This window comes from Sphingomonas sp. AX6, from assembly GCF_902506605.1.
Classification (GTDB): Bacteria; Pseudomonadota; Alphaproteobacteria; order Sphingomonadales; family Sphingomonadaceae; genus Sphingomonas.
On record NZ_LR733979.1, the window covers coordinates 2,147,702 to 2,201,805 of the forward strand.

Below are 54,104 nucleotides of genomic sequence, written 5' to 3' on the forward strand. Positions count from 1 at the left end.
CTGCCGATCTGCCGAAAGAGGGCTCGCATTACGATTTGCCGATCGCGCTCGGGCTGCTCGGCGCGATGGGGATCGTCGATGCGGAAACGCTGAGCGGCTATGTCGTGGTCGGGGAACTGAGCCTGGACGGGCGTATCGCGGCGTCGCCCGGCGTGCTGCTCGCCGCGCTGCTGGCGTCTGAGACGGGAAGGGGGCTGGTCTGCCCGGCGGCGCAAGGACCGGAAGCGAGCTGGGCGGGCGACATCGAGGTGCTCGCCGCGCCCGACCTGATCGCGCTGATGAACCACTTCAAAGGCCATCAATTGCTCTCCGCTCCGCGACCGGGAGAGGCAGCGCCCGCCGCGCATGGCCCTTGCCTTAGTCAGGTGAAGGGCCAGGAAACCGCGCGCCGCGCGTTGGAGATCGCCGCTGCCGGTGGCCACAACATGCTGATGGTTGGACCGCCCGGCGCGGGCAAGTCGATGCTGGCTGCGTGTTTGCCCGGCATTTTGCCGCCGCTCGATTCGGGTGAGGCGCTGGAGGCGTCGATGGTTGCCTCGGTCGCGGGCACGCTTGCCGATGGGCGGCTGACGCGCACGCGCCCCTATCGCAGCCCGCATCACTCGGCATCGATGGCGGCACTGGTCGGCGGCGGGCTGAAGGTGAAGCCGGGCGAAGTCAGCCTCGCGCATCTGGGTGTGCTGTTCCTCGACGAACTGCCCGAATTTCAGCGCCCGGTGCTCGATTCGCTACGCCAGCCGCTGGAAACCGGCACGGTCAGCGTGGCGCGTGCAAATGCGCATGTCACGTTTCCGGCGCGCGTTCAGTTGATCGCCGCGATGAACCCGTGCCGTTGCGGCCATCTGGGTGACCCCGCGCTCGCGTGCAGCCGCGCGCCGCGCTGTGCGGCGGACTATCAGGCGAAGGTGTCGGGGCCATTGCTCGACCGCATCGACCTTCACATCGAAGTCGAACCGGTCAGCGCCGCCGACCTGATCCTGCCTTCGACCGGAGAGGACAGCGCGACCGTTTCCGCCCGCGTCGCTGCCGCCCGCTCCCGTCAGTCGGTGCGCTATGCCGACATCCCCGCACGCACCAATGCCGAGGCCGATGGTGATGCGCTCGACGCCGCACAACCCGACGAGGCAGGCAGGAAGCTGCTCGCCGAGGCCGCCGCCGCGATGCGCCTGACCGCGCGTGGCTATACCCGCGTCCTGCGGGTCGCGCGCACGATTGCCGATCTTGCGGCCAGCGACACCGTGACCAGGGTGCATGTCGCTGAGGCGCTGAGCTATCGGCGGCGCGCGCCGGTGAACTGAGGGTTCCAGAGGAAGGGATCGGACCATGGATTACGCGTGGATGCCGCTGCAGCGTTACGCCGAGTTTTCGGGTCGGTCGCGCCGCAAGGAATATTGGTTATTTCACTTGGCGATCATCGTCGTGTTCGTCGCCGTGGTGATCCTGTTCGGCGGAAGCGGCGTCCTGTTCGATCCCTACTCGGTCGGATCGTCGGTAACCGGCGTGGTCGTGGTGATCGCCGCCCTGGCGCTGGTAATCCCCTCTCTGGCGGTGCAGGTGCGGCGTTTCCACGACCAAAACCGCTCGGGCTGGTTCGTCCTGATCGGGTTTATCCCCTATGTCGGCAGCCTGATCGTGTTCATATTCATTTTGTTGCCCGGGACGCCGGGCGACAATCGGTTCGGGCCGAACCCGCGCGAAAATGTGGATGACGTGTTCGCCTGAAACAACGCTAGCGTCTTGCCCACCGTCTGCGGATCGGTTAGCAGCCACGCCTTCGCGATCCTTTCTGGCTTTGCGATGCGGGCGTGGTGGAATTGGTAGACGCGCCGGACTCAAAATCCGGTTCCGCAAGGAGTGTGGGTTCGATTCCCACCGCCCGCACCACCTTCTTATCTCGATTGACCGATCCACCGGTCGAGGAGCTCGGCACCGTCGCCGTCGGGCTGAGCCGCGCCCGGCGTGCGCGAAAAGCGCGGCGCGACGGCCGGGTCGGGAACCGGGCCATCGCCTCCGAACACCCCGCGCGCGACCAGATGCGGGTCGGCGCGCGCCGCTTGCCAGTCGTGGATCGGCGTTGCGCACGCATCGACGGAGTCTAGCGGTGCCAGCCAATATTCTCTGGGCTGCGTCGCGAATTGCTTCGCCAGCATCTGTGCTGCTGCCACCGGTTCGCCGTTCAGCGCATCGGAGTCCAGACCCATTGCACCGGTTAGCGCGCGCCTGAATTGCGGCTCCAGCGGGCCGACGGCAATGGCGAGTCCATCGGCACAAAGATAGGATCGGTAATAGGGCGCATTGCCCGCAAGGAGCCCTTTGTTCGGGTCGGCGGGCATCAGACCACCGGCGATCATGCCCAGGATCGGGGCCATCAACGAGACGCTGCCATCGACGATCGCGGCGTCCACCATCTGGCCCTTGCCCGACCGGCTACGTTCGGCCAGCGCGGCTAGGATGCCGATCACCAGATAGAGCGAACCTGCGGCGTAATCGCCAAGCAGGTTGAGCGGTGGGCGCGGCGCCTCCCCCTCAGGACTGAGCATCGCCAGCAGCCCGGTCAGCCCGATATAGTTGATGTCGTGGCCCGCCGCCTGCGCGCGCGGTCCGTCCTGACCCCATCCGGTCATACGCGCATAGATCAGCCGATCGTTGCGGACGCAGGCGGTGTCGGGGCCGAGGCCAAGCCGTTCCATCACGCCGGGCCGCAAGCCTTCGATCGCGACGTCTGCCGCGTCCATTGCCGCCATTGCCCGGGCACGACCTTCGTCCGATTTCAAGTCGAGGGTCAGGCCAGAGCGCCCGCGCGAGACGATCGGCATTTGCGGCCAGGCGGCGTCGGCGCGGTCGATCCGCAGCACTTCGGCGCCAAGGTCGGACAGCAGCATCGCTCCGAAAGGTGCAGGGCCGAGCGCCGCGAATTCCACCACCCGCAGCCCCGCCAATGGTCCCGGCATGTCTCGCTTCTCCCCCAGTTCAGACCAACCTTGGAAGCGGTTCGGCGCGGTGGCAAGATGCGACGGGCGGTTAATCCGATCGCCGACGCGCGCGACCGCAAGCCGCTTGCCGGGCATCGCCGACAGGCTCACCCCATGACCAGCGGCGCGTGAAGCGTCGCCACTGGGTCGCACCAGGGACCGGACGCAGCGCCCCTCGCTTGCGTCCGGTCTTGATATGGGTTGGTCTTGTTTCGGCAGCACAACACGTTAGGTTGCGCGCCACACCCAAAAACACAGGGGGATCGCATGAACGTCGCGCGCCTTTCAGGATATGCGCCAGCGGTGCACGGGCTACTCCGCATCATGTCGGGATTGTTGTTCCTGGCGCACGGAACCCAGAAATTCCTGTCCTTTCCCGGCGGGGAGCGCGCGGGGAGCGGGCTCGCGTTCGACAGTCCCGGGGCTTATGCCGGGCTGATCGAACTGGTAACGGGCGCGCTGATCGCGCTGGGCCTGTTCACCCGGCCGGCGGCGTTCCTGGCGTCGGGGACGATGGCGGCGGCCTATTTCATCGGGCACCTGCCGCAGGGGTTCTGGCCGATCAACAATGGCGGCGACGCAGCCATCCTCTATTGCTTCGTCTTTCTGTATTTCGTGTTCGCAGGGCCCGGCGCGTTCAGCGTCGATGCGTCGCGAACCCGCGGGCATTTGCCGCACGCCTAATCGAGCGTTCCTTCCGGAAGACCCGCGCGCAGTTCGTCCAGCCATAGCCGCGACGTGCCGTCGGATGGCGCGCGCCAGTCGCCGCGCGGGGACAGCGCGCCGCCGCCCGAAACCTTTGGCCCGTTGGGGATCGCCGACCGCTTGAATTGGCTGGTTCGAAAGAACCTGTCGAGGAATTTCGCCAGCCAACGCGCGATCGTCGGCAGGTCGTAAGACCCTTTGGCCTCCTCAGGCATTTCCGCAGGCCATACCCCGCGGCTCGCATCGCCCCAAGCATGCATTGCCAGGAATGCGACCTTTGACGGCTTTTGCCCGCCACGCGCGATGTGGTGGAGGAAGAAGTCGTGCAGTGCATAGGGGCCGATGATCGACTCGGTGCTCTGGACCTGACCGTCGGCACCCGGCGGCACCAATTCGGGTGAGATTTCGGTCGCCAGAATGCGTTCGAGCACTTCCGCGGTCGCAGCGTCGTACTGGCCCGTGCGGACTTCCCATCGGATCAGATGCTGGATCAGCGTCTTGGGCACGCCTGCGTTAACCGCATAATGGCTCATCTGGTCGCCGACGCCGTACGTGCACCAGCCGAGCGCGAGTTCGCTCAAGTCGCCGGTGCCCAGTACCATCCCCTCGCGCTGGTTGGCCAAACGGAACAGATAGTCGGTGCGCAGCCCCGCCTGCACATTTTCAAACGTGATGTCGTGAACCGGCTCGCCGCTCGCGAAGGGGTGTTTCATATCCCCCAGCATCTGGCGAGCGGCGGGGGTGATGTCGATTTCGGCACCGGTGATGCCCAGCGCGTTCATCAGGTCCCAGGCCTGGGCCTTGGTCGCCTCGCCGGTCGCGAAGCCGGGCATGGTAAAGCCCAATATGTCGGTACGTGGGCGACCCATCCGGTCGAATGCCTTGGCTGCGACCAGCAGCGCGTGGGTCGAATCGAGACCGCCGGACACGCCGACGACCAGCCGCCTGGTGCCGGTGGCGGCGAGCCGCTTTCGCAGCGCTTCGACCTGGATGTTGAAGGCTTCGTAGCAATCCTCGTCGAGCGCATGTTCGGTGTTTGGCACGAACGGATAGCGGCGTACGGGGCGGATCAGCCCGATGTCGCGGTGCTCGCTGGCGTGCGCAAAGCCGATGCGGCGGAAGCGCGCCTCGGGATCGCCCGCCGCGCGCGCGGCATCGTTGAACGTGCCCATCCGCGCGCGCTCCAGCGCGATGCGTGCAACGTCGACATCGACCAGAACGATTTCGGTCGCGAGGTCGAAGCGTTCGGACTGGGCGAGTTCATCACCCAGTTCAAACACCATGCCCTGGCCATCCCACGAGACGTCGGTGGTGCTCTCTCCGGGGCCGGTTGCCGAATACACGTAAGCCGCGGTGGCCCGCGACGATTGCGCCGCGCACAGCATCGCCCGCTCGCGCGCCTTGCCGATGACGATGTTCGAGGCCGACAAGTTGGTCAGGATCGTCGCGCCGGCCAGCGCACCCATCGTCGAGGGCGGCGTCGCGGCCCAGAAATCCTCGCAGATTTCCATGTGGAAGACGAAATCGCGGTAATCCTTCGCCGCGAAGATCAGATCGGTGCCGAACGGTGCGATCTGGCCTGCGACGCGGATATCGAGCCCGGTCAGCCCCATGCCCGATGCGAACCAGCGTTTCTCGTAATATTCTCGGTAATTGGGGAGGAACGTCTTGGGCACCACCCCCAATATCCGTCCGCGATGTACCGCGACCGCGCAATTATAGAGGCGACCGTTCCGGCGGAGCGCGGCACCCACGCACAACACGGGCGACAGCTTGGCGCTCGCCTCTACCAGTCGCGCCAGTCCGGCTTCGGTCGCCTCGATCAACGCGTCCTGAACATGCAGATCGTCGATCGCGTAGCTGGTGAGGTTGAGTTCGGGGAAGACGAGCAGATCGGCGCCCGCCTCATGCCCCTGCCGCGCCAGCGTGATCGTCGCATCGGCATTGGCGGCGGGATCACCGACGGTGCCTAGCGGCGTGCAGGCACCGACGCGCACCAGACCGTGGGCGTGGATCGAATGGAAGGGCTTCGCGCTCATGGGCGCAGACTTAAGCGCGAAAAATGAAACGCGCCACTAATCGCGCGTCAGACGCGTCCCGCATAGAGCAACCGGCCTTCGCCGAGCCATGCGAACAGACCCGCAAGCTCGGTTTCGCCGACTGCGAAGCAGCCCTGGCTGCGGCCGATCATGCCATGCTTCGCGATCATGTCGGCATTGGCATACCAGGCCGCGTGGATCACGATCGCACGGTCGAGCGCATTGTTGTTGGTCGGATCAAGCCCGATCAGCCGCTGCGAATGATCGTGCTGGCCGTAATAATAATTGGCCGTGACGTACGCGCCTTCGGATGTCGCCTCGGAATCGGGGACGTTCGAGAAATTCTTGAGAAACCCGGTGTGCCCACGGTCCGAACCGCTGCCGTGCGTGACCAGCATGTTGCGGACGGTGCCAGCGTGCAGATCGATCAACTGAAACCGCGGTTTGGCCGAAAAGGGCGTGAAATCGGCGATGGCGAGGCGGTCGTGATAGCGAAAGCGACGGTCGTGACGATCGAGTGACGCCACCGCCTTTTGAAACAATTCGTGCCGGACGCCCGGCGGCGTCGGATAGCTGCGCTTGGCGACGACCGCGGCAGGGGGCGGCTGGATCGGCGTGGGCGCGACCGCAGCGGTCTGCGGCGGGCCGCCCGGCGCGCTGACGCACCCCGGAATGGCCAGCGCACCACCCGCAACCAGTGCGGTTTTGACGAATGCCCGGCGGGAATGCGATACATTCGCCAGCCGTCCTCTTTGTTCCCCAACGCTCTCTACCATGCCGTCCTTATAACATGACGAGGGTTATCGGTCGGTAACCTAAAGCGAATTGGGTCCACCAGCGACCGCACGACATGCCCGGTTGGCCGCGCAACCATGGCGATTTCGTGGCATTCCCAAATCGGGACGGCAGTGGCATCCAATTGCATCGCGACGCGTTTTGCGTTCAGTATCGGGACGATAGCCCGTTGTCCTAGGGGATTCGCCATGAACTGGCCTCGGCCCTTCGCCGTCGCATTGCTGATGTCCGCAAGCGTGATCGCCGCACAGCCTGCGGAGGCGCAGATGGTGCGCATTGCCGACGATCCGCGCAGCGTCGATCTGAAGAACGGCCAGTTCGGTTGGGACGACCGCGCGCTGGCCGCAACGCAAGGCGGCGAGGTCGAGATGGTGATCTCGGTCCCTGCGCAAATGGCGTATATCTTTCGCGACGGACGGATGATCGGCGCGACGACGATTTCGACCGGCAAGAAGGGCAAGGCGACGCCGCTCGGCCTGTTCGAGATCCTGCAAAAGCGCGAGTTCCATCGCTCCAACCTCTATTCCAACGCGCCGATGCCGTTCATGCAACGGCTGACCTGGGACGGGATCGCGCTGCACGGCGGTGACTTGCCCGGCTATCCGGCGTCGCACGGTTGCATCCGGATGCCCAATGCGTTCGCCAAACGACTGTTCGCCCTGACGGCGATGGGAGGACGCGTTCTGGTGACCGACCAACGGATGCCCCAGGACTCCGCGCCGCCCACACCGCCGCCGGTGCTGACCGTGTCTGCCGACCATTACGAAAGCGAACGATACGCGTTCGTGACCGCAGACAAGCGGCTCGCGCCCAGTCCCGGACAGCCGCTCTATGCGCCGAACGAAGTGGTCGCTCAGCCGCTTCGGTGAATAGCCGCTTCGTTGACGCAAATCGATGCTCCATCGAAGCGCATTTGCGATCCGGCAAGCATTTCTCCGGTGAATTACCAACCATGCGCTTGCCCGCGCGCACGCCGCGTGTGCGCTGATCGGCGTACTTCTGCTCCTGCCTCCATTTGGGGGGGCTCGAAGCCGATCGCATCGTCCGATGCATCGGCCTAGCTAACAGGAGAAGATCATGCGTGTGAAATCCGTATTCCTGGCCGCCGCATCTGCAGCCGGCCTTTTCATCGCCGGCCCCGCGCTGGCGCAAACGACGACCGGTGGCGCGACCAACATTGACACGAACAGCGACGACAACATTCAGGTGAATGATGTCCTCGACCTGTTTGTCGTCGATAATGCGCCCGACAGCTATTCGTCGACCTCGACTTCGAGCTGGAGCCTGTCGAAGAGCTACAGCAGCTCGGATACGGCATATCTCGTGTCGGCCAACCAATCGCTGAAGGCGATCAACATCAACAAGGAACTCGACGAAGTCGCCGACTTCGACGGAGTCGATGAGGATCAAAGCAGCGTTGGCTACAACAGCGGCAACAATTCGGTGAACGACAATGCGTTCGCCGCGTTCGCCGGCATCTCGAACAATGCCTGGAACACCGGCTTGAATGCCAACACCCAGGCAGCAACCAACATCGCGGCAATGGGCACCGTCAACTTCGGTGTTTCGGGATGCTGCGTCGATGACGGCACCGGTGGTGGCGATACGGGCGATTGATCGTTTCCCGAGGGACCGGATCGTTCGAGATCCGGTCCCGATGTCGGCTAATTCTTTAGGGGAGTGGGATCATGAAACGGATAATCGCGACCGCAATGACGGTGGCCATGTTCACGATATCGGCAACAGCGTCCGCGCAGCAAAGCGCGCCTGATTCCGCACCGATCACGCCCGATGCCTCGTTGCCGATCTTGCTGTCGGAAACCGAACTGGCGACGACGCGCGGTGGACAGACGTTGATCATCAACAACCAGACGTTGAAGGCGATCACGTCGGGGAACGTCATCGGCGGCGATTACGTCGCAGGCGACATCAGTTTCAGCGACAATGCCTTCGCCAATTTCGCGGGAATCGGAAATTTTACCATCAACACGGGCGCACAGAACAATCTGCAAACCGCGATGATCCTGACGGTCAACGTCACCAACTGATGGGGAAGAACGATGTCGCGGCGGGGATGGTTGTGTCGGGCGGCTTGCGTCGCCTTATGCGGATGGTCGGTGACGGCGCAGGCGCAGGTTCGCCTTGGCCCCGATGCCGGGGGGCATTCCGAAGTCACGGTGATGAGCTGGTGGCAGATCCCGTTCCGATCGGTGATCCGCCAGCAATATGATTTTAGCTGCGGCTCCGCGGCGCTCGCGACGCTCCTCAACTATCATTATCACCATCCGATCAACGAGCAGCAAAGCTTTGCCGCGATGTGGCGGGTCGGCGACCGGGAGGCGATCAAGAAGGTGGGGTTTTCGCTCGCGGACATGCGCAGCTTCCTTATCTCCGAAGGCTATCGCTCCGAAGGCTTCAAGCTGACCATGACGCAGCTCGGCCAGTTGCGCCGCCCGGTGATCGTGCTGATGGACCTGGAAGGTTTCAAGCATTTCGTGGTGGTCAAAGGCATGCAGGATGGCCAGGTGCTGACCGGCGACCCCATGCTCGGCATCGTCAAATATGACGCCAAGGATTTCGAGCGTTACTGGAACGGCATCGTGCTGGCGATCATGTCCGGGCCGATCCGGGAACGCCCGATTTATAACCTAATCACCGACTGGAACCCCTGGGCGCGCGCGCCGCTGGGCGACGAGGCTTCGAACCAATTTTCCATCGGCGACCTGACCACGTTTCTGCCGCCGGAATATCAGATTTCACCGACCCTGTTGCTCGACGTGCGCGTCGGCACGGTCAATTGAGGGAGGTCGTGATGCGACCCATCGTCCACACGCTGATCCTGTTGCCCGCCGCGCTGCTGCTGGCGGCGAATGACCGGGTGGTGCCCACGACCAGCGACGAACTCGACCTGACCGCGCTCGAGGCGCTGGATGAAAGCCTGCTCGCCGAAGAGCGCGGCGGTTTTACCATGAACGGCATGACCATCTCGCTCGGCGCGGAATTCCGCACCTATATCAAGGACGAACTCGTCCTGCGTACGACCGTCAGTTGGCGGCCGGAAGGCATGACGCGCGACGAATGGGCGTCCGCTGCGATCAGCCAGGCCACCGCCGAACAACTGCGCGATGGCGTGTTGTCGGGCAACGGCATCACGATGCGAGTCGGCGACCAGAGCGTATATCTGGCCAATGCCGGCCAGACCGCGCTTATTCACCGTACCGATGGCGGGCTGCAGAATGTCCTGCTCAACACCGCCAGCAATACCGACATCCGGCAGGAAGCCGATATCGCGCTCGACATTGCGGGTTATGCGGCGTTCGGCGGGGCGATTACCGATGCGATGCGGATATCGGGTTTGAACGACGCGATCGATCATTCGGCGATCGGCACCTTGCCCTGATCGCCCCGACCCCGTCTTCGACGTTGCCCGGGCGCCCGCGGACTCACCCCCCTGAGTCCGCGGGCTTTTTCTTTAGCTTCAGAATGTCCAGGGCGCGCGGACGGTGATCCCGATGTCGGGCGCGTCCTGCGTCACGCCGATTTCGAACGCCACGTTGAGCGCCGATTTGGGATTGAGCCGGTACGACATGCCGAACGTCAGCGATCCGACCTGAAGCGGCCTAGATTGCTCCACGGTCCCCCCGATTTCGGTGCTGGTCGCGAAGATGTAGCTGTGACGATAGCCCATCGAATAGGAAAAGCGCGGGTTGAGCGCGAAGCCGAACCCGAGGCTGCCACTGATCGCATCGCCGGGATCGACACGACCGACGGCGGCGCCGCCGACATTCCGATCGACGTTGCGCGGAAGATGCGCGAGATAGCCTGCACTGCCGAAGATCACCACCGGGTCGGACGGCAGCAGCATATTGATCGACGGCTGGATGCCCCAGAACCCCGAGCCCGTCGACAGGCCGGTGGCGACGCCGAATTCGTCGTATCCGATCGAGAACGGCCCGCGTCCGGTATCGCTCTTCACCCGCAATCCGGCGATGAAGATGGGGTTCATCCCCTTTTGGCCGTTGAGCTGATAGCGCGCACCGAATTCAACGTCGCCGATATCGTTTCCTTCGAGGCTGATCGATCGGACGATTCCTTCGTCGCGTTGCTGGGCGACCTCGATCCGGTCGTAACGGTGAACGAACGGCACCCGCACTTCGAACTCGAGCCGCGAGGTAAGGCCATAGCGCGCGCCGAGCGTACTGACGAACGAGTCGCGCCGGGCCTTGCTCGCTTCAATCAGCCCGACCTGGATGCCGGGGATCAATTCGAAGCCGCGGAATACCAGGCGATCGGTCGCCGACTGGTTATATTCCAGACTGGGGTCGAACACCAATCGACCGCGCGGCGTCAGCACCCCTTGTTCCTGAGGGACGGCAGCGGCCTGGATCCGGGTGTCGGCCTCGACCGCCTGGCGTTCGCCCACCGGCGCATCGGGCATCGGCACATCCTGTCCGGGCGCGGGCGGCGGCGGGGGGGTGTTCTGGATGCCGGAAAAGCGGTTGCCGCCCGGATAGCCCATGCCGCGATAGGTGACGAGTTCGTCGGCGCTGACGATCTTGCGAAGCGCCTCGATCTCGGCCTGTTGTTCGTCGATCTGCGTCTGCTGGGCACGGATCAGCGCTTCCAGCCGGCGGATATCATTTGCGACATTCGCGTCCTGCGCCAGTACGGGCGGCGCCGCGGTACACAGGAGCATTGTCGCAAAGGCCAAGGTCGAAACTGTCGAACGACGGGTACGAGCACGCATGTCCACCTCCTGTCATTTGTCGTTTACGCCACGAGTTGCTGGGGTTGCGGGGGATCGAATTCGCGTGGATCGATGCCCGAGATCTCCGCAAGCCGGTCGGGGGCGACCACCTGAAAATGATGGTGGGCGACGATGCGGATCAGCCCGCGCCGCGCCAGATCGCAAAGCGTGCGGCTGACCGTGTGCATGGTCAGGCCCAGATGATCGGCGATATCGACGCGTGGCATCGGCAGGTCGAATGCGGCGCGGTTCCCAAGCCGCTTGCTCATGCACAGAATGAATCCCGCGAGCCGCTCCGTCGCAGTCGGCAGGCCCATCAGGGCCAGACACTGATGGGTGTCGCGCACGACGCGTCCCCAGGGCGCGGACGCATGGGCATGCTCGCCCCCGAATGCGTGATAGGAAAGGATCATCGGGGTGAGCGACTCGGCACAGGCATCGCGGTTGCCATATTCGAGCCCAATGACGTCGCCCGGCACCGCAAAGGCCAGCACCTGCCGTCGCCCATCGCACCGGAATTGGCAGACGCGGGCAATGCCCTCGACCACTTCGTACCAGCCTCGGGCGACATCACCCTGCCGGAATATCGTGGCGTCACGCGTGAAATGGCGTCGCGTAGCCGCGGGCTGACAGCCCTCTTGCCGGTCGAAATCCATGCTTTGCCCCTGTTCGTCTAAAACGACGCTCGAGTGGCATCCGGCTAATGCCGGTTGAAGGATCACGGCCCGAAAAGACCCCCTGCCTGGCACTGGCATACTAAGGGCGAGACATGATATACATCCGTAATGATCCCGATTGCGCGGCTCCGTGATTCTACGGCAGCGCATCGGAGGAAGGCCGGCTGTATCGCCGGACAAGGCCGAAAGCGGTCGACGAATGCCGAGAGTCGCGTGTCGTTTTTTCGATACCTCTTTGCGATCGCGCAATCGTAAACCGGCAGTTTTGCGTCATTGCGTGAGCATCCCGATGGGAGGGCGAGCATGACTGGCACCACCAACGTTTTGGACGAAAAGCGCCGCACCGCGGCGCGGGGCGCGGGGCGCGCCGTCATGAATTTCGACCGGATGACGCCGCCCCGACCGCGCGTGCGCGGCGTCGTTGGTCGCACGCCCGCGAATGACGGGCACGCGCCGGCGATCGAAATCCTGCCGCCCGGCAATGCGATGGGCGCGTCCGACGCGCAGCTCGCGATCGACGCGGGACAGCCGAACGTCGATGTCATCGTCGGCGCGGATATGCGCAGTATGGTCATGACGATTTTGGTCGAAGCCGGTTTCCTCGCGCGGTTCTGGCAACAGGGGGTGGCGTTCGTTCGCGCTGCGCCCAAGCTTGCACCGGGTTGCGTGCTGATCGACGTGCGCAAGCCCGATCGGTTCGGCATGGACGTGCAAGAGGCGATCCAGGCTTCGGGACTTGCCTGGCCGATCATCGCGATCACCAGCCAGGGCGATGTGCCGACGACGGTGGCCGTGTTGAAGGCAGGGGCGGAGACCGTGATCGAGGCACCGGTCGATAGCGAAGCGCTGCGATCCGCGATCCGCGATGCGGCGCGACGGTTGAGCGAAACCGACGCCAACGACGAAGTGCGCCACGCCTATCGCTGCCTGTCGCTGCTGACTCGCCGCGAGACCGAGGTGTTGCGCGGGCTGGTCGCGGGACTTCCCAACAAGACGATCGCCTACGACCTGGGGATCAGTCCGCGCACGGTCGAGGTGTACCGCGCCAACATCATGCATAAATTCGAGGCGCGAAGTCTGTCCGATGTGCTGCGCTACGCGTTCGCCGCGAAATTTGGCTGAATGGCGCGCCCGGAGGGAGTCGAACCCCCGACCGAGGAGGTAGAAGCTCCTTGCTCTATCCAGCTGAGCTACGGGCGCGCACGCACGCCTCGATAGCGGCAATTGCACGGGTGCGAAACCGGGTTCATAGCCTTGCGCGTGAAGGATGTTTGCCGGGGGTGGGCGATGGCGCAGCAGGAACGGGCGCAGAGTGTGAACGCGACCGAAATCGGTGCGGGCGGCTTTCGCTATGTCGATTTCGTCATGGCGGCATTCGTCGCCGTCCTGTTGCTGTCGAATGTGATCGGCGCGGGCAAGGTCGCGGCGGTCGATGTCGGCGGCTGGCCGTTCGTGTTCGGGGCGGGCATCCTGTTCTTTCCGCTTTCCTATGTCCTCGGCGATGTGATGACCGAAGTGTACGGCTATGCCCGCGCGCGGCGGATCATCTGGGCGGGGTTCGCGGCGATGCTCTTCATGGCGGCGATGAGCTGGGTGGTGGTCGCGATGCCCCCCGCCGACGATTGGCAAGGGCAGGCAGCATACGAAGCGGTGTTCGGCGCTGTGCCGCGCATCGTCGCGGCGTCGATCGTCGCCTTCTGGGCGGGCGAGTTCGTCAATTCCTACGTGCTGGCGCGGATGAAGCTGTGGACGAAGGGGCGGATGCTGTGGACCCGCACGATCGGATCGACGGTGGTCGGGCAGGGGGTCGACAGCCTGATCTTCTATCCGCTGGCGTTCCTCGGCGTGTGGTCGACCAGTCAGGTGCTCACCGTCATGGCGACCAACTGGGCGCTGAAAGTGCTGTGGGAAGTGGTGCTGACGCCCGTCACCTATGCGGTGGTCGGTTGGCTCAAGCAGCGCGAAGGCGTGGACGTGTTCGATGCGGGGACCGATTTCACGCCGTTCCGGACGCGGGTGTGACGGGTCTGTTGCCGGACGCCAAGGCGTGGCTGATCGACCTGCTTGGGATGTCGAAGGACGCGTTGCACGTCCATATCGGGCTTGCCGTCTTTTTCGGAGCGATGTTGTTATTCCGCCGACGCATCGGTGACGGCTTGCCGTGGATGATCGTGCTGGCGGTGGCCCTGATCGGAGAAGCATGGGACATTCGCGACCGGTGGGCGGCGGGGGTGAGTGCCTATCCTGCCGGGCATATACACGACGTTATCAATACACTGTTCTGGCCGACGCTGATCACGATATTCGGGTTGATGCGGGGACGCCTCAAGCGACGACGCTGAGCAACCCTTCGAATAATCGCCGTCCGTCATCATTGCCGTGTGCGGCTTCGATCGCGCGTTCGGGGTGGGGCATCATGCCGAGCACATTGCCCTTGGCGTTCAGCACGCCGGCGATGTGCCGCGCCGCGCCGTTGACGTGCTCGTTGTAGCGGAACGCCACGCGGTCATCGTCTTCGAGTCTGTCGAGCGTGTCTTCGTCGGCGAAATAATTGCCGTCGTGATGCGCGACCGGCACCGTGATGACCTCGCCATGTTCATAGCCGCGGGTGAACGTCGCGCGTGCATTGGCGACCGACAGCTTCACGTCGCGACACACGAAGTTCAGGTCAGAATTTCGCATCAGCGCGCCGGGCAGCAGGCCGATTTCGGTCAGCACCTGAAACCCGTTGCAGACGCCTAGCACCGGCACACCGCGTGTCGCCGCATCGGCCACCGCGCGGACGATCGGAGAGCGGGCAGCGATCGCACCACAGCGCAAATAATCGCCGTAGGAGAAACCGCCGGGGAGCGCGATGAGATCGACGCCTGCGGGCAGGTCGTTGTCACCGTGCCAGACCATCGCGGGTTTCACGCCGGTAACCGCTTCCAGCGCCACCGCCATGTCGCGGTCGCAGTTCGATCCGGGAAAGACGATGACCGCGGTCTTCATGCGCGCTCAATCCGGTAATTCTCGATCACGGTATTGGCGAGCAGTTTGCGGCACATTGCGTCGATATCCTCGTCGCTGGTGCCATCGGCGAGTTCGAGGTCGATGGTCTTGCCCATGCGGACATCGCCGACCCCTTCGAAGCCCAGCGATCCCAGCGCATGTTCGATCGCCTTACCTTGCGGGTCGAGCACGCCGTTCTTGAGAGAGACGAGGACGCGGACTTTCATGGGATGCGGCTTCCGGTTGGGTGATCGGGTTGGCTCGGCCTATGGCCCCGTGGGCCGCGAATCGCAACCTGCTACACCCCAAACCCCGTTTGTTTCGAGCGAAGTCGAGAAACGCCCACGAACGCCCAGCCACGTTTCTCGACTTTGCTCGAAACAAACGGAGGGCGGGCGGGATGGTATCAAACGTGCGTCGCGCTCCACGCCGCGAAGCGATCGGCCCAGCCACGGGCGGGGTGGTTTTCGCCATTGCCGACGCCGAAGCCGTGGCCACCCTTTTCATAGAGATGCGCCTCTACCGGCACGCCTGCCGCACGCGCGACGGCGATCAGCATCAGACTCATGTCCACGGGTACGACGGGATCGTCCATCGCGTGGACCAGGAACAGCGGGGGCGTGTCGGGATTGACGCGAACGTCGGGGGACAATCGCGCCACATCCGCGCGGTCCGGTTTCGGGCCGAGCAGGTTTTCCGCCGAAACGCTGTGCGTCGCGCGCGCCGCGAGCGTCGACACAGGATAGATCAGGCCTGCGAAATCGGGGCGCGCGGGCAATTCATCTACGCGGTCGATGGGGGCATAGACGCGGTCGTTATAGGCGGTGGCGAGCACGCCGCCGAGATGACCGCCCGCGGAAAAGCCTGCGATCCCGACCTTGTTCGGGTCGATGCCGAAGCTCTGCGCGTTCGATCGAATCATGCGGATTGCGCGCTGCGCGTCCTGTACCGGTGCGTTGGCGCGGTCGGTCCATCCATCGATCGGCAGGCGGTAATTGAGAACGAACACGCTGATGCCATGTGGCGTCAGCGCACGGGCGATGTTCGAGCCCTCATTCTCGACCGAGACGCCCGAATAGCCACCGCCGGGAATCGACAGCACTGCGCGTCCATCGGGCTTCGCCGCGCGATAGACCGACAGGGTGGGCATATCGACGCCCTTGCGATCCGCGGGCCGCGTCGCGGGTGCGCCAGGAGGGGCTTTCGGCCACAGATTCAGCGTCTGGCGAGCGGGCCAGGTGAGCGGGTCGGGGCTGGTCGGGGCCGCGGTCTGCGCACGGGAGGCACCGGCGGCGGCAGTCAAAGCGAGCCCGGACCCGATGAGCGTGCGGCGGTCGATCGTCATGATACGCGGATACTCCATGAATTCGGTAAGCGGATGCGGTTTTCCCTCAGTGGAACAGCGCGATGCCCGCGTGCAAGACCAAACCAACCAAAGCTGCCGACGACAGCACGAAGAACAGGAACCGCACCGACACCTTGTTCCAGACCGCCTGAACGATGCTGTGCAGGATGCGAAACCCGACATAGGCCCAGGCGAGGATGGCGTTGAAGCCTTCTCCTTGGCCAATCATCGCCAGCACCAGGGCGACGGCGTAGAAGAGCGTCGGCTGTTCCATCAGGTGGTTGTAGTTGTGCGCCTTCCACTGAATGGCGGGCGGCAGCGCCAGATCGGCGTCGGAGGCCTTCGTGCCGCGCAACTTGCTGAGATCAATTCCGCTTTTTCGCATCGCGGGAAGGCGAGTGGCCATCATCCAGAACATCATGACCAGCGTCCAGCCGAGCAGGACGACGACGGGTTGCAGGATCGATGCGTGTGCCATGTGAAAAGCCTCCCCCGAGCATGTGTCGGGGGAGGCTGCATCAATGGGTTGTGAAGCGCAACGGATTTGGTTGGCAGGTCGTCACCCTTGTTGGTCGTTACGAGCGAAGCGAAGCAATCCAGCCGAGCAAGCGAACACTTTGGATTGCTTCGCTGACGCTCGCAATGACGGGCAAGCTTACGAGAAAAGCTTAGCCCAGCCGCGCTTCGCACGATCCTTCCAATGCCCGCGATGATAGGCGTCCGACGCCAGCAGCGGCATCACCGAACCGGCCTCCGCGAAGACCATCTGTTCGATGCCGGTATTCACCTTGCCCCAGCTTGCCGCTTCCTGAAGCGTCGAGGAGGAACAAGCGCCGTCGCGAACGTCGGCGACAGTGATCTGGACGGCGTATTTGTGGACCTCGACATCGTCATGGCCCAGGATTTCTGCGCAGACCACGGTGTCCTGAATGAAGTTCTTGGGCACGCCGCCACCGATCATGAGCAAACCGGTGGTGCCCGCCGCGATCTTGATTTCGGTCAGCTCGCGGAAGTCGGCGATCGCGTCGAGGACCATGTACGGCTTGCCTGCCTTCGCCGCATCGACCTGATGCTTCACCAGGCCGAAGCCCGCCGACGAATCGACGAATGCCGGGCAGAAGATCGGCACGTCATGCTCATAGGCGAGCTTGACCAAGCTGTTGTCCTTCTTGCCGTGCTCGACCAGATATTTGCCCATCTCGCGGATGAAGGCGCGGCTCGAATAGGGCTTGGCTTCCAGCGTCTCGGCGATTTCGAAGATCGTGTGATCGACGTGCTGAAGCGCTTCCTCGTCGATGTACGTATCGTAGATACGGTCGATGTAGAGCGAACGCAACGTGTCGTCATCGGGCACTTCCAACGCCTGATAATGTTTGTGGCCCAGCCCTTCGAAGAAATCCATGTCGACGATGGTCGCGCCCGTGGCGACGATCACGTCGACCATGTTGTTGCGCACCAGCTCGGCGTAGAGGTCCATGCACCCGCCCGCGCTGGTCGAACCGGCGATCACAAGGACGACGGTGCAATCCTTGTCGGCGAGCATGTCGTTGTAGATCTTGGTCGCACGGCCCAGGTCGCGGCTGGTGAAGCTCATATCGGCCATCGCATCGACGATCGGACGCGCGTCGAAGCTGGTGATGTCGATGTGTTTGACCTGCTTGGAGAGCAGCTCTGCCTTGCGCTGGTCATTCGGGCGGGCGTCGTTGATGGTGTCGGTCATGGTTCCTCCAAGACAATAAGCGGCGTCGTTCAGGGGACGGGTAAACCCTAGTAAAAATAGGCCGTCGCCCCGGCGCAAGCCGGGGTCTCATGCGGCATGAGATGCCAGCTTTCGCTGGCATGACGGTTATGGGTGGTAGCCTGTTACAGCGTGAAGACGTTCGACGCGACCCGCGTGTCGGCTTCGTCGTCGAGATAGAGCGACGCCATCGGTTCGTCGGTCACTTCGACGATTTCGTCCGATCCGAAGCCGTTGAACGCGGTCCGCATCGCCGATCCGTATGCGCCGAGCATCCCGATCTCGATATAGTCGCCCGCGCGGATATCGGCGGGAAGCTCGAACGGACCGGCCATGTGATCGAGGTCGTCACAGGTCGGGCCGTAAAAGCTGAACGGCATATCCTTGGCGTTCGAATCGGGTTCGCGCAGCAAGCGGACGGGAAAGCGCCAGCCGATATGCGCAGCATCGAACAGTGCGCCATAGGCGCCGTCGTTGATGTAGAGTTCATCGCCGCGCCGTTTTTCGACACGGACGATCAGCGACGAATATTCCGCGCAAAGTGCTCGGCCCGGTTCCGCCCACAGTTCCGCCGAATAGCTGATCGGCAAGCTTTCGAACGCCCGGTGGATCGTCTCGAAATATGCCTCGAGCGCAGGGGGCTCCATGCCCGGATAGGTGGAGGGGAATCCGCCGCCGACATCGATCACGTCCACCGTCACCGCTGCTTCGACGATGGCGGCGCGAACGCGCTCCATCGCTTCGGCATAGGCGTCAGGCGACATCGCCTGCGAGCCGACGTGGAAACAGATGCCGAGCGCGTCCGCCGCCTGGCGTGCCGCGAACAGCAATTCCTTCGCCTCGCCCGGCAAGACGCCGAACTTTGAGGCAAGCGACAGCTTCGAGTGATCAGACGATACGCGCAGCCGGACGCACAGCGTCAGGTCGGTCGCATTGCCCGTGGCGCGAAGAACCTTTTCCAGTTCTTCCATCGTGTCGAGCGAGAAGGTGCGGACGCCGTGCGTGTGATACGCCTCTGCAATCGCTTCCTCGGCCTTGACCGGGTGCATGAAGCAGAGCGTCGCGTCCGGCAGCGTGCGGGCGACCATGCGGACTTCGCCGATCGAGGCGACGTCGTAATGCGTCACACCCGCATCCCACAGGATACGAACGAGTTCGGGCGAGGGATTCGCCTTCACCGCGTAAAGCGTCTTGCCGGGAAATTTCTCGACAAAGAATCGTGCGGCCCGGCTTGCGGCATGGGGACGGACGAGCGTGACCGGGTTAATCGGTCGGAGGGCTGTGGCTAGCCCGAGCGCGCTATGATGGTTGTGCAATTCAAGGGACCTCCGATGCCAGGGCAGGCCCTGGTCTTACGATTGAAATTCACTGCCTTGCGGTGGAAGTCCCATGGGGCAGCGGACGGCTCACATAGGAGGGGTGTACCCCCATGTAAAGTCTTGTCGGCACGCAAGTTCCGCGCGAGGGTCCACCCGTGACCATCGTAAGACAGCCCACCCGCGCCGGCGTGCGCGATGCCGCAGCCAAAATTGCAGACATCCTGCCCGAAACGCCGCTTTTCATACGCGACATTCGCGGGGTGCCGATCGCGTTCAAAGCCGAATCGCTGCAACCAATGGGCGCGTTCAAACTGCGCGGTGCATGGCACCGGCTGACCGTGCTGGACGATGACACGCGGCAAAAGGGCGTGGTCGCTTTCTCGTCCGGCAATCATGCGCAGGGGATCGCCTGGGCAGCGCAGCGGCTGGGCATGCCCGCGACCATCGTGATGCCGTTGGACGCGCCCCGGGTGAAGCGCGACGCGACGCTGGCCATGGGGGCCGAAGTCGTCAGTTACGACCGCAAAACAGAGAATCGCGAAAAGATCGCCGCGCACCTGGCGCATTCGCGCGGTGCGGTGCTCGTCCCCAGCTTCGACGACCCCTGGGTGATCGAGGGGCAGGGCAGCGCCGCGCTGGAGGCGGCGATGCAGATGGAGGATCTGGGGCTGGACGAACCCATCCATGTCGTCGTGCCGTGCGGCGGCGGTGGGCTGGCGGCGGGATCGGCGCTGGCGCTGCCCGATTCCCGGATCACCGTGGTCGAGCCCGAAGGCTGGGACGATATGCGCCGCAGCCTGGAGGCCGGCTGGATCGAACCGGTCGGACCCGATGCGCCGCCGACCGCCTGCGATTCGCTTCAGACGATGGAAGTGTCCCCGCGGACGTTCGAGGTGCTGGCGCGGCGCGGTGCGACGGGGGTGGCGGTCAGCGAGCGTGAAATCCGCGATGCGCAACGCTGGGCGGTGCGGCACCTGAACCTCATCATCGAACCCGGCGGTGCGGTGGCGCTCGCTGCATTGCTGTCGGGCAAGGTCGAGGTGGAGGAGGGGATGCTGGTCATCCTCTCGGGTGGCAATGTCGATCCGGAAGCCTTTGCCAAGGTTTTGGCCAGCGTGGATTGATTAAAGGTCCACGCCCGCGGCAATCGCTTCGAGCTTGCGGATGCGTTCCTTCAGGTCGGCGATTTCGATCCGGGCGCTGGCGTTGCCGGTCGGGACCGGGTCGGCATGGCCGTCGTGATGGTGGCCGACGAACGACATTTCCTGACGTTTGAGGGCGAGCCATCCGCGCCATCCGGCGAGGCTGGCGGCGATCACCATGCCCAGCGCCGCCAATCCGGCCGCTGCCATGATCATGTAGAAATCGGGGCTGTTCATCATCTCTACTCCCGTCATCAGCTGCGGTTCTTGTCGCGCAGCCGCTCGATTTCGTGGTCGAGGCGCAGGCTGCCTTCATTGTCGGTCACGACGCGTTCGAGCACGGCGACACGGTCCTTCAGCGTGCGGACTTCGTCGGTCAGCCGCTTGTTGTCGGCGGCGGTGGCGGCGTCGTTACGGTCGAAAAATTCGTTGCCGTGCTTGTCCTTCCGCATCCCGTATTTGGCGCGCAGCACGCTGCCGATGGTGACGAGGAAGACGATCGCGACGACCATTTCGAAGGGGTTCATGGGGCGGCTCCCTGGTTACGGTGGGCGGTTCAGGCGGCGGTTTCGACTTCGCGGGCCAGGCGTTCGGCGCGGCGCAGCGGGCGATCGCGCTTTTCCGCGATGAACACGCCGCCGGCGGTCAGCAGGGTCATGACGACGATAAATCCGATAAACATTGTGTTGGTCCTTAGTTGAGCGGGCGGTCGCGCAGCCGTTCGATCTCGTCGGAGAGTTCGAGGCCGCGGTCGGTGATGATGCGTTCCAGCACCTGCATGCGTTGTTCTAGGCGTTCGGTGTGCGCCGCATATTGCGCGGCCTTCTCGGCGGTCTGGGCGCTCATCAATTCAAGCTGCTTTTCCTTGAACTTGATATGGCGCTTGTAGACGTCGCCCAAGACACCGGCGATGACTGGGATTCCGACGACGATTAGAAAAAACCAGATGTAACCGGGCATGGCGGGCGCTCCTCAGTTGGCCGGGCCGCGCAGCTGTTCGATCTCGCGATCGAGCAGATGGCTGCTGTCGGTGACGATGCGTTCGACATTGGCGAGGCGATCCTTGACCGAACCGAGTTCGGCGCGGAGCTGGGCGTTTTCCTGGCTGAGCAGTTTGACCCGCTCCAGCGTTTCGCCGCTGTTCTTCGGATAGACTGCCTGACCCCAGGCACCGTCGAGCGGATAGCCGTTCTTGATCCGCATCCAGGTGGTGAGCACCCAGCCGACCATCCCGGCCACGCCGACGATCGCGACCATCGGTCCGATCACCTGCAGAATTGCGACTTTTTCCATCGTCTCGGTTCCTTACTTGCGGCTCAGCGCAGTTCGTCGATTTCGCGCGCGGTGCGGGCTGCCGGATCGGTGGCGATGCGCTCCAGCACTGCGATGCGTTCTTCGAGGCGCGTCACCTTACCGTGTAGTTTCTCGTTCTCGCTGGTCAGCAGACCCACTTTGCGTTCGGCCTCCGGATCGTTGCGGGTGACGCTGCCAACCCATTCGTTTTCGATCGGATACCCGTGCTTGGCGCGGATCCAGGTGCTGATCAGCCAGCCACCCGTGCAGACCGCAATGATGGCGATGACGAAGGCGGGTCCACCGAAACTCATCTCAAACTCCTCCCTTTATGCTTCCGTGCTTTTCAGCGCAGGCGCTCGATCTCGTCGGCGAGCTGGGTGTTGCGGCTGGTGTAGAAGGTTTCCATGTTCGCCAGCCGACGGTCGATGTCGCGTAGTTTCGAGCGTACTTCCGCGGTGGTGCGCTTCGGGTTCGACCGGGTGCGCTGCCAGAACTTCTCGTCCTCTTCGTTCTCATAGAGGCCGATCGGCTTTTTTGGCGCGATCAATCCGGTGGCGACATAGGCGATCAGCATGGCGCCCTGGGTGAAGACAGTCAGCATGACCATGCCGACGCGAACCAGCGTCAGGTCGACACCCGTGTAATCGGCAATCCCGGCGCAGACGCCCATCCACTTGGCATTCTGTTTGTCGAGGTAGAATTTGGTGCGGGTCGCGGACATGTCAGCTCCTCCGGGTATAGTCGAGTTCGGGGCGGGTCGGCGTCGATCCGACCTGGGCACGGAAATCGGGGTTGTCGGCAGCAACGATGCGTTCGATCGTGTCGAGGCGGTCGTCGAGGCGGCGGGCCATCTGGTGCAGCTCGTCGAGCAACTGCTCGTCCTCGCCGGTCATCGAGGGTGCCTGCTTCCACTTGGTGATGTAGTGGAAGATCACCCAGGGGAGGCCGATGAACAGCATCCCGACGATGACGATGGGAAGAAAAACGTCTTCCATGCGCTCAGCCCTCCTTGTTCATGCGCGCCTTGAGCGCCTGAAGTTCGGCATCGACCTTTTCAGACGCGTTCAGCTCGGCGATTTCCTCTTCGAGCGTCTTGGGCGGAGCGCCCAGCGATAGCGCGTCGGCGCGGCCTTCGGCGAAATCGACGCGGCGTTCGAGGACATCGAAACGGCTGAACGCATCCTCGGTCTTCGCGCCGCCCAATACTTCGCGCATCCGGAAGCGGTTGTTCGCCGATTCCAGTCGGGTATTGATCGAATTCTGGCGAGTGCGCGCTTCCGACAACTTCTTTTGAAGCTTGGCGATGTCGCCTTCGGATGCACGCAGCGCATCGTCGAGCACCAGAATTTCGGCGGTAAGCTGATCGGCCATGTCGGCGGCTTTCTGACGCTCGATCAAGGCAGCCTTGGCCAGATCCTCGCGGTCCTTCGACAGCGCCAGTTCGGCCTTTTCGGTCCAGCTTTCCTGAAGTTTTTCGAGCTTCGCGATGTGGCGACGCATTTCCTTCTGGTCGGCGATAGTGCGCGCAGCGGATGCGCGGACCTCGACCAGGGTTTCCTCCATTTCGAGGATGATCATGCGGATCATCTTTGCCGGATCTTCCGCCTTGTCGAGCAAGTCGGTCATGTTGGCGGCGATGATGTCGCGGGTTCGCGAGAAAATGCCCATTTGAAGTCAACTCCTTCGTGCGAAACGCATTTTTACAAAATGGCCGGGGTGGGATGGGGCGTCCTGCCCCGGCCATGTCGCCATTCCATCCGGCGGATGGTCAAGCTGTCTTTCCCTGAACGTCAGGTTCTCCCTGAACCCTTGTTTCCACCGCTGATCGGGTGGTTGCGCTTAGCATTGCAGGGGGCGTGCCAATTTGCGGTTTGCCCATTTCGCGGGGGTTTCATTCATCGCAGTGAAATGTGGCTTGCCAAGTGTTGGGAAAATACGCCAACCCTTACGCATGGAACGCACGACCCAGGTTATCGGCCAATCCTCGGCCTTTCTCGACACGCTGGAACGCGCCAGCCGTGCCGCCGCGCTCGACCGCCCTGTGCTGGTCATCGGCGAGCGTGGGACGGGCAAGGAGTTGGTGGCGGAACGCCTGCACCGACTGTCCCCGCGCTGGGACCAGCCGTTGGTCATCATGAACTGCGCGGCCTTGCCCGAAACACTGATCGAAGCCGAATTGTTCGGGCATGAGGCAGGCGCGTTCACCGGCGCGACGCGGGCGCGGGCAGGGCGGTTCGAGGAGGCGGACAAGGGGACGTTGTTCCTTGACGAACTCGGCACCTTGTCGATGGCGGCGCAGGACCGGTTGCTGCGCGCGGTCGAATATGGAGAGATTACGCGGATCGGCTCGTCGCGGCCGATACGGGTCGATGTGCGGATCGTGGCGGCGACCAACGAGCATTTGCCCGACAAGGTCGACCGGCACCAGTTTCGCGCCGATCTGCTCGACCGGTTGAGTTTCGAGGTGGTGACGATCCCGCCGCTGCGCGCGCGACCCGGCGACGTGATGGTGCTGGCCGAACATTTCGGGCGGCGGATGGCATCCGAGATCGGCTGGGACGACTGGCCGGGGTTCGGCCCGGAGGCGACCGACGCGCTGACCCAATATCGCTGGCCGGGCAATGTGCGCGAACTGCGCAACGTGGTCGAGCGCGCAGTCTATCGCTGGGAACGCGATGGGCCGATCGAGCAGATCGAGATCGACCCGTTCGATTCACCCTATCGCCCGCGGGGCAGGGGGGCGGGGTCGATGAACGCGCAGCGTCGGGATCAGGCGGCGGCGGAACCGGTCGAGGCCGAAGCGCCGGTGGCGGTGGACGCTGTGCCCGTGCTCGACGGCGCCGATTTCAAAACGCGGGTATCGCAATTCGAAAAGACGCTGCTCCAGCGCGCAATGGCGGAGCACCGCTTCAACCAGCGCGCGACCGCGGACGGGCTGGGCCTAACCTATGACCAGTTGCGCCATGCGCTGAGGCGGCACGGAATGCTGGGAAACTGAACATGGGGCAGGCTGGCTCGCAGTAAACCCGGCCTTAACCCTTGATCGCCATGGTCCGCAGCCGGGGAGCCGCGGGACCAGATGGACGATCTGCTACAGGAATTCATTGCCGAGACGCGCGAGACGCTAGAGGCGTTGTCGGGCGAGATCGTCGCGTGGGAAGCCACGCCCGACGACCGCGGGCGGCTCGATGCGATTTTTCGCTTCGTCCATACGGTGAAGGGAAGCTGCGGCTTCCTGGACCTGCCGCGGCTCGCAAAACTCTCCCATGCTGCCGAAGACGTACTGGCGCAGGTGCGCGACGGCGAACGTCGCCCGGACAAGGCGCTGGTCAACGCGGTGCTCGCGATCGTCGATCGCATCGGCGAAATCGTCGAGGCCATCGACACTGGAACGGCGCTGGCCGATTCGGGCGAAGAATTGCTGATCGCGGCGCTCGCCGAGGGCGCTGCCGGTCCGACGCCCGCGCCGCACGCCATGGCGGTCGCCCAGCGCGCACCATCGCGCAGCGTGCGCCTGTCGGTCGATCTGCTCGACCGGATGATGGGCGGCATGTCGGACATGGTGCTGGCGCGCAACGAACTCTCCCGGCGCTTGCGAGAACATGATGTCGACCCTGCGGTCGAAGCCGCGCTGGAACGCATGTCGGCGACCGTCTCCGACCTCCGCGACACCGTAACCCGCACGCGGATGCAGAAACTCGATGCGTTGTTTTCCGCGTTGCCCCGTATGGTGCGCGATACCGCCGCCGAACTCGGCAAGTCGGTAACGCTGGCGGTCGAGGGCGCCGATGTCGAACTCGATCGCGAAATGATCGAGGTGATGCGCGATCCGTTGGTCCACATCATCCGCAACGCGATCGACCACGGGCTTGAGGCACCTGAAGAGCGTGTGAAGGCCGGCAAGCGTCCCAACGGGCGGCTGGTCGTCTCGGCGCGCCAGTCGGGCAATCAGATCATCATTGAAATCGCCGACGACGGACGCGGGATCGACGTCGAGCGCGTGATTGCCAAGCTCGCGGGCCAGGGCCGCGACGCCAAGGAGCTGCGCGCGCTGCCCGACAAGGCCAAGCTGGGCCTGATCTTCGAACCCGGGCTGACCACCAAGGATGCGGTCACCGCGATCTCCGGGCGCGGGGTCGGCATGGACGTGGTGCGATCGTCGATCGACCAGATCGGTGGGCGGCTCGACATGGACAACCGGCCCGGACAAGGCCTGTCGATCGCGATCCACGTGCCGCTGACCCTGTCGATCATGCCGACCATCGTCGTCGAAGTGCGTGGCCATCACTTCGCGATCGCGCGCCAGGCGATCGAGGAGATCGTCTCGTCGGGCGGAGACGCCATTCGCATCGACCGGCTGGGCAGTGCTACTGTCGCAACGGTGCGCGACCGGCGTCTGCCACTGATCGATCTGGCCGGATTGCTGGACCTTTCCGACGGTGCGGCCAGCCATGGCTCCCAGATGCTGGTGATCGTCAATCTGGGCAATGGAAGCTGCGCCATCGCGGTCGACGGGGTCATCGACAACGAGGAACTGGTTATCAAGCCTGCCGCGCCTGCGGTGATGGCGGCGGGCATCTATGCCGGGCAAACCTTGCCCGACAGCGGATTGCCGATGCTGCTGCTCGATTGCGCGGGCGTGGCGAGCGCGGCAGGGCTGCGGTTCGACCGTGACATCTTCGTCGGCGAGGACGAAGCGGAGGCGATCGACGAGGAACCGGCGGTCCCTATGCTGTTGTTCGATGATCTCGACCGCAGGCGGCGCGCCGTGCCGCTGGCCGCGATCGACCGGATCGAACAGGCGTTGCCCGAACAGATTCAACGATCGGGCGGGCGGCTTCGCCTCTCGATCGACGGCGAACTCGTGCCGCTGTTCGCGACCGGCGACACGGTGCCCAGCGGCAGCCTGTCGGTGCTTCGCCTGTCGGACGGCGCGATCGATTGCGCCTATGCCGTCATCGAGGCGATCGACATCGTCGATTATCGCGGTCGCATCGTCGCGGCCGAATCGGATGGCGCAATCGCCGGCGTCGCGCTGATCGGGGAGGATCCGGTTGAGGTGATCGACACCCACTGGATATTGTCCGAACTCAGCCACGCCCAACGCGATGCCGATGCATCGCCGCTATGCCTGATCGCAGGCGGTGACGAGGCTTGGGCGCGGACGTTCCTGCGTCCGATGCTGGAGCGTGCGGGTTACCGCGTCGCGACCGAAGCCCGAACGGGCGAGCGTCCCGCGCTGGTGCTGGCCACCGACGATACGATCGAATTGCCCGACATGGGCGTGCCGGTGATCCGGCTGGCGTCCGCGCCGGGCGCCGCGGGCAGCATCTATCGCTACGACCGGGCGGGTCTCGCCGCTGCGCTCAAGGCCCATGCCGTCAAGGGAGCCGCGTAATGGCCGAACTGTTCCTGATTGCCGAGCTGGCGGGTCGTCGCGTCGCGTTCCCGTCTGCCGATGTCGAATCGGTGGTCGATGTGGGGCAAGTGGTGCCGGTCCCGCGTGTCGCGCCCGAAGTGGCGGGTGTCGCGGCACTCCGCAGTCGCGTCGTCACGGTGATCGACAGCCGCGTCGCACTGGGGATGCCCGCCGACGGACGCACCCGCAAACGCGCAGTCGTCGCGGGGGTGGACGGCCACAGCTATGCCCTGCTGGTCGATGCGCTGGACGACGTCACCCCGCTCGAATGTTTGAGCATGGGCAGCGGCGTTGCGCTGGAGCCGAAATGGCGCCGCGCGGTGTGCGGCCTGGTCGAGCGCGACGGCGAACCGATCCCGGTGCTGCGTCCCGCCGCGCTGGTGCCGGGTTCTGCGCCTGCGCTGGATTAACGGGACGCTTACGAAATTCTGTCAGGCATGGGCCTGGGTCCAATGCCTTAATGGGGGCGAGTAGTTCATGAAATCCTGTCTGGTGGTCGATGATTCGAAAGTCATCCGCAAGGTCGCGCGACATATTCTTGAGACGCTCGATTATTCGGTGCGCGAAGCAGGCGACGGTCGCGAGGCGCTGGATGCGTGCATCGCAGAGACGCCCGACATCATCCTGCTCGACTGGAACATGCCGGTAATGAACGGGATGGATTTCCTGCGCGCGCTGCGGGAGACCGATCTGCCGAAGCGACCCAAGGTCGTATTCTGCACCACCGAAAACGGCATGGCCTACATCCGCGCCGCGATCGAAGCGGGTGCGGACGAATATGTCATGAAGCCGTTCGACCGCGAAACCATTGAGAGCAAGCTCCAGATCGTCGGGATGGCGTAACCAGCCATGTCCGCGGTTGCCCTGAAATCCGGCGAGCCCGTGACATCGCAGCGGCGTCCACGGGTGCTGATCGTCGATGACAGCTCGGTCGCTCGCGCTGTGATCGAACGCATCGTCGGCGAATCGGGTCGGTTCGATGTGGCAGCCGCATTGCCCGATGCAGCGACCGCATTATCCTGGCTGACGAATGAGCGCGTCGATGTGATGCTGCTAGATATCGACATGCCGGGAATCGATGGGCTGACCGCGTTACCCGACCTGATCGAAGCGGGCGGGAATGCGCGCGTAATCGTCGTCTCGTCATCAGCGCATGATGGCCAGGCGGCAAGCATTCAGGCGCTGGCGCTGGGTGCCGCCGACACGATGGTAAAACCCGTCGCAGGCAGCCTTGCGGGCCATTTTTCGCGCACGTTGATCGAGCGACTGACGCGGTTGGTCGACATGTCCGAACGCAGCGACGCCATGGTGGTCGAACCGCTGCCGTCCAAGCCGTTCGGAAAGGTCGATCTGCTGGCGATCGGCGCATCGACGGGCGGCATTCACGCGCTGGGCCAATTGCTTCGCGCGTTGCCGCGCAGTTTCGACGCGCCGATCCTGATCACCCAGCATCTGCCCGCGACCTTCATGCCCTATTTTGCGGCACAGGTGGCGGTGCTTGCCGGACGACCCTGCGACGTCGCCGCCGAACATATGCGTATCCGCCCCGGTCGCGCGATCATTGCGCCGGGCGACGCGCATATCCGGGTGGTCAAGACCAGCGACGGCGCGGCGATCCGGCTCGACCGGGACAAGGCGGTCAGCGGCTGTATGCCGTCGGTCGATCCGATGTTCGATTCGATCGCGCGCGTATTCGGCGACCGGGCGTGCGGCGTGGTGCTGAGCGGGATGGGACGCGACGGACTGGACGGCGCACGTGCGCTGTCGAAAGCAGGGGGACTGGTCGTGGCGCAGGACAAGGCGACATCGGTCGTATGGGGCATGCCCGGCGCCGTCGCGCAGGCTGGCGTCGCTCGTGCGGTGCTGCCGCCCGAAGTGATCGGGCGACTATTGGCGGCGGGGGCGAGCGCATGAGCTATCAGGCACCGATGTCACAGGCCGCCGGTCCCGCGTCGCGATCGATCGAGGTGATCGCGACGACGCTGGAGGCGCATACCGGCCAGCGTATCGCGCAGAACCGGATGTGGCGCGTCGAAACATCGCTGAAACCGTTGCTTCGCGATCATGGATTATGCTCGCTCGACGCGCTGGCCAATCGGCTGGCGGAGGGGCGCGACACGCGGCTGATCGGCCAGGTGATCGACGCGCTGCTCAATCAGGAAACCAGTTTTTTTCGCGATGGCGGCGTGCTGGAAGAAGCGGTGGACGCGGTGTTGGCGATGGAGTTCGGCACCGTGCGCAGGCGCGCGCGCATCTGGTCGGCAGGTTGTTCGACGGGGCAGGAGCCATTGTCGCTCGCGATTCTGTTGTCGGAACGGCTGTCGCAGAAATCGGGCATATTTCCCGAAATCAGCGCCACCGACGTGTCCGAATCGGCAATCGCCCGCGCACAGGCAGGCCGCTATTCGCAGTTCGAGATCCAGCGCGGAATGCCGATCCGGCGCATGATCACCTGGTTCGACAGCGCCGACGAGGTGTGGAGCGCGAAGGCGGAACTGATCCGGCGCATCACGTATCGCCGCGCCAGCCTGCTGGATGCGCCCGCGCCGATTGGCCAGTTCGACCTGATCCTGTGCCGCAACGTGCTGTTCTATTTCTCCGCCGAAGTGCGCGCGCGTGCCTTTGCCCGAATCGCCGAGGCACTGCGGCCCGGCGGGTTGCTGGTGCTGGGGGCGGGAGAGACGGTGATCGGGCAGACCAAGCTGCTCAAGCCATCGGTCGCACATCGCGGCTTTTACGAGCGCGCCGACTGATTGAAATCGCGGGCCAAAACTCGCAAGGATAAGCGCGACCTGTTGTACGGGACCGCTTATGCAAGTGATCGACGCGCCTTCGCCCAATTTCGACGATCGGTCGCTGCCGATCACGATGATCGTGCTGCACTATACCGGCATGGAAACGGGCGAGGCGGCGATCGAACGGCTGCGCGATCCCGCGGCCAAGGTATCGTCGCATTATCTCGTCGCCGAGGACGGCACCATCCTGCGCATGGTCGATGAGGACAAGCGCGCCTGGCACGCGGGCCGGTCGCACTGGCGCGGCGTGAAGGATATCAATTCGGCCAGCGTCGGGATCGAGATCGTCAATCCCGGCCACGAATGGGGCTATCGCCCGTTCCCCGAAGAACAGGTCGCGGCGGTGATCCGTCTGGTCCATGAGATCAAGGACCGGCATGAGATTACGCGCGGCAATATCGTCGGCCATTCCGACATCGCGCCCGCGCGCAAACAGGATCCGGGCGAACTGTTCCCGTGGGGAAAACTGGCGCGCCTGAGGTTAGCGCTCCCGCGTCCGACGAAAAATCTGATGGACCCGGGATGGACCGATGGAGGGTTCCTGCTGGCGCTGGAACGCTTCGGTTACGACGTGGAAGATGGTCCTGCGGCAGTCACTGCGTTTCAGCGGCGGTTCCGGCCGGAAATGGTGGACGGCATCATCGACGCGGAATGCCGGATGCTTTTGCTGGCACTTTTGCTGCCGAAGCCGCAGGGCGACGGTTGATTCGTTGATCCGCACCGGCCCGCTCCCCCACCCGACCTCCCACAGAATATCCTGGATGGGAGGTCGGGTGGGGGAGCGGGCCGGTGCGGGCTATCGCGCGGCTTGTCCGCGCGCTAAGACGGCTGTGCCAGAGGGTTGGGCGACCGCGTTGCAAGCTTGCTTGTACCGAGGAAAGTCCGGGCTCCACGAAACGACGGTGCCGGGTAACGCCCGGCGAGGGTGACCTCAGGGAAAGTGCCACAGAGAGCAGACGGCCTGGCTTCATGCCCGGTTACGGTGAAAGGGTGCGGTAAGAGCGCACCGCGCGGCTGGTAACAGTCGCGGCATGGCAAACCCCACCGGGAGCAAGACCGAATAGGGACGGCGCATGGGCTTTGTTTCGGCCCGTCGTCCGGGTTGGTTGCTAGAGGCGGTGCGCGAGCGTCGTCCTAGAGGAATGGTCGCACAGCTCTTCGGGGCGGACAGAACCCGGCTTACAGACCCTCTGGCATTTTTGTCCCGTAACCGGCCCGTAACCGGATCGCCGCGCAAGGCGAAACAGGGGCGGGCCAAGAATCGCTTGGCTCCCGATCCTCGCGTCACGCCCCATGTTGCAAGCGGCGGTGCCGTTCCCCTAGATGCGGCATCGCCAATTCATTTCGACGAGAAGTTTCCCGCCCATGACCGCCACCCATTCGACCCGCATGCTGATCCTCGGTTCCGGCCCCGCCGGGCTGTCCGCCGCCATTTATGGCGCGCGCGCCGGAATGGCGCCGATCGTCGTGCAGGGCATCCAGCCCGGCGGACAGCTAACGACGACCACCGATGTCGAAAATTATCCCGGCTTCCGCGATGTCATCCAGGGGCCGTGGTTGATGGAGGAAATGACCGCGCAGGCCGAGCATGTCGGGACGACGATGATGTACGACACCATCGTCGACGTCGATCTGTCGCAGCGCCCGTTCAAGCTGACCGGCGATGGCGGTACGATCTATTATGGCGACGTATTGGTGATCGCGACCGGTGCCCAGGCCAAGTGGCTGGGGATGGATTCGGAAGAGGCGCTGAAAGGAAAAGGTGTATCCGCGTGCGCCACTTGCGACGGTTTCTTCTATCGGGGAAAGAAGGTTGCGGTGATCGGCGGCGGCAATACCGCGGTCGAGGAAGCACTGTACCTGACCAACCACAGCCATGACGTGACGCTGATCCACCGCCGCGACTCGTTGCGCGCCGAAAAGATTCTGCAGGACCGTCTGTTCGCCAACGAACGCATTACCGTGCTCTGGAACAAGGCAGTCGACAAGTTCGTCGGCGGCGGTCAGCCCGAGGGTCTGGTCGCGCTTGAATTGCGCGACACGGTGACCGGTGAGACATCGACGCTGGACGTCGAAGGCGGCTTCGTGGCGATCGGCCATCACCCCGCTACCGAACTGTTCCGCGGCCATGTCGAACTTGACGATGATCATTATATCAAGGTCGAACCGGGCACGACGCGAACTAACATCCCCGGCGTGTTCGCGTGCGGCGATGTGATGGACAAGATTTATCGCCAGGCAGTGACCGCCGCCGGCACCGGCTGCATGGCAGCACTCGACGCCGAACGATTTCTGGCGGAGGTCGATTTCGAGCAGGTTGCCGAAGCGGCGGAATAAGTCTGGGGCTCGGTTCGCCCCACAGGTCGTCACCCCAGCGGAAGCTGGGGTATCAAGCAGTTGAAATGCGGCCGGATATTCCAGCTTGCGCTGGGATGACGTTATTGGGCAGCTTCGAGCGCCTCGATTACTTTCGCAAACAGCCAATCGGCATCGCCTTCGCGCGCGAAGCTGTGGCTGGCGGTTTCGCGGATCGCGATGCTTGCGCGCGCGCACACTGACGCAAATGCCGGTCGTTGGAACGCCTCTCGAAAAGCGATGGCGGTGTTGTCGCGGTCGGCAAGCAGGATCGTCGCTGGGGCGTCGGATGATGCCAGCGCGGCGGCCATGTCTATGGCGAGCGAATTGCCCTTGCTGGGTGAGTTAGCCGATCTTGCCAAGCCTTTGACAAGTTTTCTGATATTCACACCGCCTCGGGCAAGTCGTATCCATTGTCTCGGATCGCGGAGGCGCTCGGCATAGCGGGCGCGGATGGCGGCCGGTGGGGGGAGGTCGCTTTCGGTTTCGATCACCCAGGGGTTTGCGAGGAGCAGCGCGTCGATCCCCGCGCGCTGGTGGAATAGCGCCAGCGCCGTTGCCGCGTCGCAATTGCCGAGGGCAACGATGCGTTCGACCGGCAAGGCCTGGCGGAATGTCTGGGTGACGGCGGCGAGTTCGTCTGCACTCTCCAGGAAGCCGCGATTCTCGCCTTCGGAATCGCCGATCCCTCTTCGGTCGTAGCGGAGGACCGGATAGCCCGCCGCGGCGACTCGCTGGGCAAGGAACGCCATCCCGCGATGCGCGCCGATGCGGATTTCGTTGCCGCCAGACACGATCAGCAGCCCTGTTCGACCCTCGGCATGATCGAGCGTCGCGGCGATCCGATCGCCTTCACAGTCGAAACCGATCACCTCGCGCATTGGGCGATCCAGTCGGCGATGTCATCGGCCAGCGCATCGGCGAGATCGAGATCCTGGTCGGGCTCGGCGCGACGCCAAAGCGGCGCGCCATCGACATGGCGATCGGCCGGCGCTGGGTCTCCGGTTAGCCGGACGACGCGGATGGGGTCAGCTAATGGTGAGGAGTCCGCCTGAAGTTCGACGAGCAAGTCATTGGAGATAAAATTCCCGGCGACCTCGACACGATCACTTTGCGACGGCCATTCGACCGTATCGCCGTCCTCGATCGCCGCCGCTTTTGCGATGCGGCCAAGGTCGCGATGAAGCGATAGGCCGTCCTGCGGGCTGAGGTGCCAGCGGCTGGCGACAGTGGCTTGCGCGTCGATCAGCGCACCCGCGCGGATCGCGATGCTGTGAATTCCGGGATGGTCTCGTCGGGCTTCTTCGACCGCGGCGGCATAAGCGGCCTGCCAATCGGACAGTCGCGCATCCTGCGTCGCCACCAAGCTTTCGCCAGTGCCGGGAAGGTCGGGCAGCGCCACCGAGATGCCGTGGACGGTCAATTGCATCAGCACGCGCATCATCAGCGCGCGGGTTCGGTTGGCTTCCTCGAACGGCGGAAGCGCGGCGATCACCAGCGGTTGCCCGGCCTTGCCATGTTTCCACCACGCCTCGGTCCCACCGGCCCAGGCATAATGGTCGATCAACGCAGCGCCTTGTCGCTGGCGAAGCGGACCAGCGCGCCGAACGTCTCCAGCGTCTCGCCGTCGATATCGTCGTCTTCGATCAGGATACCCAGCCGGTCCTCGAGTTCGGTCAGCAGTCCCGCGACCGCCATCGAATCGAGTTCGGGTAGCGATCCGAACAGCGGCGTCGTCGCATCGAACGCCGCGACACGCTCGGCGCTGATCCCCAGCACGTCGCGCAACACACCGCGGACTGCATTTTCGACAACCTCAACGCGTTCCGGAACCAATGCGACCCCCAATGACCGGCCCATGACAGGATGCGGCGTTAGCCGCCGGGACAGCCGCTGCCAAGTGCGGCTTTGTGCGGCGCGACAAGCGCGGCTATCACCGCGGACATGGTTCCGCTCGATCCCGTCCCCCGTCCGCTCGACCATCTGACCGGGTTCGGCGCGCCCGACGCGGTCGCGTGGGGCGACCGGCATGGCGTCATGACCTATGCCGAGCTGGAGGCTGAAGTCGCGCGTCTGGCTGGCGCGCTCGCTGCGCGCGGGCTGACGCCGGGCGCGCGGGTTGCGAGCTGGCTACCGAAGACGCGCATCGCCTGCTTGATGCCGCTCGCTGCCGCGCGTGCCGGACTGGTGCATGTACCCGTCAACCCCGCGCTAAAACGCGCGCAGGTCGCGCATATTCTTGCCGATAGCCGCGCGACGCTGCTCATCAGCCAGGCGGGCCGCGTCGCGTCGCTGGAGGCGGGCGACGTCCCGCAATCCTGTGAGGTAATTGAGGAGGATGCAGTCGTCGTCGGCAATCCGCTGCGCCCGTCCGATAGCGATCCCAATGACTTGGTGGCCATTCTTTACACATCGGGTTCGACTGGGCGACCCAAGGGCGTGATGCTCAGCCACGCCAATCTGTGGCTCGGCGCGATCAGCGTCGCGCATTACTTGGAGATCAAGCCTGCCGATCGCGTGCTGGGCGTCCTGCCGCTGAGTTTCGATTATGGGCAGAACCAGCTCTTCTCCACCTGGGCGGCGGGGGCGAGCGTTTGGCCGCTCGATTATCTGACGGCAAAGGACGTCGTTCGCGCGGTCGAATGGCATGACATCACCACGGTGGCTGGCGTCCCGCCGCTTTGGACGCAGTTGCTTGAGGCGACGTGGCCCGACGAAGTCGCTTCAACGTTGCGACGGCTAACCAATTCCGGCGGTGCGCTGACGCCGCGCATGGTTCGGGCGTTGCGCGAACGGTTCCCGAACGCCGATCTCTATCCAATGTACGGCCTGACCGAGGCGTTCCGATCGACCTACCTGTCGCCCGAATTGGTCGATGCCCATCCCGATTCGATGGGACGTGCGATTCCCTTTGCCGAAATCATGATCGTGCGCGCCGATGGCAGCCGCGCGGCGGCAGGCGAGGCGGGCGAACTCGTTCATGCCGGGCCGCTGGTCGCGCAGGGATATTGGCAGGATGCCGAGCGGACCGCCGAGCGGTTTCGGCCTGCGCCCGGTTTCTCGACCAGCGGCGGCTTGGCGGTCTGGTCGGGCGATACAGTGATCGAGAGCGAGGACGGCCTGCTCCGCTTCGTCGGGCGCGACGACGAGATGATAAAATCCTCGGGCAACCGCATCAGTCCGACCGAGATCGAGGATGCGGTTCTGGCGGGCGGCGAGGTGCGTGAGGCGGCGGCGTTCGGCGTTCCGGACGAGCGGCTGGGGCAGGCGATCCTTGTGGTGGCGCGTGCTGCCGATCCAATTGCGGTGGAAGCCGCGCTGCGTGCCCGCTTGCGCCGCGACTTGCCCGTCTTCATGCAACCGCGGGATTATGTCTGGCGCGACGAATTGCCGCGAAATGCCAACGGAAAGCTCGATCGTGCGCGGTTAAAGGGGGAAGTGACGCCATGAAGCCGATGGGGCCAATCCCACCCGATTTCGCCGGACAAACGTCGCTGGCAATCGGCGGGCGGGATGTCGAGGCGTTGATTGCAAAGGCGGGGGATACGCCTGCGTTCGTCTACGACTTCAGCGTGGTTCGCAGCCGAGTTCAGCGGTTTCGCGATGCGTTCGGCCCCGAAATCGGTTTGCATTACGCGATCAAGGCCAACCCGCTGCCTGCGCTGATCGCGGCGATCGCACCGCTGGTCGATGGGCTCGATGTCGCGTCGGCGGGCGAGTTGGCGAAGGCGCGCGACGCAATGGACGCCGACCACATCAGCTTTGCCGGGCCGGGCAAGCGCGACGCCGAACTCGAACTCGCCATCCGCGAAGGCGTGACGATCAACCTCGAATCGGACGGCGAGGCGAGCCGTGCGTTCGCGATCGGCCATGGGATCGGTTTTACCCCGCGGCTGGCGGTGCGGGTGAACCCCGATTTCGAGCTGCGTGGATCGGGGATGAAGATGGGCGGGCGCGCAAGTCCCTTCGGGGTCGAGGCGAGCCAAGCGGCGGCGTTGGTCGGACGTATCCTGAGCGAAGGAGCGGACTGGCGCGGATTCCATATCTTTGCCGGGTCGCAGTCGCTGGACAACGATGCGATCATCGAGACCCATGCCGCGACGCTGGCGCTGGCGGAACGACTGGCGGATGAGGCAGGGGCGTCGCCATCGTTGGTCAATCTGGGAGGTGGCTTCGGTATTCCCTATTTTGTCAATGATCTACAGATCGATGTTGCTTGCATTGGCGAAGCGCTTTCCCACGCCGTGATCCGCCGTCCCGACAGCTTGAGCGACAGCCGGTTCGCGATCGAACTCGGACGCTGGTTGGTCGGCGAGAGCGGCGTGTATCTGACGCGGGTCGTCGATCGGAAGATCAGCCAGGGAGAGGTGTTCGTGATCGTCGATGGCGGGTTGCATCATCAGCTCGCGGCAAGCGGCAATTTCGGCACCGTAGTCCGCCGCAACTATCCGATCGCGGTGGCAAGCAAGCTGGGCGAATCGGCGAGCGAGACCGTCAATGTCGTCGGTTGCCTTTGCACGCCGCTCGACCGGCTGGGTGACAAGGTGGCGTTGCCGCACGCCGAGGTCGGTGACGTCATCGCGGTGTTTCTGGCCGGAGCTTACGGCCGAACTGCCAGTCCCGAAGCATTTCTCGGCCATCCACCATCGCGTGAATTGCTGATCGATCCGGACGATCCTGCCTAACCCTAACTTAACCTCTGATCGGCATAGTTTACCCCAATCTGCGCGAGAAGCGTGGCGTCACGCCGCGTAAAAACCGCGTGGATCGGGAGGTTCGAAGCAATGCGCGTGGTCAAGTCCGGTATCCGAATCCTATTGCCGCTGGGGCTGGGAATCGCGCTCGCATCCTGCGCATCGAGCGGGGGGCGGCCCGAATTGCCGCCCGCGTCGATGACTTCGACCAAGGATTCGCCGACCGAACAATATTTGATCGGTCCGCTCGATTCGCTTCAGATCTTCGTGTGGCGCAATCCCGAATTGTCGGCGAAGGTTCAGGTGCGCCCCGATGGCCGCATCACCACGCCGCTGATCAGCGACATGCCCGCGGTCGGCAAGACGCCTGCGATGCTGGCCGACGACATCAAGATTGCGCTGACCGAATATATTCAGAACCCGCTGGTGTCGGTAATCGTTGAGAATTTCTCGGGCACGTTCAATCAGCAGGTGCGGATCGTGGGGGCCACCGAAAAACCCGCCGCGATCCCGTTTCGCGCGAACATGACTCTGCTCGATGCGATGATTTCTGTCGGTGGCCTCAACGAATATGCAGCGGGCAACCGTGCGCGGCTGGTCCGCTTCGACCGCGAAAGCGGCAAGCAGGTCGAATATTCGCTGCGCCTGTCGAGCCTGCTGAAGGACGGCGACACGCGCGCCAATGTCCGGCTGGAACCGGGCGACGTCATCATCATCCCGACCAGCATGTTCTGAGGAGCGCGCTTAGATGGGTAGTCTTTACGCAGAAGCGCGCGGGATCGCGCATCAGGTGTGGCAGCGGCGCTGGATTGCGCTTGCCGTCGCATGGGGCGTGTGCGTGCTCGGCTGGCTGGTCGTGTCGCTGATTCCGAACCAGTATGTATCGACCGCGCGGGTGTTCGTTCAGTTGCGTACGATCCTGCCGAGCCAGGATTCGAGCTTTCAGCAGATGGAACGCGCCAAGGACATCGACCGGGTGCGCCAGACGCTGACCAGTCAGGTCAATCTGCAAAAGGTGGTGCGCGGCACCGACCTGGCGCAAACCGCGACCACCGATGCTCAGGTGGCGGCGCGTGCCGCTGGCCTCGCGACCAAGATCACCGTCGTTGCGACGCAGGAAAATCTGTTCGAGATTTCGGCGACCACCGACAGTCCGCGCCAGTCGCAGCAGATCGTGCAAAAGCTGATCGACATCTTCGTCGAGGACAACATCGCCAACCAGCGCGACGAGTCGGGCCAATCGCTCCGTTTCCTCGACCAGCAGATCGAGGCGCGTCAGCGCGCGTTGCAGGAAGCCGAAGCCAAGAGCGCCGCATTCTATGCCCGCTTCCTGGGGTCGCTGCCGGGCACCGGTTCGCTCGACGAGCGGGTGGGTAACGCACGCACGCAGTTGAGCCAGATCGAAGCAGATTTGATCGGCGCGCAAAGCAGCCTGACTGCGGTGAATGCCCAGATGGCGGGCACCCCCGCGACGGTCCCCGGCATTGCCGGTGCGCCCATCGCAGGACCGGCGCGCGCTCGCGTTTCCACCATCGAAGGCCAATTGGCCGAAGCGCGCGGGCGCGGCTGGACCGATTCGCACCCCGATGTCCGCGCGCTGCAAAGCCAGTTGTCTCAGGCGCGTGTGGCTGCGCAGGGCGAGCCGAGCTATGGCGGCGGGGGCGGGGCGAACAACCCGCTCTATCTCCAGCTGCGATCCATGCAGGCCGAACGATCGGCGCGGGTATCCGAACTCAATCAGCGGCGCGCGCAGTTGCAGGCCGATCTCGGCACGCTTCAGGCGCAGATCAACGCCGATCCGGCCGCTGCGGCCGAACAGGCGCGGATCGACCGCGACCTTCAGGTGATGAAGGACGAATATGCCAAGCTTCTGACCAGCCGCGAAGGCGCGCGCCTGCAATCGCAGGTTCAGACCGAAACCGATGCGGTGAAATTCAGCGTCATCGATCCGCCTGCGCAGCCGACCGCACCCGCTGCGCCCAGCCGTCCGCTGCTGCTGTCGGGCGTGCTGTTCGTTGGGCTGGCGGCAGGGATCGGCGCGGCATTCGCGCTCAGCCAGTTGCAATCGACCTTCGCCAGCGCGGCCAAGCTCGAAAAGGCAGCGGGCATTCCGGTGATCGGGTCGATCGGAGAGATCGTCAGCGACGCGACGCGCGGGCTTCGCCGCCAGCGATTGAAGCAATTCGCCGGCGCTGCCGGGGCATTGGGCGGGGCGTGGATCATCCTGCTGGCCGTCGAAATGGTTCAGCGCGGCATGGTGGCGTGAGGAAGAGACGATGAACGATCACACGCCCCGTAAATTCTCAGGCTCGCTGCTCGAACGAGCAGTCGATTTCTACGCTTATGCCCCGTCTCCGCCGCGTGCAGCGGCGACCGCGCCGACACCGGTCGTCGAAACGTCGGTACCGGACGTCATGCCCGTTGCCGACGCCGTGCCTGCGCGCCGCTTCGTTCCCGTCCGCCGTCGTGCGGTCGTGGACCGCGAGGCGCTAGCCGAACGCGGCATGATCCTGCCGGGTGGCGCGATCACGATCCTGGCGGAGGAATTCCGGCTGGTGAAGCGAGCGTTGCTGGGTACCATGCGCGACATCGCCAGCGACGACGCCGACCGTGCGCGCACGATCCTGGTCGGGTCCGCGCGGCCCAATGACGGCAAGACGTTCTGCGCGATCAATCTGGCGCTGTCGCTGGCGGCCGAACGCGATCTCGAAATCCTGTTGGTCGATGCCGATTTTGCCAAGCCCGACGTGCTGGCGACGCTGGGGATCGAGGATAGCGCGGGGCTGCTCGACGCGCTGGCCGATCCGACGATCGATGTCGAAGCCTTGGTGGTCGAAACCGACGTGCCGCATCTGACCCTGCTCCCCGCGGGCGGGCGGACGATTGCCGATACCGAACTCCTGGGCAGCCAGCGTGCGCGCGATGTGATCGCGGGGCTGGTCGCGGACAACCCCAATCGCGTCGTCATTTTCGATACGCCGCCCGCGCTCGCCGCATCGCCCGCTTCGGTGCTTGCCGGGCTGGTCGGGCAAGTGTTGATGGTGGTGCGCGCAGACAAGACGACCGAAGGCGACCTTCGCGGTGCAGTCGCGCTGCTCGACGGGTGCGAGCATCTGCAACTGATGCTCAACGCGGTTTCGCTCGACACCGGCAAGGACCGGTTCGGCAGCTATTATCAGGAAGGCATGGCGGAATGATGCGCCTATCGTTTATCGCGCTCGCTAGCGTTGCGATGGCGGCAACGCCTGCGCACGCGCAGCGGGTGCAGGTGTCGCCCTATATCGAGCTCGGCCAGGTGCTTACCGTCGATCTGAACGACGGCGACACGCTGACCTATTCGAGCGTTGCGGCGGGGGTAGATGCGAGCGTTTCGACGCGCCGCGTGACCGTCAGCGCCAGCGTCGAATATGAACGCCGCATCGCCTGGAACGACGATCTGTCGGACAGCGATGTGGTGAGCGGCATCGTGCGCGGCACGGCGCTGGTCGCGCCCGGACTGTCGGTCGAAGGCGGGGCACTCGCCACGCGCACGCGGCAGGACATTCGTGGGGAAGCGCCTGGGTTGCTGGGCGGCAATGCGCCGAACGTCAGCCAGCTTTACGCCGCCTATGTCGGCCCCAGCTATGCGCGCCGCTTCGGCGATCTGGACGTGAAGGCCAGCTATGGTCTGGGCTATGTGAAGGTCGAGGTGCCGGACGTGCCCGCGTTCCTGCCCGGCCAGGCGCCGCTCGATTATTACGACGACGCGACCTCGCATCTGGCGACTGCCAGTGTGGGGACGCGCGCCGGGACTTACGCCCCGTTCGGGATGACGCTGTCGGGTGCAATCACGCGCGAATATGCGGGGCAGCTCGACCAGCGCTACGAAGGCCAATTCCTGCGCTTCGATATCGTCCAGCCGATCAGCCGCGAACTCGCGGCGGTGGCGGGCGTGGGGTATGAGCGGATCGAGATTTCGCAACGGGACGCGTTGGTCGATGGCGCGGGTAATATCGTGCTCGACGGCAATGGCCGTTTCGTCACCGATCCCGCCTCGCCGCGGCGGAGTGCGTTCGAAACCGACGGAATTTTCTGGGACGCCGGGCTGTTGTGGCGGCCTTCGTCGCGCACCACGGTCGAGGCGCGGGTCGGGCGCCGGTACGATAGCTGGACCTATATCGGGTCGGCGAGCCACCAGACCGGCCCAGGCTCCGGCGTTCAGGTCGGCGTGTACGACGCGGTGCAGACCTATGGCCGATCGCTGCTCAACGGGCTGCGCCAAGTTCCGCTCGAATTCGACGGCGGGTCGAGCGATCCGTTCAGCGACAATTTCAATGGCTGCGTGTTTTCGAGCGGATCGACCGGGGTGGGCGGTTGCCTGAACGGTGTGCTGCAAGCCGCGACCACCAGCAGCTTCCGCGCACGCGGCGTCGATGCGGTCTATGCGATCAGCTATGGCCCGACGCGGGTGGGGGTCGGCGCAGGCTATGCCAATCGCAGCTTCTACGCCCCCGACAACATCCCCGGCATCGTCGTGACCGGCCTGGATGACGAGGCATTCTATGCTCAGGCATTCGGTTCGTACCAGATCGATCGCGTGTCGGCGGTCAACGGCACGCTGTTCCTCAACCGTTATTCGACCAGCCTGCCGCTGTCGCCCGATGTGTGGAACTGGGGCGCGCAGGGAAGCTATTACCGCAGCTTCGGGCGCCTGCGCGCTCAGGCTTCGGCGGGCATTTACGGCTCTGAGGTCGAAAATATCGCCAACGACGCTTCGTTCCAGGCCTTTCTGGGCCTGGGATACCGCTTCTGAACCGGATCATGAGAGTCCGCGTGGAGACGATGAATGTATGACAGCCATTACGGGCTGACGGGTCGCCCGTTCCAGCTAACCCCCGACCCCGAATTCTGGTTCGAGACGGCCACGCACCGCAAGGCGATGGCCTATCTGGGCTATGGATTGAGCCAGGGCGAAGGCTTCATCGTCATCACCGGCGAACCCGGCGCGGGCAAGACGACTTTGGTCGGGCATGTCATGGGCCAGATCGATGCCGAGCGGCTGCACGTCATCAAGATCGTGACCACGCAGGTTGCCGCGGACGATTTGATTCGCATGGTCGCGCAGGGGTTGGGCGTGAATGCCACCGGGCTGGCCAAGGCCGATCTGCTTGCCGCGATCGAACGCGGGCTGCACGCCATCGCGCGGACGGGAAAGCGGACGCTGCTGATCGTGGATGAGGCACAGTCGCTGCTGGTCGGCAGCCTGGAAGAGCTGCGGATGCTGTCGAACTTCCAGCTTGGCGGGCATCCGTTGTTGCAGATTTTTCTGCTTGGACAGCCGGAGTTTCGCGTGCTGTTGCAAGGGAGTGACAAGCTGGAGCAGTTGCGCCAGCGCGTGATCGCCATGCATCACCTCGACCCGATGGGCGTCGAGGAGGTCGAAGCGTATCTGGCGCACCGACTGAGCGTCGTCGGCTGGAACGGTCGCCCGAGTTTCGGTGCCGACGCGATTGCGGAGATGCACCGCTGGTCGGACGGTATCCCGCGCAAACTGAACCAGATCGCCAATCGCGTCATGCTGTTCGGTGCGATTGAAGGCGTCGAGGAATTTACCGGCGAGGATGTCGCCCAGGTCGTCTCCGACATCGACGGCGACATGCACAGCGCCGAGCGTGACGGGACCATGCCGAGTTGGGTCGATGACAGCGCGCCGGTTGCGGCTGCAGAACCCGCGCAGATCGAACCGACACTCGATCACGCCGCCTTTGCCGCGCAGCTTGCGGGAATCGAGGCGCGGCTGACCGAACAGGACCGCGCGCTGCGCCGCGTGCTGACCCTGCTAGTCGATTGGGTGGAAAACGACCAGCGTCGCCACGATTACCAATCCGACGCAGCCTGACGCGGCGGGCAGGGGGCACGCCATGTTTCATTCGCGCATCGCGCCGCAAGGCGAAGCCTCTACGGAAGCCCCGATTCTCAACGCCATGTCGGTCGATATCGAGGACTGGTTTCAGGTTGGTGCGTTCGAGAATACCATCCGCCGCGCCGACTGGGACGGTCTGGAACACCGGGTCGAGGCCAATACCGACGCGGTCATCGCGCTGTTCGATGCGTGCGGGGTGCAGGCGACGTTTTTCACGCTTGGCTGGGTCGGCGAACGATACCCCAAGCTGATGCAGCGTATTACCGATGCCGGGCACGAACTGGCGAGCCACGGCTACGACCATCGACGCGTCTTCACCATGACGCCGGACGAATTTCGCGCCGACACCGCCCGGACGCGGGCGATCCTGGAGGATGCGGGCGGGCAGCCGGTGACGGGATACCGCGCGCCGAGCTTTTCGATCGACCAGCGCACGCCCTGGGCACACGAGATATTGGCGGAGCAGGGCTATGCCTATTCCTCCAGCGTCGCGCCGCTGGTCCACGACCACTATGGCTGGCCGGATAGTTCGCGCTTTGCATGGCGTCCGGTGGCGGGCGCGGGGATGATCGAATTGCCGGTGACGGTAGCGGAGATCGGGCGCAAGCGCGTGGCGACCGGCGGTGGCTTCTTCCGTCTGCTGCCCGGTGCGCTGACGAGCTATGCGGTGCGGCAAGTGAACGACGCGACGCACCCGGCGGTGTTCTATTTCCATCCCTGGGAAATCGACCCCGGCCAGCCGCGAGTCGCGAATGCCCCGGTGAAGTCCAAACTTCGGCATTACACCCGGCTGGAAGCGATGGCGGGGAAGTTGCGTACGTTGATGGGCAAGCATGCTTGGGGCCGCACCGACCGGGTTGCAGCGCAAGCGTCGCTCCGGTTGCCATGAACGCACCGCTGATGCTGTCGACCGTCACGGTTCGCGACGCCGATCTGGCCGATGCAAACGAGTTCGCGCGGATTGCGGCGTTCGTCACGGCGCACATCGACGGCACGCCGTTCCATTTGCCCGAATGGGTCGTCGCAGTGGCGCGAGGGTGCGATCAGGTCGCGCATTATCTGATTGCCGAACGCGCCGATGGCGAGCTTGCAGGCGTGCTGCCGTTGACCGAGGTGCATTCCCCGCTGTTCGGGCGCGCCTTGGTGTCGAGCGGTTTTGCGGTCGGCGGCGGGGTGCTGGCGTCCGATCCGGGTGCGGTCGCTCCGCTGGTCGATGCGGCATGGGCTTTGGCCGAGCGGCTGTCCTGCCCGACGCTGGAATTGCGGGGCGGGGCTTTGCCTCAGGGCGACGGGTGGCATCGCGACCAAACGAGCTATCTGGGCTTCGCACGCGATCTGGCAGCCGACGACGATACCGAATTGCTGGAAATCCCGCGCAAGCAACGCGCAGAAGTGCGCCGTTCGTTAGGGTTTGAACTAACCGTCGAGACTGGCAGCGGCCCGCACCAGCGCGACGATAATTATGCCGTCTATGCCGAGTCCGTGCGCAATCTGGGCACGCCAGTGTTTCCGAAACGCCTGTTCGCCGAGGTGCTGAACGCATTTGGCGACTGCGCCGATATATTGACCGTGCGCCGTGAAGGTCGCGCGATCGCCAGCGTGCTCAGCCTTTACTGGCGTGGCACGGTCTACCCCTATTGGGGTGGAGGCACCGCACAGGCACGAGCGCTGCGGGCCAATGACCGCATGTATTATGCGCTGATGTGCGACGCCCGCGGGCGCGGCTGCACACGATTCGACTTCGGGCGTTCCAAGGTCGGCACGGGGGCCGCCGCTTTCAAACGCAATTGGGGGTTCACCGGCGAACCGCTCGCCTATGCCAAGCGCGCCGCCGACGGCGAGCAACCGCGCGAGATCAATCCGTTGAGCCCGAAATACCGGTTGAAGGTCGCAGCCTGGCAGAAACTGCCGCTGGGACTCGCCAACCGCATCGGCCCCTGGATTGCGAAGGGGCTCGGCTGATGGGCGATATTCTGTTTCTCTGCCACCGCGTGCCTTATCCGCCCAATCGCGGCGACAAAATCCGCGCATTCAACATCCTGAAATATCTGTCGAAAAAGCGCCGCGTCCACCTCGTCACCTTTGCCGACGAATGCCGCGACATGGAGCATAAGGCGGCGCTCGCCCGCTACACCGCCAGCCAGTCGATCGTCTGGCGCGGCAAGAGCGACGAGGCTGCGGCGCTGGAGGCGCTCGTGCGCCGCAAGCCGGTGTCACTGACCGCATTCGAGAATCGCGCGCTGCAATCGGCGGTCGATCGTTTGTTCGAGCATTCCGATATCGACACGATCTACTGTTTCTCCGGTCAGATGGCGCAATATGTGCCGTTCAAGCCGCGTGCCCGCTTCATCATGGATTTCTGCGACGTCGATTCGGCCAAGTTTGCCGATTACGCCAAGGCGGAGGCGCTACCCAAAAAGCTGATGATGAAGCGTGAGGCGCGGCTGCTGGGGGCGTACGAACGCGGAATCGCCAGCCGCGCGCGCGCCAGCCTGTTCGTCAGCGAGGCGGAGGCCGAACTGTTCCGGCGTCGGAGCGGCGCGGAGCGGGTGATGGCGGTCGAAAACGGCATCGACACCGGCCATTTCGATCCACGCGCCGCGTTTCGCCCCGTCGATGAGGCGGGGCCGCTGATCGTCTTCACCGGCCAGATGGATTACCCGCCCAATGTGGAGGCGGTGCGCTGGTTCGCGAACGACATCCTGCCCCGCATCCGCGCGCAGCATAAGAAGGCGCGCTTCGCGATCGTCGGGCGCAACCCGACCGAGACGGTCAAGGCGCTGGCGTCGGACAGCGTGATCGTCACCGGCGAGGTCGAGGATGTCCGCGACTGGCTGGCGACGGCAAGCGTCGCGGTCGCGCCATTGAAACTGGCGCGCGGCATCCAGAACAAGGTGCTGGAGGCGATGGCGATGGGATTGCCCGTCGTCGCGACGCCGTCGGCAGCGGAAGGGATCGACCATGACGGTACGATCCTGGTCGGCGGCGACGCAGGCGACTTTGCCGAACAGGTCGCTGGGCTGCTGTCGGACCGCAAGGGCTCGCGGGCACGGGGCAAGGCCGCGCGGGAGCGCGTGATTGCCCGCTATGGCTGGGATGCCCGGCTGGCGGCGCTCGACGATCTGGTGGGGCAGGGGCGACCACAGGCAGCGAAGCTGCGCGACGCCGCGTGACGACCACGACGATTCTCAATGTTCCGGACATGCCGGACGCGCACGCGCTGCGCTGGCGGCGACACCTGATCCTGCTGGCGGGAAGCTGGGCGGCGTTGCTCGCGATCTTTCACCGGGACGTTGCCGATCTGGCGGGGATTTACTGGAACAGCACGACGTACGGCCACTGCCTGTTCGTGCTGCCGGTGGTCGGCTGGCTGGTGTGGCAGCGCAAGGACGATCTGGCGAAACTGACACCGACGGCGTGGTGGCCGGGGCTGGCGCTGGTCGCCGCGGGCGGGTTCGGTTGGCTGATCGGCGATGCAGCGGCGGTTGGGCTGTTCCGTCACGCCGGATTGGTGTTGATGCTGCAAGGCGCGGTGGTGACGCTGCTGGGGCCGCAAGTCGCGCGGGGCATGTTGTTTCCGCTGTTCTACCTAAGCTTCCTGGTCCCGTTTGGCGACTTCCTCGAAAAGCCGCTGCAGGACCTGACCGTCGCGATGATCATGCCGCTGCTCCATGCGTTCGGCGTCCCCGCCACGGTGGACGGGGTGTTGATTCATACCCCAAGCGGCGTGTTCGAGGTGGCGGAGGCGTGTTCGGGATCGAAGTTCGTGATCGCGATGGTCGCCTACGGTGCGCTCGTCGCCAATGTCTGTTTCGTGTCTTGGAAGCGTCGCGCGGCGTTTCTGACGATGGCGTTCGTCGTGCCGATGATCGCCAATGGCTTGCGGGCGTGGGGCACGATCTACGCCGCGTGGTGGACATCGATCGAACGGGCCACGGGGCTCGACCATATCGTCTATGGCTGGGTTTTCTTCGCCGTCGTGATGGCGGCGGTGCTGGCGATCGGCTGGCGCTGGTTCGACCGCGATCCCGATGCCGCCTGGTTCGACGTGGCGGCGCTCGACCGGCCGGTATCGCGGCGGATCGATGCCGTGACCGCGACCGGCATCGTGCTGGGCATTCCCGTGCTGTTCGCGATCTGGGCGAGCGTGATTGCCGCGCGCGCAGATACGCTCCCGGCTCAGATCGCGCTTCCCGATGTGCCGGGGTGGCAGCGTATGCCGATGAACGCGCATGCGCCCTGGACGCCATACTATCCGAATGCAGACCATTTCCTGATCGGACGTTATGGCGACCGGCAGGGCAGGGCAGTCGACCTGGCCATCGCGGTGTATGACAGTCAGCGCGAGGGCAAGGAACTGATCGCGTTCGGCCAGGGCGCGATCCGCGAAGAGGGTGAGTGGATCCGGGTTCAGGACCTGCCGTCGATCGCGGGCGGATCGGTGGTGCGGATGACGCGACCGGGACCGGTGGAGCGCGACGCGGTGACGTGGTATCGCGTCGGCGATGTCCTATCCAGCAGTGCGAACGCCGTGAAGCTCGAAACCCTGAAGAACCGCATGCTGGGCGGCCCGCAATCGGGCGTCGCGATCCTCGTCTCCGCCGAGCGGACCGACGGGAGCGCGCGTGACGAGATCGAGGCGTTTCTGGACGCGCTTGGTCCGTTGGACACACTAGCGGATACCGCGAGCGGGCGAGCGCGCTGATGTGCGGCATCGCGGGGATTTTCTACCCCGCTACTCCCAAGCCGGTCGATCCTGCGCGCATCGCCAAGATGACCGATGCGATGGAGCATCGCGGTCCAGATGGGTCGGGCGTGTGGACCGCGCCGGGCATCGGCCTGGGTCATCGCCGCTTGTCGATCATCGATCTGGGCGGCGGTGCGCAGCCGATGATCGATGGCGCGCTGGCGGTCAGCTACAACGGCGAAATCTACAATTTCATGGAGGTGCGTGCCGAGCTTGGGGCCAAGGGCGCGCGGTTCCGTACCGACAGCGATACCGAAGTGCTGCTGCATGGCTGGCGCGCCTGGGGGCCGGATTTGCTGGCGCGGTTGAACGGCATGTTCGCGTTCGCGCTCTACGACGGCGAGCGCCAGACGCTGTTCCTCGCACGCGATCGGATGGGGGTGAAGCCGCTACACCTCGTCACGCTGTCGGACGGTGGCGTAGCCTTTGCGTCCGAGCTTAAGGGCTTGCTCGCGCACCCGCTGGTGCGGCGCTCGCCCGACATCAGCGCGATCGAGGATTATCTGATGCTCGGCTATGTCCCCGATGATGCGTGCATCGTCGCGGGTGTAGAGAAACTGCCCGCCGGGCATTTCCTGATGATCGAACGCGGCAAGCCGGTGCCGCGCCCGACCCAGTGGTGGGATATCGATTTTTCCAGCCGTGCGAAGGGATCGACTGCCGATCTGATGGCGGAATTGACCGAGCATCTGCGCGCAGGCGTGCGGTCGCGGATGGTCGCCGACGTTCCGCTCGGCGCGTTCCTGTCGGGCGGTGTGGACAGCTCGGCCGTGGTTGCGCTGATGGCGGAGGCGAGCCGGTCGCCAGTCAAGACCTGCACCATAGGGTTCGACGAAGCGGGGCACGACGAGCGCGCGCACGCCGCGGTGGTCGCCGAGCGCTTTGCCACCGATCACCGCACCCGCACCGTGGACGCCGACGACTTCGGGCTGATCGATACGCTGACCAGCGCCTTCGACGAGCCCTTTGCCGATGCCTCCGCACTCGCCACCTACCGCGTCTGCCAATTGGCGCGCGAGCAGGTGACGGTGGCGCTGTCCGGCGACGGCGCGGACGAGGCGATGGCCGGGTATCGCCGCCACAAATTCTTTGCCGCGGAGGAGCGTCTTCGCGGGCTGATCCCCGACGCTCAGCGCGCGCGGTGGTTCGGCAAGCTGGGCGCGCTCTATCCCAAGGCCGACTGGGCACCACGCCCGCTCAGGGCCAAATCGACGTTGCTGGCGCTCGCGACGACCAGTGGTCAGGCCTATGCCGACGCGGTCGGCGTGACGACTCATGCGAACCGCCAGCTTCTCTACTCCGATGCCATGCGCCGCGCATTGGGGGATCATCGCGGCGAGACGCGGATCGTCGACACGATGCGCGATGCGCCAGCGCGCGATGCATTGGACCGCGCGCAATATGCTGATTTCAAACACTGGCTGCCGGGCGATATCCTGACCAAGGTCGATCGTACCAGTATGGCTGTCAGCCTGGAAGCGCGCGAGCCGCTGCTCGACCACCGGCTGATCGAATTCGCAGCAACGCTGCCGCCGTCGATGCGGATCAGCGGTGGCGAAGGCAAATGGCTGATGAAGAAGGCGATGGAGCCTTATCTGCCGAAATCCATTCTTTACCGCCCAAAGATGGGCTTCGTGACCCCGATCAGTGCATGGTTCCGGGGGAGCCTTGCGGGCGAGGCGATGGCGCTCGCCAAATCGCCGGTGCTGGGCGCCTGGTTCGACCCTTCCGCGATTCAGGCGATGGTCGCCGATCACCAATCGGGCCGCGCCGAACATGGCCGGACGCTGTGGCAATTGCTGATGCTCGAACGCTCCGCCAAACGGCTGTTCGGCTGACCGCGCTTGCCTTTCGGCGGGCCGCCGACTAGGGGAGCGCCACTTTCCCAACCCCTATTTTCAGGAGCAGCGACCACCATGGCCGCCACCCGTACCTTTTCGATCATCAAGCCCGATGCCACCCGCCGCAACCTGACCGGTGCGGTCACCAAGATGCTCGAGGAAGCCGGCCTGCGCGTCGTCGCGTCCAAGCGCATTCAGATGACCAAGGAACAGGCCGAAGGCTTTTACGGCGTGCACCGCGAGCGTCCGTTCTTCAACGACCTCGTCTCGTTCATGATTTCCGGTCCTGTCGTCGTACAGGTGCTGGAAGGCGAAAATGCTGTCCAGGCCAACCGCGACATCATGGGCGCGACCAACCCCGAAAACGCCGATGCCGGCACGATCCGCAAGGAACTGGCCGAATCGATCGAAGCCAATTCGGTCCATGGTTCGGATTCGGAAGAGAATGCGAAGATCGAGATCGATTATTTCTTCAAGCCCGAAGAAATCGTCGGCTGATCGGTTCGCGACCGGAACAACGGGAATGGGGGCTGCGGCCCCCATTTTCATATGTAACGCCCGAGCATGTGCGCGCGAACTCCGATCCGACAGGGCAATCGGAGGACTGGCGATGCGTGGATCGATCTTTTTGCCGCTGGCGCTCGCAAGCGCTGCTGGCGCGGTGGCCTGGGCCAGCCAACCCGAACCATCGTCCGATCAAAAGCCATCCAACCAAAAGGGAGCGAGGCCGATAGCGGCGGCTCCGGTCGCGCAACCGGTTGCGGTCGAACTGTTCACCAGCCAGGGCTGTTCGTCGTGCCCGCCTGCCGATGCGGTGATGGAGAGACTGGCGCGCGATCCCCGTGTCGTCGCGATCACGCGGCCCGTCACCTATTGGGACCGGCTGGGGTGGAAAGACACGCTGGCCCGCCCCGCCAATACCGAGTTGCAACGCGACTATACCCGGCGCGGGATCAGCGGCGCGGGCAATTACACGCCGCAGACGGTGGTGCAGGGCAGGCACGGATTGGTCGGCGGGCGCGAAGCCGCGATCCGCGCGACAATCGCGCAGGAATTGAGAACGCCGCGTCCGCGCATCGCGATCGCGGGCACGCCGGGACAGGCGCGCACGATCGTCGTCCAGGGCGAAACGCGCCCGGCGCGGATCAGCGTCGTCGCACTGCGCCGGATGGTCGATGTCAGAATCGGATCGGGCGAGAATGGCGGGCGGCGGGTGCGCTATGCCAACGTGCTGGTGGATGAGACGCCGGTCGGTGCTTGGGGCGGTGGCCCGATGCGAATGGCAATTCCGGCGGCGGCACTGCGCGTGGCGGGTGCGGACCGGTATGCGGTAATCGTGCGCGAAGGAGATGCCGGGCCGATCCTGGCCGCGCGTTACCTGTGACGTCTAGCGCCCGCCAGCCTCAAGCAACCTGCGCGGCGCGACCAATTCCCAGCTGATCGCCACGCGGTCGCCGACATGGTCCCAATCGGTATCCGCCCCGCCCACCCGGATCGCGACCCAGCCCGATGGGCCGAGATAGGGCGGCTTGTAATACAGATCGGGGTCGTGCTCGATCAGCATCGCCTGTTCCTCAGCGCCGCTGGTTTTGACCAGCACCGCAGTCTCGCCGTTCGTGTGATGATCGTGGCTGAAATAGGCGAAGGCCTTGCCCTTATCGATGTAGAACATCGGCGCGCCGTGCGAGACCTTCTCTGCCGTCTCGGGCAGGGCGAGTGCGATGGCGCGTAGCTTTGACAGGTCGGCTTCGGGATCGGGGCTCATCGCTGCACAAACTCCGCGAGGGTTTTGGGATAGAGGCGATGTTCCTCCACCAGCACCCGCGCGGCAAGGCTTTCCGGCGTGTCGCTCGGAAGGATGGGAACGCGTGCTTGACCTAGCACTTCACCCGCATCGAGTTCCTCGGTCACGACATGGACCGAACAGCCTGCCTCCGCGTCGCCTGCTTCGATCGCGCGCGCGTGCGTGTCGAGGCCCTTATAGTTGGGCAGCAGCGAGGGGTGGATGTTGACGATCCGCCCGCGCCATTTCGCGACGAAATCGTCCGACAGCAGCCGCATATATCCTGCGAGTGCGATCACCTCGACCCCTGCGGCGCGCAGGGCGCGGTCGATTTCGGCTTCATAGGCAGGTTTGCCGATGCCTTTGGGGGAAAGCGCAAGGGTCGGGATGTTGTGTTCGGTGGCAAATTTCAGGCCAGGGGCATTGGGCTTGTCGGAGGCGACGAGGGCGATTTCATAAGGGCAGACCGGATCGCGCGTGGCTTCCACCAGCGCCATCATGTTGGAGCCCCTGCCTGAGATCAGGACGCCGACTTTTACGCGATCAGCCACATCGCACCCCTTTGTTTGCCCAACCCTTTCCGCTTGTTTCGAGCGAAGTCGAGAAACGCTCACGAGCGCCTAGTTCACGTTTCTCGACTTCGCTCGAAACAATCGGGCGGGGGTTAGCCATGATGGGTGGCGGTCCAGTTGCCAGCACTCGCGAACGTACCGGCAGGCCCCGCCACCGTGCAGCCCTTCTCGCCCGCATAGACCCGACCGATGCGGAACACCTGTTCGCCCGCAGCCTCTAACGCTTCGGTTACGCCTGCCACCTCGTCCTCCGCCAGCACGACCACCATCCCGATCCCGCAGTTGAAGGTTCGCGCCATTTCCTCTGGCACGATCGCGCCTTCGGATTGGAGAAACGCGATCAATGCGGGCAATTCCCACGTCCCGGCATCGACCACCGCATGGCATCCGGCAGGCATCACCCGCGGGATATTCTCCAGCAACCCCCCGCCGGTGATGTGCGCCAGTGCATGGATTCGGCCTGCCTGGACCAGCGGCAGCAGCGATCTCACATAAATCCGCGTCGGCGCCATCAGCGTGTCGAGCAGGGTGCGTGAGCCATCGAACGGGGCGGGGGCGTCCAGCGTCCAACCCTTGTCCGTCGCCAGACGCCGTACCAGCGAGAATCCGTTCGAATGCACGCCGTTGGACGCGAGGCCAAGGATCACGTCGCCGCTTGCAACCTTGTCCCCGGTCAGCAGCCGCTCGCGTTCTACCGCACCGACGCAGAAGCCCGCCAGGTCGTAATCGCCGTCCGCATACATGCCCGGCATTTCCGCCGTCTCGCCGCCGATCAGCGCGCATCCCGCTTGGCGGCATCCTTCCGCGATCCCGGCGATTACGCGCGTCGCAACGGTGTTGTCGAGCTTTCCACTGGCGTAATAATCGAGGAAGAATAATGGCTCAGCCGCCTGGACGATCAGGTCGTTGACGCACATGGCGACCAGATCGATCCCGACCCCGTCATGCGCGTCATGTTCGATCGCGAGCTTCAGTTTGGTGCCGACGCCGTCATTCGCTGCGACCAGCAATGGATCGCTGTATCCGGCCGCCTTCGGATCGAACACGCCGCCGAACCCGCCCAGGTCCGCATCCGCACCGGGACGCCTTGTAGAGCGCGCCAACGGGCCGATCGCGCGGACCAATGCGTTGCCCGCATCGATCGAAACGCCCGCCTGCGCATAGGTATAGGGGCTGGCCTGGCTGCCTGTTGGCTTCGCTTCGTCGCTCATGGCCATGCGCGTTAGCCACATCGTGCTTGGATTTCCACTTGAAGGTCGCCAAAAGGGCGCTTCACATGGCCAGTCGTTCCTTTTTCCGCATCGCCGCTTCCCTGTCCGCACTCGCGCTGGTCGCGACCGGCACTGCCGTCGTCGCGCAAATCGACGACGCGGGCGACCGAGTCGATTCGTCGGGCAGTTTCGAGGTCACCGGCATCGTCGTCGATGTGCGCGGCGAAACCGCCGAACAGGCGCGGCAGAATGGCTGGCGGCTGGCGCAGCGCAAGGGCTGGCAGCAATTGTCGCAGCGGTTGCGCGGCAGTCCGTCCTCGCTGCCCGATTCGGCATTGAACGGGCTGGTTACCGGCATCGTCGTCGAGAATGAACAGATCGGTCCCAACCGCTATGTTGCGCGGCTCGGCGTCAATTTCGGTCGCGCGCGTGCGGGCCAGTTGCTGGGGGTCGCGGTCACCGTTCCGCGCTCGCCGCCGATGCTGGTGGTGCCGCTCCAGATTTCGGGCGGAGTCGCAACGGTGTTCGAACAGGAAACGCCGTGGGTCGATGCCTGGAACCGGTATCGCACTTCGGGTTCGACGATCGATTATGTCCGGCTGACCGGCACCGGTCCCGATCCGCTGTTGCTCAATCAGGGGCAGGTGGGTCGACGCGGGCGCGGTTGGTGGCGTCAGATCCTCAACCAGTACGGCGCGCGCGACATGGTGATCCCGCAGGTCGAACTGTATCGCCAATGGCCTGGCGGCCCGGTGGTCGGCGTGTTCACCGCCGGATATGGCCCCGACAATATCGAGCTGGAGCGCTTCTCGCTGCGCGTCCGCGATGCCGACGGCGTCCCGGCGCTGCTCGACGAAGGCATTCGCCGGCTTGATGCGGCTTATCAGCGCGGGTTGGCCAACGGCATCCTGCGCCCCGATCCGCTGCTCAGCTTCGTGCCCCCCTCGGAACAGCCCGAGGAAGTCGTGCCGGTCGAATTGCCGGTCGAAGAATTGCCGACCGGCGTCACCCCAAGCCCG

61 protein-coding genes, 2 tRNA genes and 1 other RNA gene (2 of these 64 running past the window's edge) are annotated in these 54,104 nt (G+C 64.4%); 37 read left to right on the forward strand and 27 right to left on the reverse strand.

Annotated elements, in window-relative coordinates; genetic code table 11:
* The 3 genes from ENHY17A_RS10410 to ENHY17A_RS10420 form a co-directional block, all read left to right on the forward strand.
* Positions 1-1,298: the 3' portion of a YifB family Mg chelatase-like AAA ATPase gene (locus tag ENHY17A_RS10410; protein ID WP_159712481.1), read on the forward strand. The gene continues 208 nt to the left of window position 1, outside the view; only the last 1,298 of its 1,506 coding nucleotides appear in the window; its start codon lies beyond the left edge, outside the window; the stop codon is at positions 1,296-1,298.
* Between the two features lie 25 nt (positions 1,299-1,323).
* On the forward strand, positions 1,324-1,722 hold the full coding sequence (locus ENHY17A_RS10415; RefSeq protein ID WP_159712483.1) for a DUF805 domain-containing protein: 399 nt from the start codon (positions 1,324-1,326) through the stop codon (positions 1,720-1,722).
* Positions 1,723-1,799: 77 nt separating this feature from the next.
* Positions 1,800-1,884 (forward strand) — tRNA-Leu (locus ENHY17A_RS10420).
* A 5-nt stretch (positions 1,885-1,889) separates the two neighbouring features.
* Here the strand turns inward: ENHY17A_RS10420 and ENHY17A_RS10425 are convergent.
* Positions 1,890-3,083 (reverse strand): CaiB/BaiF CoA transferase family protein, encoded by a 1,194-nt coding sequence (locus ENHY17A_RS10425; RefSeq protein ID WP_236547879.1) that lies wholly within the window; start codon positions 3,081-3,083, stop codon positions 1,890-1,892.
* 156 nt (positions 3,084-3,239) lie between these two features.
* Between ENHY17A_RS10425 and ENHY17A_RS10430 the strand changes: the two genes are divergently transcribed.
* Positions 3,240-3,656 (forward strand): DoxX family protein, encoded by a 417-nt coding sequence (locus tag ENHY17A_RS10430; RefSeq protein WP_159712487.1) that lies wholly within the window; start codon positions 3,240-3,242, stop codon positions 3,654-3,656.
* Here the strand turns inward: ENHY17A_RS10430 and ENHY17A_RS10435 are convergent.
* Both ENHY17A_RS10435 and ENHY17A_RS10440 read right to left on the reverse strand, forming a co-directional pair.
* Positions 3,653-5,716: an NAD(+) synthase gene (locus ENHY17A_RS10435; protein WP_159712489.1), complete on the reverse strand. Its 2,064-nt coding sequence runs from the start codon at positions 5,714-5,716 to the stop codon at positions 3,653-3,655. The two genes, ENHY17A_RS10430 and ENHY17A_RS10435, sit on opposite strands and share 4 nt — an antisense overlap.
* Positions 5,717-5,763: 47 nt before the next feature.
* Entirely contained in the window at positions 5,764-6,492 is a 729-nt protein-coding gene (locus tag ENHY17A_RS10440) for a murein L,D-transpeptidase catalytic domain family protein (RefSeq protein ID WP_159712491.1), read from the reverse strand.
* Positions 6,493-6,699: 207 nt separating this feature from the next.
* On the opposite strand from ENHY17A_RS10440, the gene ENHY17A_RS10445 reads away from it, so the two are divergent.
* The 5 genes from ENHY17A_RS10445 (at position 6,700) to ENHY17A_RS10465 (ending at position 9,911) form a co-directional block, all read left to right on the forward strand.
* Positions 6,700-7,380: a L,D-transpeptidase family protein gene (locus ENHY17A_RS10445; protein ID WP_236547880.1), complete on the forward strand. Its 681-nt coding sequence runs from the start codon at positions 6,700-6,702 to the stop codon at positions 7,378-7,380.
* A 208-nt stretch (positions 7,381-7,588) separates the two neighbouring features.
* Positions 7,589-8,128 carry a hypothetical protein gene (locus ENHY17A_RS10450; RefSeq protein WP_159712493.1) on the forward strand — a complete coding sequence of 180 codons (540 nt, stop codon included), beginning with the start codon at positions 7,589-7,591 and terminating at the stop codon, positions 8,126-8,128.
* A gap of 71 nt (positions 8,129-8,199) precedes the next feature.
* Entirely contained in the window at positions 8,200-8,559 is a 360-nt protein-coding gene (locus ENHY17A_RS10455) for a hypothetical protein (protein WP_159712495.1), read from the forward strand.
* Positions 8,560-8,628: 69 nt separating this feature from the next.
* The gene (locus ENHY17A_RS10460; protein ID WP_159712497.1) at positions 8,629-9,312 is read left to right on the forward strand and encodes a C39 family peptidase; all 684 of its coding nucleotides are present in this window, start codon (positions 8,629-8,631) and stop codon (positions 9,310-9,312) included.
* Positions 9,313-9,323: 11 nt separating this feature from the next.
* Entirely contained in the window at positions 9,324-9,911 is a 588-nt protein-coding gene (locus ENHY17A_RS10465) for a hypothetical protein (RefSeq protein WP_159712499.1), read from the forward strand.
* Between the two features lie 78 nt (positions 9,912-9,989).
* On the opposite strand, the gene ENHY17A_RS10470 is transcribed toward ENHY17A_RS10465, so the two are convergent.
* Both ENHY17A_RS10470 and ENHY17A_RS10475 read right to left on the reverse strand, forming a co-directional pair.
* A complete protein-coding gene (locus ENHY17A_RS10470; protein ID WP_236547881.1) occupies positions 9,990-11,207 on the reverse strand; it encodes a DUF3187 family protein in 1,218 nt (405 codons plus the stop codon).
* Between the two features lie 74 nt (positions 11,208-11,281).
* Positions 11,282-11,914 (reverse strand): Crp/Fnr family transcriptional regulator, encoded by a 633-nt coding sequence (locus ENHY17A_RS10475; RefSeq protein ID WP_159712503.1) that lies wholly within the window; start codon positions 11,912-11,914, stop codon positions 11,282-11,284.
* 324 nt (positions 11,915-12,238) lie between these two features.
* On the opposite strand from ENHY17A_RS10475, the gene ENHY17A_RS10480 reads away from it, so the two are divergent.
* Positions 12,239-13,057: a response regulator transcription factor gene (locus ENHY17A_RS10480; RefSeq protein ID WP_159712505.1), complete on the forward strand. Its 819-nt coding sequence runs from the start codon at positions 12,239-12,241 to the stop codon at positions 13,055-13,057.
* Between the two features lies 1 nt (position 13,058).
* Here ENHY17A_RS10480 and ENHY17A_RS10485 read toward each other — a convergent pair.
* A tRNA-Arg gene (locus ENHY17A_RS10485) sits at positions 13,059-13,135 on the reverse strand.
* Between the two features lie 87 nt (positions 13,136-13,222).
* Here ENHY17A_RS10485 and ENHY17A_RS10490 point away from each other — a divergent pair.
* Together ENHY17A_RS10490 and ENHY17A_RS10495 are read left to right on the forward strand one after the other, a co-directional pair.
* A complete protein-coding gene (locus ENHY17A_RS10490; RefSeq protein WP_159712507.1) occupies positions 13,223-13,957 on the forward strand; it encodes a queuosine precursor transporter in 735 nt (244 codons plus the stop codon).
* Positions 13,954-14,277: a hypothetical protein gene (locus ENHY17A_RS10495; protein WP_201296384.1), complete on the forward strand. Its 324-nt coding sequence runs from the start codon at positions 13,954-13,956 to the stop codon at positions 14,275-14,277. The genes ENHY17A_RS10490 and ENHY17A_RS10495 overlap by 4 nt, the downstream gene beginning before the upstream one ends.
* Here the strand turns inward: ENHY17A_RS10495 and purQ are convergent.
* From purQ to ENHY17A_RS10525, 6 genes are all read right to left on the reverse strand, one after another.
* On the reverse strand, positions 14,261-14,926 hold the full coding sequence (gene purQ, locus ENHY17A_RS10500; RefSeq protein WP_159712509.1) for a phosphoribosylformylglycinamidine synthase subunit PurQ: 666 nt from the start codon (positions 14,924-14,926) through the stop codon (positions 14,261-14,263). The two genes, ENHY17A_RS10495 and purQ, sit on opposite strands and share 17 nt — an antisense overlap.
* Positions 14,923-15,153, reverse strand: a complete 231-nt coding sequence (gene purS, locus ENHY17A_RS10505) for a phosphoribosylformylglycinamidine synthase subunit PurS (protein ID WP_159712511.1) — start codon at positions 15,151-15,153, stop codon at positions 14,923-14,925. Before purS ends, purQ begins: the two co-directional genes overlap by 4 nt.
* Positions 15,154-15,332: 179 nt before the next feature.
* Positions 15,333-16,271: an alpha/beta hydrolase gene (locus ENHY17A_RS10510; RefSeq protein WP_159712513.1), complete on the reverse strand. Its 939-nt coding sequence runs from the start codon at positions 16,269-16,271 to the stop codon at positions 15,333-15,335.
* A 46-nt stretch (positions 16,272-16,317) separates the two neighbouring features.
* Positions 16,318-16,749 (reverse strand): MAPEG family protein, encoded by a 432-nt coding sequence (locus ENHY17A_RS10515; protein ID WP_159712515.1) that lies wholly within the window; start codon positions 16,747-16,749, stop codon positions 16,318-16,320.
* 177 nt (positions 16,750-16,926) lie between these two features.
* Entirely contained in the window at positions 16,927-17,991 is a 1,065-nt protein-coding gene (locus ENHY17A_RS10520; RefSeq protein WP_159712517.1) for a 1,9-bis(guanidino)-5-aza-nonane synthase, read from the reverse strand.
* 143 nt (positions 17,992-18,134) lie between these two features.
* Positions 18,135-19,325, reverse strand: a complete 1,191-nt coding sequence (locus ENHY17A_RS10525; RefSeq protein WP_159712519.1) for a type III PLP-dependent enzyme — start codon at positions 19,323-19,325, stop codon at positions 18,135-18,137.
* A gap of 158 nt (positions 19,326-19,483) precedes the next feature.
* On the opposite strand from ENHY17A_RS10525, the gene ENHY17A_RS10530 reads away from it, so the two are divergent.
* Positions 19,484-20,452 (forward strand): threonine ammonia-lyase, encoded by a 969-nt coding sequence (locus ENHY17A_RS10530; protein WP_236547882.1) that lies wholly within the window; start codon positions 19,484-19,486, stop codon positions 20,450-20,452.
* Here ENHY17A_RS10530 and ENHY17A_RS10535 read toward each other — a convergent pair whose 3' ends face one another.
* From ENHY17A_RS10535 to pspA, 9 genes are read right to left on the reverse strand one after another with little or no spacing between them, the layout of a single operon-like run.
* A complete protein-coding gene (locus ENHY17A_RS10535; protein WP_159714479.1) occupies positions 20,453-20,707 on the reverse strand; it encodes a hypothetical protein in 255 nt (84 codons plus the stop codon). It abuts the gene before it with no gap.
* Between the two features lie 17 nt (positions 20,708-20,724).
* Positions 20,725-20,997, reverse strand: coding sequence for a hypothetical protein (locus ENHY17A_RS10540; RefSeq protein ID WP_159712521.1), 273 nt, complete (start codon positions 20,995-20,997; stop codon positions 20,725-20,727).
* A gap of 29 nt (positions 20,998-21,026) precedes the next feature.
* Positions 21,027-21,152 carry a hypothetical protein gene (locus ENHY17A_RS14835; RefSeq protein ID WP_268893994.1) on the reverse strand — a complete coding sequence of 42 codons (126 nt, stop codon included), beginning with the start codon at positions 21,150-21,152 and terminating at the stop codon, positions 21,027-21,029.
* Positions 21,153-21,163: 11 nt separating this feature from the next.
* Positions 21,164-21,430, reverse strand: coding sequence for a hypothetical protein (locus ENHY17A_RS10545; protein ID WP_159712523.1), 267 nt, complete (start codon positions 21,428-21,430; stop codon positions 21,164-21,166).
* Positions 21,431-21,442: 12 nt separating this feature from the next.
* Positions 21,443-21,763: a hypothetical protein gene (locus ENHY17A_RS10550; protein ID WP_236547884.1), complete on the reverse strand. Its 321-nt coding sequence runs from the start codon at positions 21,761-21,763 to the stop codon at positions 21,443-21,445.
* 23 nt (positions 21,764-21,786) lie between these two features.
* A complete protein-coding gene (locus tag ENHY17A_RS10555; protein WP_159712525.1) occupies positions 21,787-22,077 on the reverse strand; it encodes a hypothetical protein in 291 nt (96 codons plus the stop codon).
* A gap of 32 nt (positions 22,078-22,109) precedes the next feature.
* Complete coding sequence (gene pspC / locus ENHY17A_RS10560; protein WP_159712527.1) at positions 22,110-22,487, reverse strand: envelope stress response membrane protein PspC; 378 nt, start codon at positions 22,485-22,487, stop codon at positions 22,110-22,112.
* Position 22,488: 1 nt separating this feature from the next.
* The gene (pspB, locus tag ENHY17A_RS10565; protein WP_159712529.1) at positions 22,489-22,761 is read right to left on the reverse strand and encodes an envelope stress response membrane protein PspB; all 273 of its coding nucleotides are present in this window, start codon (positions 22,759-22,761) and stop codon (positions 22,489-22,491) included.
* Positions 22,762-22,765: 4 nt separating this feature from the next.
* Positions 22,766-23,434 carry a phage shock protein PspA gene (gene pspA, locus ENHY17A_RS10570; protein WP_159712531.1) on the reverse strand — a complete coding sequence of 223 codons (669 nt, stop codon included), beginning with the start codon at positions 23,432-23,434 and terminating at the stop codon, positions 22,766-22,768.
* Between the two features lie 283 nt (positions 23,435-23,717).
* Between pspA and pspF the strand changes: the two genes are divergently transcribed.
* The 9 genes from pspF to trxB all read left to right on the forward strand — a co-directional run bounded on the left by pspF (position 23,718) and on the right by trxB (position 32,317).
* Positions 23,718-24,764 (forward strand): phage shock protein operon transcriptional activator, encoded by a 1,047-nt coding sequence (pspF, locus tag ENHY17A_RS10575; protein WP_159712533.1) that lies wholly within the window; start codon positions 23,718-23,720, stop codon positions 24,762-24,764.
* 81 nt (positions 24,765-24,845) lie between these two features.
* Positions 24,846-27,164, forward strand: coding sequence for a chemotaxis protein CheA (locus ENHY17A_RS10580; RefSeq protein ID WP_159712535.1), 2,319 nt, complete (start codon positions 24,846-24,848; stop codon positions 27,162-27,164).
* The gene (locus ENHY17A_RS10585; protein WP_159712537.1) at positions 27,164-27,595 is read left to right on the forward strand and encodes a chemotaxis protein CheW; all 432 of its coding nucleotides are present in this window, start codon (positions 27,164-27,166) and stop codon (positions 27,593-27,595) included. The genes ENHY17A_RS10580 and ENHY17A_RS10585 overlap by 1 nt, the downstream gene beginning before the upstream one ends.
* Before the next feature lie 67 nt (positions 27,596-27,662).
* Complete coding sequence (locus ENHY17A_RS10590; RefSeq protein ID WP_159712539.1) at positions 27,663-28,028, forward strand: response regulator; 366 nt, start codon at positions 27,663-27,665, stop codon at positions 28,026-28,028.
* Between the two features lie 6 nt (positions 28,029-28,034).
* On the forward strand, positions 28,035-29,099 hold the full coding sequence (gene cheB / locus ENHY17A_RS10595; protein ID WP_159712541.1) for a chemotaxis-specific protein-glutamate methyltransferase CheB: 1,065 nt from the start codon (positions 28,035-28,037) through the stop codon (positions 29,097-29,099).
* Positions 29,096-29,938: a CheR family methyltransferase gene (locus ENHY17A_RS10600; RefSeq protein WP_236547885.1), complete on the forward strand. Its 843-nt coding sequence runs from the start codon at positions 29,096-29,098 to the stop codon at positions 29,936-29,938. The genes cheB and ENHY17A_RS10600 overlap by 4 nt, the downstream gene beginning before the upstream one ends.
* A gap of 58 nt (positions 29,939-29,996) precedes the next feature.
* Positions 29,997-30,686: an N-acetylmuramoyl-L-alanine amidase gene (locus ENHY17A_RS10605; RefSeq protein WP_159712543.1), complete on the forward strand. Its 690-nt coding sequence runs from the start codon at positions 29,997-29,999 to the stop codon at positions 30,684-30,686.
* A 127-nt stretch (positions 30,687-30,813) separates the two neighbouring features.
* Positions 30,814-31,178: RNase P RNA component class A (gene rnpB, locus ENHY17A_RS10610), an RNA gene on the forward strand.
* Positions 31,179-31,345: 167 nt separating this feature from the next.
* Positions 31,346-32,317 (forward strand): thioredoxin-disulfide reductase, encoded by a 972-nt coding sequence (gene trxB, locus ENHY17A_RS10615; protein WP_159712545.1) that lies wholly within the window; start codon positions 31,346-31,348, stop codon positions 32,315-32,317.
* Between the two features lie 101 nt (positions 32,318-32,418).
* On the opposite strand, the gene ENHY17A_RS10620 is transcribed toward trxB, so the two are convergent.
* Genes ENHY17A_RS10620 through ENHY17A_RS10630 form a run of 3 tightly spaced genes read right to left on the reverse strand, consistent with a single transcriptional unit; the run spans position 32,419 to position 34,171 of the window.
* Positions 32,419-33,216 carry a hydrolase 1, exosortase A system-associated gene (locus ENHY17A_RS10620; RefSeq protein ID WP_159712547.1) on the reverse strand — a complete coding sequence of 266 codons (798 nt, stop codon included), beginning with the start codon at positions 33,214-33,216 and terminating at the stop codon, positions 32,419-32,421.
* The gene (locus ENHY17A_RS10625; protein WP_159712549.1) at positions 33,204-33,902 is read right to left on the reverse strand and encodes a hypothetical protein; all 699 of its coding nucleotides are present in this window, start codon (positions 33,900-33,902) and stop codon (positions 33,204-33,206) included. Before ENHY17A_RS10625 ends, ENHY17A_RS10620 begins: the two co-directional genes overlap by 13 nt.
* Positions 33,899-34,171, reverse strand: a complete 273-nt coding sequence (locus ENHY17A_RS10630; RefSeq protein WP_443018298.1) for an acyl carrier protein — start codon at positions 34,169-34,171, stop codon at positions 33,899-33,901. The genes ENHY17A_RS10625 and ENHY17A_RS10630 overlap by 4 nt, the downstream gene beginning before the upstream one ends.
* Positions 34,172-34,279: 108 nt before the next feature.
* Between ENHY17A_RS10630 and ENHY17A_RS10635 the strand changes: the two genes are divergently transcribed.
* The 14 genes from ENHY17A_RS10635 (at position 34,280) to ENHY17A_RS10700 (ending at position 50,903) form a co-directional block, all read left to right on the forward strand.
* Positions 34,280-35,785 (forward strand): acyl-CoA ligase (AMP-forming), exosortase A system-associated, encoded by a 1,506-nt coding sequence (locus ENHY17A_RS10635; protein ID WP_159712553.1) that lies wholly within the window; start codon positions 34,280-34,282, stop codon positions 35,783-35,785.
* Positions 35,782-37,020, forward strand: a complete 1,239-nt coding sequence (locus tag ENHY17A_RS10640; RefSeq protein ID WP_159712555.1) for a pyridoxal-dependent decarboxylase, exosortase A system-associated — start codon at positions 35,782-35,784, stop codon at positions 37,018-37,020. The genes ENHY17A_RS10635 and ENHY17A_RS10640 overlap by 4 nt, the downstream gene beginning before the upstream one ends.
* A 99-nt stretch (positions 37,021-37,119) precedes the next feature.
* Positions 37,120-37,764, forward strand: coding sequence for an XrtA/PEP-CTERM system exopolysaccharide export protein (locus ENHY17A_RS10645; protein WP_159712557.1), 645 nt, complete (start codon positions 37,120-37,122; stop codon positions 37,762-37,764).
* A gap of 13 nt (positions 37,765-37,777) precedes the next feature.
* Positions 37,778-39,295, forward strand: a complete 1,518-nt coding sequence (locus ENHY17A_RS10650; protein ID WP_159712559.1) for an XrtA system polysaccharide chain length determinant — start codon at positions 37,778-37,780, stop codon at positions 39,293-39,295.
* A gap of 10 nt (positions 39,296-39,305) precedes the next feature.
* Positions 39,306-40,226, forward strand: coding sequence for an AAA family ATPase (locus ENHY17A_RS10655; protein WP_159712561.1), 921 nt, complete (start codon positions 39,306-39,308; stop codon positions 40,224-40,226).
* On the forward strand, positions 40,223-41,821 hold the full coding sequence (locus tag ENHY17A_RS10660) for a hypothetical protein (RefSeq protein ID WP_159712563.1): 1,599 nt from the start codon (positions 40,223-40,225) through the stop codon (positions 41,819-41,821). The genes ENHY17A_RS10655 and ENHY17A_RS10660 overlap by 4 nt, the downstream gene beginning before the upstream one ends.
* Before the next feature lie 33 nt (positions 41,822-41,854).
* Positions 41,855-42,907 carry an XrtA/PEP-CTERM system-associated ATPase gene (locus tag ENHY17A_RS10665; protein ID WP_159712565.1) on the forward strand — a complete coding sequence of 351 codons (1,053 nt, stop codon included), beginning with the start codon at positions 41,855-41,857 and terminating at the stop codon, positions 42,905-42,907.
* Between the two features lie 22 nt (positions 42,908-42,929).
* Entirely contained in the window at positions 42,930-43,820 is an 891-nt protein-coding gene (locus ENHY17A_RS10670) for an XrtA system polysaccharide deacetylase (RefSeq protein ID WP_236547886.1), read from the forward strand.
* Positions 43,817-44,893, forward strand: a complete 1,077-nt coding sequence (locus ENHY17A_RS10675) for a FemAB family XrtA/PEP-CTERM system-associated protein (protein ID WP_159712567.1) — start codon at positions 43,817-43,819, stop codon at positions 44,891-44,893. Before ENHY17A_RS10670 ends, ENHY17A_RS10675 begins: the two co-directional genes overlap by 4 nt.
* On the forward strand, positions 44,893-46,104 hold the full coding sequence (locus ENHY17A_RS10680) for a TIGR03087 family PEP-CTERM/XrtA system glycosyltransferase (protein ID WP_159712569.1): 1,212 nt from the start codon (positions 44,893-44,895) through the stop codon (positions 46,102-46,104). The genes ENHY17A_RS10675 and ENHY17A_RS10680 overlap by 1 nt, the downstream gene beginning before the upstream one ends.
* Positions 46,101-47,636 carry an exosortase A gene (xrtA, locus tag ENHY17A_RS10685; protein ID WP_236547887.1) on the forward strand — a complete coding sequence of 512 codons (1,536 nt, stop codon included), beginning with the start codon at positions 46,101-46,103 and terminating at the stop codon, positions 47,634-47,636. The genes ENHY17A_RS10680 and xrtA overlap by 4 nt, the downstream gene beginning before the upstream one ends.
* Positions 47,636-49,516, forward strand: coding sequence for an XrtA/PEP-CTERM system amidotransferase (locus ENHY17A_RS10690; RefSeq protein ID WP_159712571.1), 1,881 nt, complete (start codon positions 47,636-47,638; stop codon positions 49,514-49,516). Before xrtA ends, ENHY17A_RS10690 begins: the two co-directional genes overlap by 1 nt.
* Before the next feature lie 78 nt (positions 49,517-49,594).
* Positions 49,595-50,017 (forward strand): nucleoside-diphosphate kinase, encoded by a 423-nt coding sequence (ndk, locus tag ENHY17A_RS10695; RefSeq protein WP_159712573.1) that lies wholly within the window; start codon positions 49,595-49,597, stop codon positions 50,015-50,017.
* A gap of 112 nt (positions 50,018-50,129) precedes the next feature.
* Entirely contained in the window at positions 50,130-50,903 is a 774-nt protein-coding gene (locus ENHY17A_RS10700; RefSeq protein ID WP_159712575.1) for a DUF1223 domain-containing protein, read from the forward strand.
* Between the two features lie 3 nt (positions 50,904-50,906).
* Here the strand turns inward: ENHY17A_RS10700 and ENHY17A_RS10705 are convergent, their stop codons facing one another.
* The 3 genes from ENHY17A_RS10705 to purM form a co-directional block, all read right to left on the reverse strand.
* Positions 50,907-51,284 carry an MmcQ/YjbR family DNA-binding protein gene (locus tag ENHY17A_RS10705; protein ID WP_159712577.1) on the reverse strand — a complete coding sequence of 126 codons (378 nt, stop codon included), beginning with the start codon at positions 51,282-51,284 and terminating at the stop codon, positions 50,907-50,909.
* Positions 51,281-51,802, reverse strand: coding sequence for a phosphoribosylglycinamide formyltransferase (gene purN / locus ENHY17A_RS10710; protein ID WP_159714493.1), 522 nt, complete (start codon positions 51,800-51,802; stop codon positions 51,281-51,283). The genes ENHY17A_RS10705 and purN overlap by 4 nt, the downstream gene beginning before the upstream one ends.
* 164 nt (positions 51,803-51,966) lie before the next feature.
* Complete coding sequence (gene purM, locus ENHY17A_RS10715; protein WP_159712579.1) at positions 51,967-53,085, reverse strand: phosphoribosylformylglycinamidine cyclo-ligase; 1,119 nt, start codon at positions 53,083-53,085, stop codon at positions 51,967-51,969.
* Between the two features lie 65 nt (positions 53,086-53,150).
* On the opposite strand from purM, the gene ENHY17A_RS10720 reads away from it, so the two are divergent.
* Positions 53,151-54,104 carry the 5' portion of a heavy-metal-associated domain-containing protein gene (locus ENHY17A_RS10720; RefSeq protein WP_159712581.1) on the forward strand. It continues 297 nt past the right edge of the window, so 954 of the gene's 1,251 nt are visible here — the first part of the coding sequence; it begins with the start codon at positions 53,151-53,153; the stop codon falls past the right edge of the window.

Bases quoted from the DNA above. Each gene is read 5' to 3' on its own strand.
- ENHY17A_RS10415 (WP_159712483.1), top strand. From the start codon at position 1,324: ATGGATTACGCGTGGATGCCGCTGCAGCGTTACGCCGAGTTTTCGGGT.
- ENHY17A_RS10430 (WP_159712487.1), top strand. From the start codon at position 3,240: ATGAACGTCGCGCGCCTTTCAGGATATGCGCCAGCGGTGCACGGGCTA.
- ENHY17A_RS10435 (WP_159712489.1), bottom strand. From the start codon at position 5,716: ATGAGCGCGAAGCCCTTCCATTCGATCCACGCCCACGGTCTGGTGCGC.
- ENHY17A_RS10440 (WP_159712491.1), bottom strand. From the start codon at position 6,492: ATGGTAGAGAGCGTTGGGGAACAAAGAGGACGGCTGGCGAATGTATCG.
- ENHY17A_RS10445 (WP_236547880.1), top strand. From the start codon at position 6,700: ATGAACTGGCCTCGGCCCTTCGCCGTCGCATTGCTGATGTCCGCAAGC.
- ENHY17A_RS10450 (WP_159712493.1), top strand. From the start codon at position 7,589: ATGCGTGTGAAATCCGTATTCCTGGCCGCCGCATCTGCAGCCGGCCTT.
- ENHY17A_RS10455 (WP_159712495.1), top strand. From the start codon at position 8,200: ATGAAACGGATAATCGCGACCGCAATGACGGTGGCCATGTTCACGATA.
- ENHY17A_RS10465 (WP_159712499.1), top strand. From the start codon at position 9,324: ATGCGACCCATCGTCCACACGCTGATCCTGTTGCCCGCCGCGCTGCTG.
- ENHY17A_RS10470 (WP_236547881.1), bottom strand. From the start codon at position 11,207: ATGCTCCTGTGTACCGCGGCGCCGCCCGTACTGGCGCAGGACGCGAAT.
- ENHY17A_RS10475 (WP_159712503.1), bottom strand. From the start codon at position 11,914: ATGGATTTCGACCGGCAAGAGGGCTGTCAGCCCGCGGCTACGCGACGC.
- ENHY17A_RS10480 (WP_159712505.1), top strand. From the start codon at position 12,239: ATGACTGGCACCACCAACGTTTTGGACGAAAAGCGCCGCACCGCGGCG.
- ENHY17A_RS10490 (WP_159712507.1), top strand. From the start codon at position 13,223: ATGGCGCAGCAGGAACGGGCGCAGAGTGTGAACGCGACCGAAATCGGT.
- purQ (WP_159712509.1), bottom strand. From the start codon at position 14,926: ATGAAGACCGCGGTCATCGTCTTTCCCGGATCGAACTGCGACCGCGAC.
- purS (WP_159712511.1), bottom strand. From the start codon at position 15,153: ATGAAAGTCCGCGTCCTCGTCTCTCTCAAGAACGGCGTGCTCGACCCG.
- ENHY17A_RS10510 (WP_159712513.1), bottom strand. From the start codon at position 16,271: ATGACGATCGACCGCCGCACGCTCATCGGGTCCGGGCTCGCTTTGACT.
- ENHY17A_RS10515 (WP_159712515.1), bottom strand. From the start codon at position 16,749: ATGGCACACGCATCGATCCTGCAACCCGTCGTCGTCCTGCTCGGCTGG.
- ENHY17A_RS10520 (WP_159712517.1), bottom strand. From the start codon at position 17,991: ATGACCGACACCATCAACGACGCCCGCCCGAATGACCAGCGCAAGGCA.
- ENHY17A_RS10535 (WP_159714479.1), bottom strand. From the start codon at position 20,707: ATGAACAGCCCCGATTTCTACATGATCATGGCAGCGGCCGGATTGGCG.
- ENHY17A_RS10540 (WP_159712521.1), bottom strand. From the start codon at position 20,997: ATGAACCCCTTCGAAATGGTCGTCGCGATCGTCTTCCTCGTCACCATC.
- ENHY17A_RS14835 (WP_268893994.1), bottom strand. From the start codon at position 21,152: ATGTTTATCGGATTTATCGTCGTCATGACCCTGCTGACCGCCGGCGGC.
- ENHY17A_RS10545 (WP_159712523.1), bottom strand. From the start codon at position 21,430: ATGCCCGGTTACATCTGGTTTTTTCTAATCGTCGTCGGAATCCCAGTC.
- ENHY17A_RS10550 (WP_236547884.1), bottom strand. From the start codon at position 21,763: ATGGAAAAAGTCGCAATTCTGCAGGTGATCGGACCGATGGTCGCGATC.
- ENHY17A_RS10555 (WP_159712525.1), bottom strand. From the start codon at position 22,077: ATGAGTTTCGGTGGACCCGCCTTCGTCATCGCCATCATTGCGGTCTGC.
- pspC (WP_159712527.1), bottom strand. From the start codon at position 22,487: ATGTCCGCGACCCGCACCAAATTCTACCTCGACAAACAGAATGCCAAG.
- pspB (WP_159712529.1), bottom strand. From the start codon at position 22,761: ATGGAAGACGTTTTTCTTCCCATCGTCATCGTCGGGATGCTGTTCATC.
- pspA (WP_159712531.1), bottom strand. From the start codon at position 23,434: ATGGGCATTTTCTCGCGAACCCGCGACATCATCGCCGCCAACATGACC.
- pspF (WP_159712533.1), top strand. From the start codon at position 23,718: ATGGAACGCACGACCCAGGTTATCGGCCAATCCTCGGCCTTTCTCGAC.
- ENHY17A_RS10580 (WP_159712535.1), top strand. From the start codon at position 24,846: ATGGACGATCTGCTACAGGAATTCATTGCCGAGACGCGCGAGACGCTA.
- ENHY17A_RS10585 (WP_159712537.1), top strand. From the start codon at position 27,164: ATGGCCGAACTGTTCCTGATTGCCGAGCTGGCGGGTCGTCGCGTCGCG.
- ENHY17A_RS10590 (WP_159712539.1), top strand. From the start codon at position 27,663: ATGAAATCCTGTCTGGTGGTCGATGATTCGAAAGTCATCCGCAAGGTC.
- cheB (WP_159712541.1), top strand. From the start codon at position 28,035: ATGTCCGCGGTTGCCCTGAAATCCGGCGAGCCCGTGACATCGCAGCGG.
- ENHY17A_RS10600 (WP_236547885.1), top strand. From the start codon at position 29,096: ATGAGCTATCAGGCACCGATGTCACAGGCCGCCGGTCCCGCGTCGCGA.
- ENHY17A_RS10605 (WP_159712543.1), top strand. From the start codon at position 29,997: ATGCAAGTGATCGACGCGCCTTCGCCCAATTTCGACGATCGGTCGCTG.
- trxB (WP_159712545.1), top strand. From the start codon at position 31,346: ATGACCGCCACCCATTCGACCCGCATGCTGATCCTCGGTTCCGGCCCC.
- ENHY17A_RS10620 (WP_159712547.1), bottom strand. From the start codon at position 33,216: ATGCGCGAGGTGATCGGTTTCGACTGTGAAGGCGATCGGATCGCCGCG.
- ENHY17A_RS10635 (WP_159712553.1), top strand. From the start codon at position 34,280: ATGGTTCCGCTCGATCCCGTCCCCCGTCCGCTCGACCATCTGACCGGG.
- ENHY17A_RS10640 (WP_159712555.1), top strand. From the start codon at position 35,782: ATGAAGCCGATGGGGCCAATCCCACCCGATTTCGCCGGACAAACGTCG.
- ENHY17A_RS10645 (WP_159712557.1), top strand. From the start codon at position 37,120: ATGCGCGTGGTCAAGTCCGGTATCCGAATCCTATTGCCGCTGGGGCTG.
- ENHY17A_RS10650 (WP_159712559.1), top strand. From the start codon at position 37,778: ATGGGTAGTCTTTACGCAGAAGCGCGCGGGATCGCGCATCAGGTGTGG.
- ENHY17A_RS10655 (WP_159712561.1), top strand. From the start codon at position 39,306: ATGAACGATCACACGCCCCGTAAATTCTCAGGCTCGCTGCTCGAACGA.
- ENHY17A_RS10660 (WP_159712563.1), top strand. From the start codon at position 40,223: ATGATGCGCCTATCGTTTATCGCGCTCGCTAGCGTTGCGATGGCGGCA.
- ENHY17A_RS10665 (WP_159712565.1), top strand. From the start codon at position 41,855: ATGTATGACAGCCATTACGGGCTGACGGGTCGCCCGTTCCAGCTAACC.
- ENHY17A_RS10670 (WP_236547886.1), top strand. From the start codon at position 42,930: ATGTTTCATTCGCGCATCGCGCCGCAAGGCGAAGCCTCTACGGAAGCC.
- ENHY17A_RS10675 (WP_159712567.1), top strand. From the start codon at position 43,817: ATGAACGCACCGCTGATGCTGTCGACCGTCACGGTTCGCGACGCCGAT.
- ENHY17A_RS10680 (WP_159712569.1), top strand. From the start codon at position 44,893: ATGGGCGATATTCTGTTTCTCTGCCACCGCGTGCCTTATCCGCCCAAT.
- ENHY17A_RS10690 (WP_159712571.1), top strand. From the start codon at position 47,636: ATGTGCGGCATCGCGGGGATTTTCTACCCCGCTACTCCCAAGCCGGTC.
- ndk (WP_159712573.1), top strand. From the start codon at position 49,595: ATGGCCGCCACCCGTACCTTTTCGATCATCAAGCCCGATGCCACCCGC.
- ENHY17A_RS10700 (WP_159712575.1), top strand. From the start codon at position 50,130: ATGCGTGGATCGATCTTTTTGCCGCTGGCGCTCGCAAGCGCTGCTGGC.
- ENHY17A_RS10705 (WP_159712577.1), bottom strand. From the start codon at position 51,284: ATGAGCCCCGATCCCGAAGCCGACCTGTCAAAGCTACGCGCCATCGCA.
- purN (WP_159714493.1), bottom strand. From the start codon at position 51,802: ATGATGGCGCTGGTGGAAGCCACGCGCGATCCGGTCTGCCCTTATGAA.
- purM (WP_159712579.1), bottom strand. From the start codon at position 53,085: ATGAGCGACGAAGCGAAGCCAACAGGCAGCCAGGCCAGCCCCTATACC.